Here is a 51862-nt window from a genome sequence, read left to right as displayed (position 1 = left end):
GCTCGTCAGCCTGTTCACCGGCCAGGGAGGCCGTGTGCGCCAGCAGTTTTTCCGTATCGGCAACCAGCGTCTGGAAGTCAGACATCAAAATGTCCTGGGCTTTTTCTGCTGTAGGTCGAGCCATGGTTTTCTCCTTAGGGGATGACGATATGGGGTTTCGAGTATGGCGCATTCCTGGAGGTTCATTCCAATCGCGTGAACTGAGCCACCGTTTCGTCTGCAGCGGTTCTGCGCTGTTCCGGTGCACTCGGCGAACGTCGCGCTCCAGTGTGGGCGGGCGATTCGAAGAGCATCAGGACGCGTGCGCGGACTCGACGGTATCGGCGGCCGGTTCTAGACTTGTCGATCCAACCCTTGGAATCGCAGCCACAGAGGGGCCCATCCATGCCACCGGAATGTCAGCTGTTCGGAACGTTGGGGTGTCATTTGTGCGAGGTGGCCGAGGCCGTACTCATGCCGCTGGTGGAGCACGGCTTGATGGTGGAGCTGGTCGACATCGCCGAGCGCGAGGCGGACTACGAAACCTATGGTCTGAGGATTCCCGTGCTGAGGCGGGCAGACACCGGTGCCGAACTGGACTGGCCGTTCGACACCGATCAGGTCGTGCTGTTTCTGAGCGGCTGAAGCACACGTGATCAGGGCATGAACCCCCGCTTCAGCATCGGCTTCAGAGATTGCGGGTCAGAGGTATTGCGTGTCGACCACCATGGCTTGAGCGACGGCGGCTTTCTGCTCCTCGGTCATGCCGTCCCAGACGTGCACTTTGGCGTAGTAGCCCAGGCCGGCGACGATATACAGGCTCAGGGTCAGCACGATGAACACCGACATGAACGTCCAGCGACCCACGTCATGGTCTTCGTTGGAAAAGGACTGAGAGTAGTTTTCATCGTTCTGCGATGAAGTCCCGGTGGAGAGACGTTTGATCCATTGGAAGAATTGAACCAGCATGGGCGTAACCTCAAAAGTTGCGAAAGGAAATCTGTGGCCGGCAGCAGCGCTCAATGCGCGGTACAAATCCTGAAAACGAAAAAAGCCCGTCGATGACGGGCTTTCTTTTTATGAGTTTCAGGTCTGGCAGGCGTTTTCGATTTCGATCACGAGGCTGTTCGTGTCCGCTCGGATTCGCGCCTGCGTGCCGATTTCGAAACATTTTAGGACAAATCAATTTGCGCATCCAGCGCTGACCTAGGGTTGTCAGACAACTGGCGCCGGATTTCCGTGCGACATAACGTCGCGCACTTCTGTGTGGCGCGTGCTAGAGCCTCCCGGCAAAACTTATTTGCTCAGGCACCCGGTACAGGGGACTGATTTATTTACAGCGCTTCACCGTAAATTAATCTGTCCCCGCCTGAGCATCACCCTGTCGCGTAAAGATGCGCGGGCGCTGATAATGCCCACCCTGTCATCTCGTCATTCCAGCCTGAGCCGTTTATGCCCGCACCTGTGTTTACCGCCGCCCACCGTCAAGCCAGCACGTTGTATCTGCCGCCCGGGCCTTGGCTGACGGTGCTCGATTGCCTGTGCGAGCGCTTCAGTGCCATCAGCCGCGAGCAGTGGCTGGACCGCATCGCGCGGGGCAAGGTGCTCGACGCTGACGGCCAGCCGATCGCGGTGGACCTTGGTTACCGCGAAGGCTTGCGCATTCATTACTTTCGCGAAGTGCCCAACGAAGCGCCGATCCCGGTGCAGGAGTCGATCCTGTACGCCGACGAGCATCTGGTGGTCGCCGACAAGCCGCATTTTTTGCCCGTCACCCCGGCGGGCGAGTACGTCGAGCAGACCCTGCTGCGGCGATTGATTCGCACCCTCGACAATCCCGACCTGGTGCCCTTGCATCGCATCGACCGGCACACGGCGGGGTTGGTGCTGTTCTCGGCCAATAAGCAAACGCGGTCGGCGTATCAGGCGCTGTTTCCGACCCGGCGAATTGAAAAGCGCTACGAAGCGATCGCGCTTGCGCTCCCGGACATGGCGTTCCCGCGCGTTCACAAAAGCCGGCTGGTCGACGGTGAACCGTTCTTCCGCATGCAGGAGGGAGAGGGACCGAGCAACACGGAGACCCGCGTCGAAGTCAGCGAACAAAATGGCGGGCTCTGGCGTTACGCGCTGTACCCGGTGACGGGCAAAAAACATCAGCTGCGCGTGCACATGGCCGCTCTGGGCGCCGGCATCTGCAACGACCCGTTCTACCCCGACGTGCTCAAGGATGCCGTGGACGACTATGCCAATCCGCTCAAACTGCTCGCCCAGGGACTGCGCTTCATTGATCCGGTGACCGGAGAGGAAAGGGTTTTCGAGAGCCGGATCACACTGGATTGGTAACGCGGCTCAGGCCCGGCCTGGCCCGGTTATTCCAGGCAAAAAAAGACCCGCTCGATTGGCGGGTCTTTTGCTTTCAGCGGCGGTCTTTTCAAACCCTCGCGATCAAGCGGAGATCACAGTTCTTTAACGGTACGAACCTGATCTTTGTTGATGCGGGTTTCTTTACCGTCCAGCTGCTTGAACTCGTAGAAGCCCGACTCTTCGTCGTACTTCGGCTCGTCGGTTGCCTGGATTTCACGGCCGTCGTTCAGCGTGATTACCGTCGGCGAAGAGCAACCGGCCAAAGAGGCGAGGCTCAGTGCGAGCAGGAAGGCGGCAGGAAGAGTCCGTTGTTTCATTGCTGTGTCTCCGGGGTATTTTGTTTAGTGATGTGTCTGACGCAGAGTGTAACGGCAAAGTTCCATGAAACCTGCCTGCTGCGCTCAGGGCTTGCTCTCGGTCAATAGATCCGGCGTGTTCAGGTTGGCGAGACGGGGGTCGTCGGCCTCGCATTGCAACCCGACGGCGCGCAATTCTGCCATGGTCCGGCGCGGGCTGCGCTGTCCTTCCTGCCAATGCTGTTCGAACACCTGCGCGTGACAGGTGGGGATGCAACACAGGAGCGGCTCCCACTGCTCGCCCTGACGGACCATCACCGGCACGCCGGGGTTCGCAGCAGCGGCCTGGCGCAGGCCATCAAGAAGGGGGCGATCCAGCAGCGGCATGTCGCAGGGAATCACCAGCAGATAATCATGTTTCGCCACGGCGAGGCCTGCGCGAATACCTGCGTAGGGGCCGGGGAAATCCTGTTGCTCATCCTCGACCAGGCGGTCGGCGTAGCGCGCGTATTGTTCGCGGTTGCGGTTGCACGAAACGATCAGGTCGTCCGTGAGCGGTCGCACCAGCCCGTACAAATGCTCGATAAAGGGCTTGTCGCGCCACGTGATCAGGCCTTTGTCACGCCCGCCCATGCGCCGGCCCTGGCCACCGGCGAGCAGCAGGATGGAGCAGGGCGGCAGGGCTTCGGTAGGGGTCATGATCAGATCGGTCGGCGCGGTAAAAAACAGGTGCTGTGATATAACACCGCCCTGTTTCCTCTACAACCGGACCTCGCCATGAAAGCCAAGGCAGACTCGCCTTTCGTACCCCTGAATATCGCTGTTCTGACCGTCAGCGACACTCGCACCTTTGAAACCGATACCTCCGGCCAGATGTTCGTCGACCGCCTGACCGCCGCAGGTCATGGCCTGATCGAGCGCGTGCTGCTCAAGGATGACCTGTACAAGATCCGCGCCCAGGTGGCGACCTGGATCGCCGATGATGAAGTGCAGGTCGTGCTGATCACCGGCGGCACCGGTTTTACCGGCCGCGACAGCACCCCGGAAGCCGTGGCCTGCCTGCTGGACAAACAGGTGGACGGTTTTGGTGAGTTGTTCCGTCAGATCTCCCTGCCTGATATCGGCACCTCGACCATTCAGTCCCGCGCCCTTGCCGGTCTGGCCAATGGCACGCTGGTGTGCTGCCTGCCGGGCTCGACCAACGCCGTGCGCACCGGCTGGGATGGCATTCTCGCCGACCAGTTGAACAACAGCTTTCGCCCGTGCAACTTCGTGCCGCACCTGAAGAAGGCCGAACCCTGCGCGACGCGCGGGTGAGCTGCCATGAATGCACCTGAGATGAGTGGGCTGATGCCGGTCGAAGAGGCCATGCAGCGATTGATGGACCTCGCCGCCGCCGCACCGATCACCGAGCGTGAAACCGTGGCGCTGGCCGATGCCCAAGGACGCGTACTGGCCGAGGATCTGGTCTCGACGCTGGACTTGCCGCCGTGGCCGAACAGCGCCATGGACGGTTATGCGATGCGCGTCGCGGACTGGACCGGCGAGCCGCTGCCGGTGAGCCAGCGCATTTTCGCCGGGCAGGCACCTGAGCCGTTGCAGCCGGGCACCTGCGCGCGAATCTTCACCGGCGCTCCGGTTCCTGAGGGGGCTGACTGCGTCGAAATGCAGGAGAACGCCGAGGTCCAGGCGGACGCGACAGTGCGCTTTCTCGAGCCGTTGAGCTCCGGTCAGAACATTCGCCCGAAAGGGCAGGAAACCACCGTCGGCGACAAGGTACTGGACGCCGGTACGGTCATGAACCCGATCGAACTGGGCCTGGCCGCGACCATGGGGTTCGGCCATGTGCAGGTCGTGCGCCGCGCCCGGGTGGCTGTCCTGTCCACGGGTGACGAGTTGATCGAGCCGGGGCAGCCCCTGGGCCCGGGGCAGATCTACAACAGCAATCGCGTGTTGCTGTGCAGCTGGCTGACGCGACTGGGCTGCGAAGTGGTCGATGCGGGCATCCTTCCCGACAACCTCGAGAAAACCCGCGCTGCGCTGGGCAGCCTGAACAACGTTGACCTGATCCTCTCCACGGGCGGCGTGTCCGTCGGCGAAGCGGATTTTCTCGGCCACGCGCTGCGGGAAGAAGGCGAGATTGCGCTGTGGAAACTGGCGATCAAACCCGGCAAACCGCTGACCTTCGGCCATTTCCGTGGCGTGCCGGTGATCGGTCTGCCCGGCAACCCGGCGTCGACGCTGGTGACCTTCGCGTTGCTGGCGCGACCCTATCTGCTCAGACGCCTGGGCGTGCAGGCTGTCAAGCCGCTGCAGTTTCAGGTGCCTGCTGCATTCACCTGGACCAAACCGGGGAACCGGCGCGAGTACCTGCGCGGACGTCTTGAACAGGGCAGGCTGGTTGCCTACCGCAATCAGAGCTCGGGTGTGCTGCGCAGCGCCGCCTGGGCCGACGGGCTGATCGAGATTGTGGAAGGGACAACGGTGGCGGAGGGCGACCTGCTCAACTTCATTCCGCTGAGCGAAGTCATGGCCTGAAGAGGTGAGCCTTCTTCGGAAGGCTCAACCACACAAGCGGGCAGTGGGCGGGAGTTTTCACCCGCACCGCATAACGTGTGGGAGCGAGCTTGCTCGCGAAAGGGCCGGTGTTCGCTCCACATTTCCGGCGGCCAAAACACTGCCTTCGTGAGCAAGCTCACTCCCACAAGGTCTCATGCGCCGGTAATCGTGGCATGGGCCTGATCTTGCACGTCGAAATTCCGCTTGGTCTACTTCTTGACCTTCACCGCAGGCTGCGCATCACTCGCCTCTTCGTCCATCCGGTCAGACTCAAACAGCTCGGACAATTCAGTCCGGGCTTCCAGCGCGCTTTGCATGACCTTCGCGGCGTCGTCGTAGATCAGGTGCTGGCGATTCAGCACTTGTTCGTCATGACGCTTGAATCGATCGATGCGCGCGGCCGCCTGAGCTTCACTCAGGCCCAGCCCGATCAGCGTGCGGCGGGTCATTTCCAGGCTTGAATAGAACGTCTCCCGTACCGCTTCAGCGTCCAGATCCAGCAGCCGGTGAACGTGCTGGCGGTTACGGGCCCGGGCGATGATCTTCATATGCGGGTACAGCCTGCGCACCAGTTCGGCGGTCTTGATGTTGGTGTCCGGGTCGTCCGTGGCGATGACGAAATATTCGGCCTGGTCCACCTTCGCCGCGCGCAGAATTTCCGGGCGCAGGGGGTCGCCGTAGAACACCGGCACATTACCGAAGCTGCGGGTGAACTCGATGGTTTCCACCGAGGTGTCCAGCGCAATGAAAGGGATGTTCTGCGCGCGCAGGATACGCGCAACGATCTGCCCCATCCGGCCCATGCCGGCGATGACTACGCGCGGGTTGTCCGATTCGATTTCCTTGTACTCTGCCGGCACTTCCTTGATCACCGTCTTGGGCTTGAGCCAGCGCGACAGGGCCAGCAGCAGCAATGGCGTCAGCGCCATCGACAAGGTGATCGTCAGCACCAGCGTGTCGTACAGCGCGGCATCGAACAGGCCCTGATCGCGACCGATCTTGAACACCACGAAAGCAAATTCACCGCCCGCCGCCAGGACCAGCCCGAGACGCAGCGCACTTTGCTTGCCGAGCCCGCCCGCCAGACGACCGACGAAAAACAGCAGCGGCAACTTCAGGCCTATCAGCAACAGCGTCAGGCCCAGCACCGTGAACGGCGAGTTGATCAGCAGGCCGATGTTGGCGCCCATGCCGACGCTGATGAAGAACAACCCCAGCAGCAGGCCCTTGAACGGCTCGATCTGCGCTTCCAGCTCGTGGCGGTATTCAGAGTCCGCCAGCAGCAGGCCGGCAAGAAACGCCCCCAGCGCCATGGACACGCCCACCAGGTCCATCAGCCACGCCGTGCCGATCACCACCAGCAGCGCGGTCGCCGTGGAGACTTCCTGCAGCTTGGTTTTGGCGACGATGCGGAACACCGGCCGCAGCAGATAACGACCGCCGACCACCACAATGGCGATGCCGCCGAGCACTTGCAGGCCGTGACGCAGGGAATCGCCGGAACTGGCATCGTGGGAGCCGCCGGCCAGCATCGGCACCAGGGCAATCAGCGGGATGGCCGCGATGTCCTGAAACAGCAGAATAGCGAAGGCCAGGCGACCGTGGGGCGCGTTGAGCTCCTTGCGTTCGGCTAGGCTTTGCAGGCCAAAGGCGGTCGACGACAGCGCCAGCCCCAGGCCGAGCACCACGGCGCTGTTGAGCGGCTGATTGAAGCCCAGCAGCGCGACGGCGCCAATCACCACCCCGGTCAGCAGCACTTGTGCCATGCCGCCACCGAACACCGATTTGCGCATGGTCCAGAGGCGTCGCGGCGACAACTCCAGGCCAATGATGAACAACAGCAGCACCACGCCCAGTTCGGAGATGTGCGCGACGCTTTGCGGATCGCCGATCAGGCCCAGGCAAGACGGGCCGATGATCACACCCGCGATCAGGTAGCCAATCACGGCGCCCAGTTGCAGGCGTTTGGCCAGAGGAACCGTGACAACGGCGGCGAGCAGGAACACGACTGCGGCCTGCAACAGGCTGCCTTCATGGGGCATTGGGAACTCCTTGTTGAAAGAGGGCAGAGGAAGGATTCTGCGTTTGTTGCAGACCCGTCCTACCGCCCTGAAAACGCTTGAGCGACTGAAAAGTGCGCGTATTAAACCACGTGAAAGTGACGGACATCAGCGGCCGAGACGCTTCGCCGCAGGCCTGACGTGGGGGGTGGCGTGTCAGCGTCGACGTGAGCAGGTACCATGTCCGCACATTTGTACCGCGCCCCACATCTCGACCGGTTTTCAGGAATCCCGCAATGACCAACAAACAGCGTCTTATTTATTCGATCATCATCGCCTTGAGCGTTCTGGCGATCATGCTTGGCCTGTCCCATTTGCAGACCACCGGCGTGCTCAGCGAAAAGACCTTTCAATACATCGCGATCTTTGTCGCTGTCGTTGTCGTGGTCCTGAACGGCGTGCTGCGGCGCAAGGTCAAGCGCTGATCCACATTGGTGCTTTTTTAGCAGTGTCAGCGCTGCGACTTCATATGGCAGCATCAAGCGGTTACAAACCCCGGCTGAACTATTTTTCCGGTCACGAACTCCAAAAAATCGCATTCAAAAAGCCCGTACAGGGAAATGGAGTTCAATCATGATCAAGAAACTTACCGCTGCCGTTCTCGCCACCGCTGCCCTGACCACCGCACAGTTCGCCCTGGCGGACAAACCGGGCGCTGGCTGGATCACCATCGAAAAAGCGATCGAAAAAGCCAAGTCGGCAGGTTACACCGAGATCTACAAGATCGAAGCCGACGACAATGGCTACTGGGAAGGCGAAGGCCGCAAGGCGGACAGCCTGACCTACGAATTCCGCATCGACGGCACCTCCGGCAACGTCCTGCGCGATCAGAAAGACTGATCAATCCGGCGCTTGCGCGCGTGTGGGAGCCCCCGGGCTTCCACATCCATCCTCACCGAATCCCTCGCACTTCTTCTTCGCTTTAACCCCTTCTCGGCTTTACTCCCGCCTGTATATCCGACAACCTTGCCGTCCCCATTTCCGTCAGCAGGAAGCGACGCATGAGTGTCCGGATCGAATTCAAATCCAACCCCTCCGAAGAAGAACGCCTGCAGATCCTCGAGCCATTGAAGGATTACAACGCAGCCATGGCCGGCGACGGCAAGTCAGAAAAATTTGCGCTGTTTGTCCGCGACGAGCACACCGATGCCGTGCTCGGTGGCCTGCACGGCCGAATCCTCTACAGCTGGCTGTTCATCGAACTGCTCGTGGTGCCTGAACAGGCCCGGGGGCAGCGCATGGGCAGCCAGTTGATGAAGATGGCCGAAGACCTCGCCCGCGAACGGGGTTGCGTTGGCGTGTGGCTCGACACCTTTGATTTCCAGGCGCCCGAGTTCTATCGCAAGCATGGCTACGAGCAATTTGGTCAGCTGGATGACTATCCGCCCGGGCACCAGCGGCTGTTCTTCCAGAAGCGCTTGCAGGCACAGTAGTCAGCGGTGTGCTGAGGTTTACTTGAACCGGCCCGGGCTGTAAGGCGCGGGATCGGTGAACGGCGTGGCGCCGGTCATCATTTCCGCCAGCAGTCGGCCTGTGACCGGGCCGAGGGTCAGGCCGTGATGGGCGTGCCCGAAGTTGAACCACAGCCCGTTGTGGGAAGCCGCCGGCCCAATCACCGGGCGCATGTCCGGCAAACAGGGTCGGCGACCCAGCCAGGGTTCAGCGTCCAGCCGCTCGCCCAAGGGATAGAGCGTTCGGGCGATGGCTTCGCAGCGGCGCAGCTGGATCTCGTTGATCGGCGCGTCCGGCGCGGCGAACTCGACGCCGGTGGTGAGACGAATCCCCCGCGCCATGGGCGCCAGCACATACCCCGCCTGAGCGTCGATGATCGAGTGCTGCAACGGCGCATCCGGGTTTGCCGCGTAATGCATGTGATAACCGCGCTTGATCCCCAGGGGGATGGGGTATCCAAACCGGGCAGTCACCTCTGTCGATTGCGCCCCCAACGCTACTACCGCGTTTTGTGCCTGCACCTGTCCCTCGCGTGTTTCCACCCGCCAGCCGTCGTTGTGCTGACAAAGACTGCGCGCGTCACCCTTGAGCAACAGGCCGCCACGCTCGACGAACAGCGCGGCATAACCGCGGACCAGTGCACCGGGATCGCTCACGCTTTTCGGATCGAGCCAGTGAATGGCGCCCAGCGCTCCATTCAGGTGAGGTTCACGCTCGCGCAATTGGCCCGCATCGAGCACCTCGTAACGCAGGCCGTGACGGTCATAAGTGCGGGCGTCGGCCACTGCCAGATCAAATTCTGCCTGGTCGCGATAGCACTCGATCCAGCCCTTGGCACGGATCAGCGAGGTCATGCCTGAGGCCTCGGCCAGCCGGTCGTGCTCGCTGACGCAGCGTTCGATCAGCGGCAGCATTGCGCGGCTGGCGCTGGCCAGATTGGCGGGCGAAGAGTTTTGCCAGTACTGAAACAGCCAGGGCGCGATCTTTGGCAGCCAGGTCGGGTTGAAACGCATGGAGGATTGCCGGTTCAGTGCATAGCGCGCCAGCCGCGACCACTCGCGCGGAAAGGCGTAGGGGACGATGCTGGACCGTTCGATCAAGCCGGCATTGCCGTGGCTGGTACCAGCGCCGGGTTCATCGCGGTCCAGCAAGACGACCTGCTGGCCTGCCGCTTGCAGGTGCAGTGCAGAACAGACGCCGACGATACCGGCGCCGAGGACGACGGTTTGGCAATCCACGATCGGGCTATCAGCGGTGAGCGAATCCATTGAGCGGTCCTCGTTCGGTTGAGGGCAGGGCGGCTATTGCGCGAGGCCTGCAGTTTACCCGCTGGTTGCTGCGCATTACTCTTCAGAACAAGCGTCTCCGGACGCCTGCCCTCTCTGTTCCGCTTCCACTTCCAATAATCACAACGGAGCTTCAGATGCCTTCCACCCACGGTCGCCAGGCCACCCGGACGATTTCCTTTACTGATCTCACTGAGCTGCTGCGGCAGATCTTTGTGCGTCACGGCACCTCGCCAGAAGTCGCGCGGGTGCTGGCCGCCAATTGCGCGGCGGCTGAGCGCGACGGTTCCCACAGCCACGGCATCTTCCGCATCAAGGGCTATCTGTCGTCGCTGGCAGCGGGCTGGGTTGATGGTCGGGCTGAGCCAAGTATCGAGGACGTCGGCGCAGCGTTTGTGCGCGTCGATGCCATGGGCGGTTTTGCCCAGCCGGCGATGCAGGCCGCCAAGGCCCTTGTCATCGAGAAAGCACGCAGCGCCGGGATCGCCATTCTGGCCATCCGCAACTCCCATCACTTCGCCGCGCTGTGGCCGGACGTCGAGCCCTTCGCCCAGGAAGGGTTGGTGGCCTTGAGCGTGGTCAACAGCATGACCTGCGTCGTGCCCCACGATGCGCAAAAACCCTTGTTCGGTACCAACCCCATCGCCTTCGCCGCGCCACGGGCTGAGGGTCAGCCCGTCGTCTTTGACATGGCCACCAGCGCCATTGCCCATGGCGACGTGCAGATCGCCGCCCGAGAGGGGCGCCTGCTGCCGCCGGGGATGGGCGTCGACCGTAACGGCAATACGACCGAAGACCCGAAAGCCATTCTAGACGGAGGCGCGTTGCTGCCTTTTGGCGGTTACAAAGGATCGGCGCTGTCGATGATGGTGGAACTGCTGTCCGCCGCGCTCACAGGCGGCAATTTCTCCTTCGAGTTCGACATGTCGAAGTCTCCCGGCGCGCAAACCCCCTGGACCGGCCAGGTGATCATCGTCATTGATCCGGACAAGGGCAGCGGTCAGGCATTCGCCGAACGCAGCGAGGAACTGGTCCGGCAGATGCACGGCGTCGGCCAGCAGCGCATGCCGGGCGATCGCCGCTATCGTCAGCGCGAGCGTTCGTTGAAGGACGGGATTGCAGTGTCGGCAGAGGATCTCGATCGGCTGGAAGCGCTGGCTAAAGGTTAACGGCTGGACGCTGAATGACGTATAGGGACGGCGCGGAGCCTGCCTGAGTGAGCCCAAAACTCAGGCTCATCCCCATGACCATTCGTCGCGACAGGACTTGCGCTCGAGGGGCGTTGAAAATACTGTATGTTTAAACAGTATCGAGAAGAAGAGAGCGGCCATGCAAACCAATCAAGTCAACACCCGTCAGGAATTCGCTGCGCAGAAAAACGAGTCGTCATTCAGCAGCGTGTGGGGCAACGAGATGCAGCGTGAGGATTTTCTTGCTCTGGCGTCAGGACTTCGCCAGTTCAACGCCAGTCAGGCCGATATCGCATTTGTGCCATCAAGCGCGGCCGGTTACGCCACGGGCAACGCCAATGTCTATGGGGCTGAACAGGGTCAGCTCGCAGGGGAATGATGTCAGGAGCGTGCTCCCGGCAAGACAGCCTGGATTGATTCAGGGCTTGAATCGCACCAGCACCGGGACGGGCGTCTGACCGTTCACCGGGCCGTCTGCGTCAGGCTGGCGCATTTTACCGGTGCGAATCATCGCCAGGGCAATCAATGTGCCCACGGCCGACAGCGCCAACCAACCCAGTAAGAAAGAAATCATTGTCTGGTTCTCCGAACTACAGAAATCGGGCTGCCATTCAAAAAGAATAGCGGTACATCAGAACCTATCGGCCACGAAGGTGATTCCTTGAGCCGTCAATTCGGAAGATTGACCAAATGAGCCCAAGGGCGCAACTCCCTCGGACCAATGGGGTCTTGCTCTTTGAACACAGTCAACTTCAGGACCCTCCTTTATGAAAGATCTCGGCTCACGTCTGAAAGAAGAACGCAAACGGCTCGGGCTGTCGCAACAGGACTTCGGCTCCATCGGTGGCGTTGAGGCCAACGCCCAAGGCAAATACGAAAGCGGTGAACGCATCCCGCGTTCGGATTACCTGGCGGCGCTGGGCAAAAAAGGCATCGACGTCATGTACGTGCTGTCAGGCGAGAGGACCCCGATCGCCACCGACACGCTGAACGACGCGGAGCGGGCAGTCATTACTCATTACCGGGCGCTGAGCGAAGATGACCGCGAGGCGATTTCGCAATTGGCTACGTCGCTTTCAGAGTGCGCAACCGAGTTTTCACGCTCTGCATAAAAAGGGCACGCTCTGCTCGGAGGAATCACGAGGGCCGGTTGCAAGAAAATATATGGAACGTATATGCTCCGTATATTCTTCGAGAGGTCGGTATGGGACTGGTAAAAATTTCCGAACAGATGCACGCCAACATACGTTGCGCCAGCGCGGCCTTGAGTCGCTCGATCAATGCTCAGGCCGAACACTGGATGCGGGTGGGCATGCTCGCCGAGCTGCACCCCGGTCTGAATTACAGCGAGATCTGCCAGTTGCTGATCCGCGCTGAAACGTCTGGCGGCGCCGTATTGAGTCTTCAGCCCTGCGACCTGGTACCGGATCTGGCTCCGGCCCGGGCGGTGTCCCGATGAGCATCAGTCTCAAGACCGAAGCCGATCTGGTCGGGTTGCGTGTGGCGGGGCGCCTTGCCGCAGATGTGTTAGCGATGATCGCAGAGCACGTCAAGCCGGGCATTAGCACAGAAGCGCTGGATGACATTTGCAACGCCTACATTGTCAACGAGCTGAAAGTGATCCCTGCCAACGTGGGCTACCACGGGTTTACCAAAACCACCTGCATCTCGCCCAACACGGTCGTCTGCCATGGCATCCCGTCAGCGGATGACGTGCTTAAGGACGGCGACATCGTCAATATCGACGTCGCGGTCATCAAGGACGGCTGGTACGGCGATACCAGCCGCATGTACTACGTCGGGGAGGTCAGCCCGCTCGCCCGGCGTCTGGTTGAAACCACGTACGAAGCCACGCTGGCGGGGATACACGCCGTGAGACCCGGTGCGACCCTGGGCGACATCGGCCATGCCATCCAGAGCGTGGCCTATCGCGAAGGCTTCAGCGTAGTGCGTGAGTACTGCGGGCATGGCATCGGTCGCAAATACCACGAGGAACCTCAAGTCCTGCATTACGGCGCAGCGGGCAAGGGGTTGAAGCTCAAGACCGGCATGGTCTTCACCATCGAGCCGATGATCAACGCCGGTAAACCGGGCACTTACGTGCTGGATGATGGCTGGACCGTGCTCACCCGCGATCAGTCACTGTCGGCGCAGTGGGAACACATGGTGGCGGTGACCGAGACGGGCTTCGAGCTGCTGACCCCGTGGCCGGACGGCACGGGCGACTACCCGGCGGTCTGAGCGCGGCATTGAGCAAGGTTGAGCAAGTGGGTCTGGACGCATGAAGTCACAATAGCGAGCGTGACGAAAACGGGACTGAGCTTGTAGGCTCTTTCTCGTTCCCCTGTGGTGCTGCTTCCTGACAGGCTTTGGATGATCAGTGCAGGTAGCACCAGGGGAGAACACCACTTATCGGACCCAAAAAAACCGGCCTTGGCCGGTTTTTTGTTGCCTGCTTAAACCTTAATGTCTGGATGGCTCAGCTTCCAGCTGCCTGGCAGCCACGACTCCGGAAGAACTGAGTTTAACGGGGTACTTCAACGTGCGATCCCCTTCAGCAGGGCGGTTAACGCACCCGTCGTGAATCAATCCCGCCTCCTGCAAATGCTCAAGGGTGTCTGCAACCGCATTCTCCCCTCGGTAGTTGTCCAGAACTTCCTTGCCCAGGCCTGCCGGGTGGGCATGTAGCAACCGGGTCAGGACTTCCTGCTTCAGTGCGTTATCGATGGTCATGTTTACCTCGCTTTGCTGGTGTGATGAGCGCTGCTTGTAAATTCCGACCACGTGAATCCGGGTTTGTTTGCAGTTTTCCTCGATCAGGTGCGTTTCCATTGCACCTGCGTGACGCCCAGGCCTTCGGCGTAAAGCAGCGCGCGTTTCACCGGCCCCGCGCAGATGTGGCCCTCGACGGCGCCCACCCCTGCGTGCAAGGTCGCAAAATGCAGCGCGTCACTTTCGCAGAGATGATTGCCTTGATGATTGAAGTGCCGCGGCTCACCTTGAAACCGGTAATGAATTTCAAAATCCTTATAGTCATTCATGGTGCTGGCCTGTAGGGGCGTGCGTTAACGCCGGCTGAATGAGGGGGGGCTTGCTTCATGTACCTGACAGCCTGCACGTCGACTGCATCGGCATTGCTGTCACTTCATTTCGAGATCGATACAGGCTGATCAACTCTCGGTGGCCTTGGACCGTAATGCATCTCTACCTGAGACGGGCCATCCGCAATCGGGTTGCGAAGCGGCCGACCGGCGCAGAATTGCATACCTTCATGAGGGTTTAACATCGCCAGCCGATGGGCGGCCATGTGCCATATCGATATGAATATTCGCCATACATCCAGACGCGTTGACTAGGGATAACAGGGCGTTTTCGAGGGGATGCCGGGGATCAAACCCGCCCGCGAAGGTGAATGCTGGAGGGGTCGGAAATGTTTTGTGCGGAAAAGGCAAATTGATGGCCCGCTTCGACCGGCTTTTCTGAAAAAATCCTTTTTTATCAATTGATTCCGGGATGAACCTGTATGCGCAGTGTGGGCTTGGCGGTAGTGGCGGTTTTTCTGGCAGCGGTGTCCGTGACCGCGCACGCCAAAGACCTCAGCAAGAACGACCTGCAGGTCTGCAAATGGGGAGCAGGTGTCGCGGGGGCGGCGCAGCAGTCAAAGCTTTCTGGCACCACCCTCTACAGCGCGCGCAAAAAACTGCAGAGCCGTAAGTTCGCCAAGCCGTGGATGAGCAAGATGGCGCTGGGCATCACGGAACAGACCTACAAAAGCCCTTCGAAGCTCAAACCCGCCGCAGTGAAGCAAACCTACTACGAGGGCTGCATCCAGCACGACCTGGCGCGTAAATGACTGGGGGGTGATTCGGCGTTGGGCAGCCACTCAAGTCGCCTTTCACGGCGTGGCAGGCGACTTGAGCAGGGATCGGCGCGCGCCGCTGCGGATCAATGGCAGTTGCCGGCCAAATGATAATGCTGCGCTTCGGCAGCCGCCGGGCTGTTGAACTCCACCCGGTTTTTCTCGGCAATCGCGTTGTACGAAGGGCAGTCCGGACGGTGGTACACCATGGTCTTCTTGTTGCCGCGAATCGCCAGCGTCAGGTTCGCCGGGTTCCCGCCGCCACTCGCAGCAGGCTTCATCGGATTGCTTGCAGTGGGCGGTGCCTTGGCGGTCACGGCAGACGCCCCGGCAGCACCGTTGCCACCGCTCAAATTGGCGCTGAGGAAAATCGGTGCGTGATCGGACACGCTGTCACGGCCCTTGGCGTGGGTCACGCCGAGGAATGTCGGGTAATCGAACACCTCGACCTTGTTCACCCGGATCGCCGACTGCTTGCTGATAAAGATGTTGTCGTAGAGGTTGGCGAATTTGCCGTCCTTCGTCGACAGCGTGCTCGCGCCATCAAGTACCAGCGGCCTGGCGCTGCTGTCGAGCTTGTCCCACGCGGGCGAGTTGGGCGGGGTGTTGAAGTCGCCCATCAACATGATCTGGTTGTTGCCCGGGTAGGTTTCCTGCAGCCAGGTCCAGTAATTGGACAGCGCGACGATTTCCGAAGCGCGGTCCGCCTGGTTCTTGCCATACAGGATGTGCACGGTGGCCACGACAAAGGTCTTGCCGTCCTTGAGCGAGCGGAACTGCGCAGAGTAGGGCTCGCGTTCGAAGGTGTCGCTGCGGTCCAGGTAGCTCACGGCGCCGTCTTCATAGGCAACGGCATCATCCCGCCAGACGAATCCGTACATTTCCTTGTAGGAAGAGCGGCCCACGGCATGGGACGCCATTGAGCTCCAGTGCTTGCCGGTTTGCCGGGTCAGCTCCTTGGCCAGCGCCTCCAGCGCGTCTTCGCTCATCAGCTCCTGAACCGCGAGAAAGTCCACCTTCTGCGCGACTTTGGCGATGCCCTGAAAGTCCTTGTTCGGGCGCACGCTCAGGTGCTCCAGGTTCCAGGTGCCAATGTTGACGTCAGCGGAAGCGGTTTGCAGGAAAGTGAAAGACAAAAGCAGAGCGACACAAAATCTAAGCATGTTTATCCAACTGGGTTATTCATCGAGGGAGATTGATTCGGGGTGAAGCGGTGACGAGTCGATGGCCGCGAGCTGTGCGCCTGCGGCCATCACTGTCGTAGCGGGGATGTCTGGCCATGACCTCGGCCTCAAGGACGCCGGCAGGTCAATCTTCCTTGGGCACGGTCCAGAAAATCTGCACGCCGCCGTCGTCCCGCCAGGCCAGGGTCACGTTGTCGTTCTCGTCGATCTCTTCCAGCAACTGCTTCCAGTCGTCTTCGAGTTCGTCCGCAAGCCGGAAAATCAGCGCCGCGCGGGCTTTCTGTGCGCTCTGCGAGTTGATGATTTTCTGAACCCGCACGGCCATGCGCTCGTAGTGCCCTGGCGATGCTGCGGTTGATGCGTTGGTGTCAGACACGAAGTGACCCTCCTGTTCGCTGTATGCGCATACAGTATTTGAGTGTCGGACGTTTCGCAACAGCGGATCGGACAAAAACCTCCTTTGACCCAAGTCGCTGATTTTTCGGTTGATTGTCCGGGATTGCGAACCAAAGTCGATGGCGCTGATCTGATCTGCTAGATGACGATTCAGCGTTCGAGCGCATGACGCTTGAGCCCTACACACCAGGAGGCTTTTATGAAGATTCAATCATTGCTGATGCCGGTCGCGTTCGCCTGTTGTGCAGCGTTGGCGGGTTGCTCTACGTCGACCGTAGTCACCTTGCAGAACGGCACGCAGTACGTGACCAAGGATGCGCCGAAGACCAAGAGCAAAGACGGCTTTTATGAGTTCGAGGACATCTCCGGCAAAACCATCCGCGTGCGCGCTGACGAGGTAGCCACCGTCAAAGAAGAGGACTGAGCCACTCCAGGGCCCGGCTGGCATGGCCGCCGGGCCCGCGCTGTAGGCAAACTCGTCCCGATCTGAATGGAACGTCCTCGCATTGCCGTCGCTCTAAGCGAGGCTTTCTGCTCACGATATTTCCTCTCAGGCCCTAATTATGGATACCCCACCCAACACCGGGTTCAGCGCAGCACCCCTGCGTTTCCTTGCCAACGGCGGTGCGGTCGGTGATCTGCTTCAGTCCCCATTGATGGACGGCTCGCCCCTCGGCGCGCCCTCCGACTGGTCGGACAGTCTGAAGGCCCTCATGGGCACGATTCTCCCTGTGCAGGCGCAGATTGTGCTCTTTTGGGGACCTGAATTCGTGGCGCTCTACAACGACGCCTATGCGCCGAGCATCGGCGAGAAACATCCCCGTGCCCTTGGCCGGCCTGCGGTCGAGAACTGGCGCGAGTTGTGGGACGACCTCGAGCCGCTGCTGCGCGGCGTGCGTGAAACCGGGAAAACCTTTGCTGCCAAGGACCGTGCCTTTTATATCGAACGCCACGGCTACGGCGAAACCGTTTACTTTGACGTCTCCTATTCTGCGGTACACCAGAGCGACGGGGCCGTGGGCGGCGTGCTCTGCGTTGTGACCGAAACCACCGAGCGCGTGCATTTCGAACGTCGTCAGGCGCTGCTGCTTGAGGTGGGGCAGGCCTTGCCTTCCATTCGCGACCCCGAGCAGATCGAAGCGGACGTCATCCGGCGTATCGGGCGCGAGCTGGGCGCCACCCGAGTCCACCTCGCGGAGGCTGACGAGCAGGGCGACTTCGTCATTCGCCGTGAATACCGGCAGGGTGACGTGACGACCCGATCAGGGCTGATCGCCGTCAGCGATGACAGCTGTTCTGCGTTGCGCCAGGGCTTTACCGTGCAAGCGGCGATAAAGGCTGACGCCGTTCTGGCTGACCCTCGCGGCGTTGCTCTTCAGCAAGACCGCACAACGAGTCTGGCCGTGCATGTGCCGTTGATGCGCCATGACGTCCTGGCCGGCGTGTTCACGGTTGAGTTCGACGGGCAACGGGTCTGCAGCCCCCATGACATTCACATCATCGAAGAAACAGCCAAACTGGGCTGGCAATGGATCAACCACACGCGGGCTGAATCGGCGCTGCACGCCAGTTCCGCGCAACTGGCCGGGATGTTCGAACAGGCAGGCGCCGGGATTGCGCTGTGTGATCACCGAGGCGTGTTTCAGCAGGTCAATGATCGCTACTGCGACATCATGGGGCTGCAGCGCCGGGCCATCGACGGCCGCTCAATCCTCGATTTACAGAACGACCGCGCGCCTGACACGCAGTCCATGTTCCATGAGAACTTCCTGACCGCCGAAGCGCCCTTCGAGCTGACTCAGCACCATGTGCGCGCCAATGGCTCGGTCGTATGGGTGCAGACTCACGTGACGCCGCTGCTCGACGCGCAACAACACCTCAGCGGCTTGCTGTTTGTTTGCGTTGACATCACCGCGCGTGTGGGTGCCGAACATCAACTGATCGAGCTCAACGAAAGCCTCGAACAGCGCGTCGCGACCATGGTGGCCGAGCGCGAGGCGGCCATTTCGCTGCTGCACGAGTCGCGCAAGATCGAGATGGTCGGTCAGCTCGGCGGCGGCATCGCCCATGACTTCAATAACCTGCTGACGCCGATCATGACCTCGCTGGAGTTGCTGCGGCGCCAGCCGGTCAGCAATGACCGCTCCCATCGCTTGATCGATGCCGCACTGCAGGCCGCAGATCGCGCGCGAATTCTGGTCGGCCGCTTGCTGACCTTTGCTCGCAGGCAAACGCTCAAGCCTCAGGTGGTGGCGCTGGACAGCCTGGTCAACGACATGCGTGACCTTATCCAGCGCTCGCTGGGTCCGACCATCGAAGTAATCGTCGAGATTCCCGCAGATCTGCCCAACATACTCATCGACCCCCATCAGCTTGAACTGGGCGTGCTCAATCTCGCGGTCAATGCCCGGGACGCGATCGCCGAACGCGGCTACCTGAAAATCAGCGCGCGTCCCGAGGTGATTGCCGACAGTCCGGGGTTGGGCCCGGCGCCGGCGCAGGGTTGCTACGTCAGGCTGACAGTGTCGGATAACGGCAGCGGCATGACCGAGGAAGTGCTGCAACGCTGCGTCGAGCCGTTCTACTCAACCAAAGGCGTCGGCAAGGGCACCGGTCTTGGATTGTCGATGGTGCAGGGGCTGGCCCTGCAATCGGGCGGTGGTTTTGATATTCAGTCGGCGCCGGGTCTCGGCACGCGCGTTGACATCTGGCTGCCCGTGTCGAGCGCGGATGTGCTGACACCGGCAGAAGGCGAGGGCGACTCGGCGCCCGCCGCGGATCACCCTTTTCACGTGCTGGTGGTGGATGATGAGGAACTGGTCCGCTACACCGTTGCGCTGCAACTGCGTGACCTGGGCTATCGGGTGACCGAAGCGGCGTCGCCGTCCGCTGCCGAGCAGATGGTCAGCGCCGGGTTGCGGCCGGACGTGCTGATCACCGATCAGTTGATGGCCGAAAAAAGCGGTACCCAGCTCGCCTTGAGTCTGCGCGAAGTCCTGCCTGCGCTGCCGGTGCTGGTCGTCACGGGGTACACCAGCGATTCGTCGACGCAGATTGCCGGTTTCGAGGTGCTGGCCAAGCCCTTCAGCCGCGCTGACATTGCGTCGAAAGTGGCGCAGGTGATCAACGACCCGAAAGCACCGGCATTGATCAGCGAGCAGGCCGGTCACGCATCCTGATGGATTGAGCCCTTCACGCCGTACCCTTCATGCCAGGTGCTGCAATGGCATGAAGGGTGGCTGCTTCGCCTATACGGCTCGGCCGATGGCCTGTTCGTAGCACGACAGGAAATACTGCCACTGGGACTCGTCCCAGAACGAGTGCCTCCTGAGCTGCGGAATGTCGTGACGCGCCGCGCCCAGGGTGGTGATCCGGCCGTGGGATTTTTCCAGATCCAGCAGCGCCAGCTCAAAATCAAAACGCGTGTCGGTGACCGTCGCCTTGATGAAGATGTGCTTGGAGCGCATGCAGCCATGCTGCCACTTGCCCAGGTGCATCTTTGCCAGGGTCTCGGCCAGGCGCTTGAAGAGTCGCTGATGTTGCTCGACGCTCAAGGTGCTGGCACCGCCCTGGGCATACCAGGTATCAAGATCGATGAAACCGCCCAGATCCTTGGTCACCAGAACGCCTTGCCATACACCCGCAACCTTGCGTGCGCCATAAAAAACAGGTCGTGGTGCGTTGACGCCCAGTTCCTCGAGTTTTGTCAGCGCAATGCCCTCACGCAGTGCAGTCGGGCGGCCTGTCGGGTAACGGAAGCTGCGAAACAGGTGGCCCGTCTGGCGTTTCACGTAAAGCGTCTTGCCGTCATGCACAACGCGTTGCACACCGCTGGTGCCGTTGCGGCGCACGTTTGGTGGCTCGACCCAAGGCCCCGACGTGCCCCACCAGAACTCAAACTCGTTGTTTGCCCGACCCATCATGCGCTCCGAATACTTTAGAAATCTTGCTTGTGCAGCGACTGCCGTGTTGCAGTGCGAGCCCCTCTGGCCGTCGCGGGCCAGATTAGTTCACTGCCGCTCAAGGATATTGGCGAATGGCCATTTTGAATGGCGCCCAGCTTACTGGCTTGCCGCTCTCATTAACCAGTCAAACCCGCGGCATTTACGCCATCCAGCAGGTCGTATAGGCAGCATTTGTCTGATTACGCCGCCAGGCAATCCCGTTGAATGACCCTTGGGACGTGTCCCTCGTGAGCCACGTCATGCCCGTTCGTCCCATTCCTGTGAAACTCGCGGAATTGCTGGAACCTGGCGACATCCACCGTGCATAACTAAATAAGGAAATTTGCCATGATCTCTACACTTGAACTCTGCCATATCGTCGAATCAGGTTTTCTGCCTGCCAAGTGCAAATGCACCATCGATGCCAACGACCAAATAATGGTGCAGATTTTTGACCGCGAGCGGGGCCACGCCGATCTCTTGGCCGGGGGTATTCCGGTCAGCTCGCTCAACTCCAGCCGCGCCATCGCCAACCTCATTGCCACGCTCAAAGAAGACTTGAAGCTCCACTCAGCCAGCCGACGTCCGACCGCCCACCAGGAACGCGCGTAATTCCTCAGTAAGGCCCACGACAACCGAGGCACGATTCACCCTTCCTTTCTATCCTCCGATTCAGGGTGCAGGCCGCCAGCGCTGCAACGGTGATCGGAGGAGCAGGGCAACACACGGCCCGCCTCTTTTGACCGCTTTGCACAGTTGACAAATGCTTGAACGGTTCCCATAGTTTCGCTCACGCAAACGTTTGCGATTTCGTCGATGCATCCCCCGACGCGTAAACGCTGCCGATAACAACAATCATAATGTCGGAGTGATTCCATGAAGCTGCCATTCGCTGCACGCCTTCTTGCTGTTGCCATGCTCACCGCTTCCGCTGCAACCCTGCCTCTCTCATCCGCCTTTGCCGACGACGCTAAAAAGCCGACCGTCGCGCTGGTGATGAAATCCCTCGCCAACGAATTCTTCCTGACCATGGAAGACGGCGCGAAGGTCTATCAAAAAGAGCATTCCGCTGACTTTGACCTGATTTCCAACGGCATCAAGAACGAGTCCGACACGGCCGCGCAGATCGACATCGTCAACCAGATGATCGTCAAGAAAGTCGACGCGCTGGTCATCGCCCCGGCCGATTCCAAGGCCTTGGCGTCGGTCCTGAAGAAGGCCATGGACGCGGGCATCAAAGTCGTCAATATCGACAACCAGCTTGACGCCGACGTGCTGAAAAGCAAGGGCATGGAAGTGCCGTTCGTAGGCCCGAACAACCGCAAGGGCGCCAAGCTGGTGGGTGACTACCTGGCCAAGCAACTGACGGCGGGTGACGAAGTCGGGATCATCGAAGGCGTTCCGACCACCACCAACGCGCAGCAACGCACCGCGGGTTTCAAGGACGCGATGGACGCTGCGCAGATGAAGATCGTTTCCACGCAGTCGGGTAACTGGGAAATCGACAAGGGCAACGCCGTTGCGTCCGCCATGCTCAACGAATACCCGAACCTGAAAGCGCTGCTGGCCGGCAACGACAGCATGGCGCTGGGCGCTGTCTCGGCAGTACGTGCGGCAGGCAAGGCGGGCAAGGTTCAGGTGGTCGGCTACGACAACATCAATGCCATCAAGCCGATGCTGAAAGACGGCCGCATTCTGGCCACCGCCGACCAGTTCGCGGCGCGTCAGGCCGTGTTCGGTATCGACACCGCTTTGAAGATGGTCAAGGGCGAGAAGCTCGAGATCACCAACGGCGTGATCGAAACCCCGGTCGAGCTGGTGACCAAGCCGCAATAAGCCGGCCTGGTTTCTCAGCCAACACATTCCAAACCCGCAGTTTTCCAAATATGTACCGCCTGCCCGTGAGGGCAGGTGCGTGGAGATCGTTATGTCAGCGTCTGCTCAGGCCGCTGTTCTATCTGTCAGTGGTATTGGCAAAACCTACGCCCAACCTGTACTCGGTGACATCGACCTGACGCTGATGCGCGGGGAAGTGCTGGCCTTGACCGGGGAAAACGGCGCCGGCAAAAGCACGCTGTCGAAAATAATCGGCGGGCTGGTCACACCGACCACCGGCCAGATGCAGTTTCAGGGGCAGCCCTACCAGCCTGGCAGTCGCACCCAGGCCGAAAAGCTTGGCGTGCGCATGGTCATGCAAGAACTCAATCTGCTGCCGACGCTGTCGGTGGCGGAAAACCTGTTTCTCGACAACCTGCCCAGCCGCGCCGGTTTCATCAATCGCCGCAAGCTGCGCGAAGATGCGATCAAGGCCATGGCCCAGGTCGGCCTTGAGGCCATTGACCCGGACACGCTGGTTAGCGAACTGGGCATTGGCCATCAACAGATGGTCGAAATCGCCCGCAACCTGATCGGCGACTGCCATGTGCTGATCCTCGACGAGCCAACGGCGATGCTCACGGCGCGCGAGGTGGAAATGCTCTTCGAGCAGATCACGCGTCTTCAGGACCGTGGCGTTTCCATTATCTACATCTCTCACCGCCTGGAAGAACTCGCCCGCGTTGCCCAGCGCATCGCCGTGCTGCGCGACGGCAAGCTGGTCTGCGTCGACTTCATGGCCAATTACAACAGCGAGCAACTTGTCACGCTGATGGTGGGCCGTGAACTGGGCGAGAAGATCGATCTGGGCGAGCGCAAGATCGGCGCGGTGGCGCTGTCGGTCAAAGGCTTGAGCCGCACCGACAAGGTCCGCGACGTTTCCTTTGATGTCCGGGCCGGTGAAATTTTCGGGATCTCCGGGCTGATCGGCGCCGGACGTACCGAGTTGCTGCGGCTGATCTACGGCGCGGACGTGGCCGACAGCGGCAGCATCGAAGTCGGCAGCCCGCTGCGCAGCGTGCAGATCAAGTCGCCGGTGGACGCCGTGGGTCACGGCATTGCCTTGATCACCGAAGACCGCAAGGGCGAGGGCTTGCTGCTGTCGCAATCGATCAGCGCCAACATTGCGCTGGGCAACATGGAAGCCATTTCCAGTGCCGGCGTGGTCAACGGCAATTCTGAAATCGCGCTGGCTCAGCGTCAGGTGGGCGCCATGCGCATTCGCAGTTCCAGCCCGACGCAACTGGTGTCGGAGCTGTCGGGCGGCAACCAGCAGAAGGTCGTGATCGGCCGCTGGCTGGAGCGCGATTGCCAGGTGATGTTGTTCGACGAGCCCACCCGCGGGATCGACGTCGGCGCCAAGTTCGACATCTACGCGCTGCTGGGTGAACTGACCCGTCAGGGCAGGGCGCTGGTGGTGGTGTCCAGTGATCTGCGCGAGCTGATGCTGATCTGCGACCGCATCGGCGTGCTGTCTGCCGGGCGCCTGATCGACACGTTCGAGCGCGACACCTGGACCCAGGACGAACTGCTTGCCGCTGCCTTCGCGGGCTATCAAAAACGTGACGCGCTGCTGTCTGAAGCCGCGCCCAGGATCGACTGATGAAAACTTCTACTTCTCCTGCCGCGCTGCCGTCTCCGGGCAAGCGCAGCGGCAACTACTTCGGCCTGGGCACTTACCTGGGGCTGGCGGGCGCATTGCTGGCGATGATCGTGTTGTTCTCGTTGCTCAGCGATCATTTCCTGTCGTACGAAACCTTCAGCACTCTGGCCAACCAGATTCCCGACCTGATGGTGCTGGCGGTCGGCATGACCTTCATCCTGATCATCGGCGGCATCGACCTGTCGGTGGGGTCGGTGCTGGCGCTGGCTGCGTCGGCGGTCAGTGTGGCCATGCTCGGCTGGGGCTGGGGCGTGTTTCCGTCGGCGTTGCTGGGCATCGCCTGCGCAACGGCGGCCGGTACCCTGACCGGCTCGATCACCGTGGCGTGGCGCATTCCCTCGTTCATCGTGTCCCTCGGCGTGCTGGAAATGGCCCGCGGCGTGGCGTATCAGCTGACCGACTCGCGCACCGCGTACATCGGTGACTCCTTTGCGTGGCTGTCCAACCCCTTTGCCTTTGGCATCTCGCCGTCGTTCGTCATCGCGCTGATCGTCATCTTCGCCGCCCAGGCCGTGCTGACGCGCACCGTGTTTGGCCGCTACCTGATCGGCATCGGCACCAACGAGGAAGCCGTGCGTCTGGCGGGCATCAATCCCAAGCCCTACAAGATCCTGGTGTTCTCGCTGATGGGCCTGCTGGCGGGCGTTGCCGCGCTGTTCCAGATTTCGCGCCTGGAAGCCGCTGACCCTAACGCCGGTTCCGGGCTCGAACTGCAAGTGATTGCGGCGGTGGTCATCGGCGGCACCAGCCTGATGGGCGGGCGCGGTTCGGTGATCAGCACCTTCTTTGGTGTGCTGATCATCTCGGTCCTGGCCGCAGGGCTGGCGCAGATCGGCGCGACCGAGCCAACCAAACGCATCATCACCGGCGCCGTAATCGTCGTTGCAGTGGTCCTCGACACCTACCGCAGCAATCGCGCGCGGCGGCGCGGCTGACATGGCAACCATCAAGGATGTAGCGGCGATTGCCGGGATTTCCTACACCACGGTGTCCCATGTCCTTAACCGCACCCGACCGGTCAGCGAGGAAGTACGAAAGAAGGTCGAGGCCGCCATCGTGCAGCTGGACTATGTGCCCAGCGCCGTTGCGCGGTCGCTCAAGGCCAAGGCCACGGCGACCATCGGCCTGTTGATTCCCAACGGCATCAACCCGTACTTCGCCGAACTGGCACGGGGCATCGAGGATTACTGCGAGCGCAACGGTTTCTGCGTGATCCTCTGCAACTCCGATGACAACCCCGACAAGCAGCGCAGTTACCTGCGCGTGCTCCTGGAAAAACGCGTCGACGGCCTGATCGTGTCGTCGGTGGGCGGCGGAGACAGCCTCGTCGAGGGCTTGTCCGCGGTTCGCACGCCGCTGGTCATCGTCGACCGCGATCTGGATGGCGTCACGGCTGACCTGGTGCGCATCGACCATGAGCTGGGCGCGTATCTGGCGACGTCGCATTTGCTGTCCCTGGGCCACCGGAAAATCGCCTGTATCTGCGGCCCGGCGCAGACCAGCGTGGCGAAGATGCGTCTGGCGGGCTATCACCGGGCGATGCAGGAAGCGTCGGTCGACGTGCCGGAAAGCTGGGTGGTAGAAAGCGATTTCACCGGCCCCAGTGGCTATCTTGCTGCGGTGAAACTGCTGGAGCAGGATCCGCCGACGGCGATTTTTGCGGCCAACGACATGGTCGGCATCGGCGTGTTGCGCGCTGCTGCCGAGCGGAACGTGCGGGTCCCGGCGGACCTATCGGTCATCGGCTTCGACGACATCCAGATGAGCCAATACGTTTACCCGGCCCTGACCACCGTCGGCCAATCCATTCTGCAACTGGGCGAGCGCGCTGCCGAGATGCTGCTGCGGCGGATCTCCTCGCGGGGTGAAACCGCTGTCGAACACCTGGTCGTTGCGCCGAGTATCGTGCTGCGCGAATCCACAGCGCCTCCACCCCAGGTATTTACCGAATTTCGTTAAGCCGAGCGCTCCGCCCGGTCTAGAAAGCGTTCTGAAGAGTAGACGTCATGCAAGCAAAAGTAGTGATAGTGGGCAGCCTGAACATGGACCTGGTGACGCGCGCGCCGCGTTTGCCCCGGGCCGGAGAAACATTGGCCGGGCAGTCGTTCGTCACCGTGCCGGGCGGCAAGGGCGCCAATCAGGCGGTAGCGGCGGCACGACTGGGCACCAGTGTCGCCATGGTCGGTTGCGTCGGCGATGATGCCTATGGCGAACAACTTCGCACCGCGCTGCTGGCCGAAGGCATCGATTGCCAGGCAGTGACCCCGGTCTCCGGCGAGTCCACCGGCGTTGCGCTGATCGTCGTCGATGACAGCAGCCAGAACGCTATCGTGATCGTGGCCGGCGGCAACGGCCACGTCACCGCGTCCGTGGTGGACAGCTTCGATGCGCTGCTGTCCGGGGCCGAAGTCATCATCTGCCAGCTTGAAGTGCCGCTCGACACCGTCGGCCACGTGCTCAAGCGCGGCCACGAACTGGGCAAGACCGTCATCCTCAACCCGGCGCCGGCCAGTGGCCCGCTGCCGGCCGAGTGGTTCGCCTGGATCGATTACCTGATCCCGAATGAAAGCGAGGCCACCGCGCTGACCGGTTTGCCCGTCGACAGCACCGCCAGCGCAGACGCCGCTGCATCAGCACTGCTTAAAGCCGGCGTCAGCAAGGTGATCGTGACGCTGGGCGAGCAGGGCGCCTTGTTCGTCAGCGCGTCGCGCTCCGAGCACTTCCCGGCACCCAAAGTACAGCCCGTTGACACCACGGCGGCAGGCGATACCTTCGTCGGCGGCTTCGCGGCGGCGCTGGCCGATGGCAAATCCGAGTCGGACGCCATTCGCTTCGGTCAGGTCGCAGCGGCGCTGTCCGTGACCCGTTCCGGCGCCCAACCTTCCATTCCGACATTTGCCGAGGTTCAGGCCTCTGCAGCACAAGGGCATTCATCATGAAAAAAACCCCACTGCTCAACATTGCCTTGTCCCGCGCCATCGCGTCTCTCGGCCACGGCGACATCCTGATGATCGTCGACGCGGGCATGCCCGTCCCGGCTGGCGTGGAGCTGATCGATCTGGCCTTGACCCATGGTGTGCCCGATTTTCTCAGCGTGCTGAATGTGGTGCTGACTGAAATGCAGGTCGAGAGTCACGTCCTCGCCGAAGAGATGCTGTCGAAACAACCGCCAGCGTTGGCCACTGTTTCGAGCTTGCAGGCCTCGGGCAGCCTCGGTGAGCAACGCCTGGTGAGTCATGAGGCATTGAAACAGCTCAGCCGCGGCGCCCGGGCTATCATCCGCACCGGCGAATGCCAGCCGTACACCAACATCGCGCTCGTGGCGGGCGTGGTTTTTTAACGCCGGTTTTTTATCTTCAGCCGTCAGGAACAAGGAGTTCCCATGAATACAACCCGTCATTTTTTCACCGGACTGATCAGGAGTGCCGCGCTGTTGGCCATTTTATCCGCCACGTCGGTGCATGCCGCCGAGAAGCGCGACGTAATCATCGACACCGACCCGGGCGCCGATGACGTCGTCGCACTGCTCCTGGCGCTGGCGTCGCCCCAAGAACTCAACGTCATGGCGATCACCACCGTGGCGGGCAATGTGCGCATCGACAAGACCTCGCGTAATGCCCGGCTGGCTCGGGAATGGGCTGGCCGTGAAGAAGTGCCGGTGTACGCCGGTGCCGGCAAGCCACTGGTGCGCACGCCGATCTACGCCGAGAACATCCACGGCAAGGAAGGACTGCCGGGCGTGGAAGTGCATGAGCCGAAGAAGCCGTTGGCTGAAGGCAATGCCGTGCAGTACCTGGTCGACACCCTGAAGAAAGCTGCGCCCCACAGCATCACCATCGCCATGCTCGGGCCGCAGACCAATCTGGCGCTTGCGCTGATTCAGGCGCCGGAGATCACCCAGGGCATCAAGGAAGTCGTGGTGATGGGCGGCGCCCACTTCAACGGTGGCAACATCACTCCAGTGGCCGAGTTTAATATCTACGCCGACCCCGATGCGGCGAAGGTTGTCCTGGCCAGCGGCGTGAAGCTGACCTACGTTCCGCTGGATGTCACCCACAAGATCCTCACCAGCGAAGCGCGCATCAAGCAGATCGATGGCCTGAACAATCAGGCTGGCAAGCTGGTCAGCGGTATCCTCAACGAGTACGTCAAGGCTGATATGGTCCATTACGGCCTGCCCGGCGGGCCGGTGCATGATGCGAGCGTGATTGCCTGGCTGATCAAGCCGGAGCTGTTCAGCGGCAGACAGGTCAATCTGGTGATCGATAACCGTGAGGGTGTGACCCACGGCCAGACCGTTGCGGACTGGTATGACACCCTCGCTCAGAACAAAAATGTGTTCTGGGTCGAAAACGGCGATGCCCAAGGCTTTTTTGACCTGTTGACTCAGCGCCTTGGTCTTTTGAAGTAAATCTGCAGTGCTGCGCCGCGTGGCATCCCGCTGCGGGGCGCAGAGCAATCAAGGTGCAAAACCGTGTCTATCGACCTCAATAATCCCGATTCCTTTACCCACGACGCTGTCCGGCAAATGATCGCGGCGGCGCGGGATGGCGTGCACAACCAACTGCGCGTCGGTCGCGACGGCCGTGCGTGGGTTTCCAGTGACGCGGTGGGCGGCGTCGACATCGGCGGACTGCTGTTTCGTCTGGAGACCTGGGCGGCCGGCTCCGGTTGCGTGGGCCCGGTGGCTGCCAGCGATGCCGTATGGGTGACGCAGATCTACAACGCCCTGCGGGACAACTGGGCCAATCCCACCACCGATTACGTCGACGTCTATTGACTCGCGCCCGCCTGTTCAGCCCGTCCTGCGGGCGTGCCTTAAACGTTTTGTCACGATTTGAACAGGCCGGGCAGGCGATGCCTCGGGCAGACTCCTGCGCTGTAATCGACATGCCTTGGCTTGCGCGTGGCGAAACGAAGCCGCTGGACCGCTGTCGCAGAGGTTCTGATTCAGTTAAACGTTAGGAGGTTGTATGCCCTGGAAATACGCATCATCGGGTCTGGTGCTCGCCGCAGCGCTGCTGGCCGGTTGCAGCAGCACGTCGGAGTCTTCGAGCCAGCCTGAGGAGAGCGTCGCCAGTTCCCCGGCCAGTTCCGCTGATGGTTATGCCCGTTGTGACGCGGCAGCGGTGCAGTTCGCTGTCGGCAAACCGGCGTCAGCGGCATTGCTGGACCAGGCGAAGGCCAAGGCCGGCGCGCAGACCGCTAGAGTGCTCGGGCCCAACGACATTGTGACACTGGAATACCGCTCGGACCGTCTGAACCTGAACACCGATGATTCAGGGAAAGTGAACCGCGTCAATTGCGGTTAACGTCAGCGCATTACGGAATTGCAGGCATAAAAAAACCCCGTCAGTGACGGGGTTTTTTCAGATCGCTGGGATTACTCCGCGCGAACCTGAGCAGCTTGCATGCCCTTTTGGCCTTTCTCAGCCACGAAGGAAACAGTCTGGCCTTCTTTCAAGCTTTTGAAACCGTCGGATTCAATGGCTTTGAAATGTACAAAAAGGTCGTCGCCGCCACCCTGTGGGGTGATGAAGCCGAAGCCTTTTTCATCGTTGAACCATTTTACGGTGCCGGATTGGCGATTAGACATGGTGTATCTCCAGGAACATAATTTTCAGTAGTGCTGTGTTGCTCAGGCCAACTGGGCACACGAGCGCTATCATAGTCGAATTGTGTGAATGCTGGACTTTTTCGATTAGAACTTTGCGTCAGCATCTTCGATATAACGCCCCAAATGGGCCCCGTAGGCCTGTTTAGCCCGGTCGGCGCGTTCAGCGGCGAACTCTTCTTCAACCCCTGAAACCCGCTGAATTCGCGGGCTTCAGGGTGTCGGTCGATAGGTCCTTCTTTACGCCCCGGTCTGGGGCATCAAGGAAATGTAAATTTTTTATTTTTTGCCATTCAGGCAATTTTTGCTCACCGCCGCCTGCAGACGAGAGGTCATATCGGTACTGGGAGGCGTCGTTTTGTCATTGAGCGACGCGATCTCCTTGTCCGAGAAGTTCTGGTTGATTTGTTGAGCGCCGCACTCGCAATGCGCCTTCACTGCACTGGCGTCCATCGATGGATTGCTCTGGGTGGCTGCGGTGGTGCATTCGTTCATGTAGCTGGTCTTGGTTTTCGCATCCATCGCGGCATGAGCGCTGAGGGGCAGTGTCAGGGCAAGCGGGGCGAGAAGGGCGGCAACGCGTAGAAGCTTCATGGTGGATTCCTTTTTGTCGGTGGCCGTCGAGGTGTCAGGCCTTGAACAGGTACTACCGATAATCTGAGGCCCTTGAAGCGCACCAGTTCCGTGGCGCCGCTGCGTCTCGGTTCATTTGCCGATCCCCGTGCAGCACCCACCACCGTTTAGCTGACCCTGCCGTAACGCTGTGATAGCATGCGCGCCTGCAGATTAGCTCGCGTCTCGCGGGGCCCCGTTGCCCTGCTGCAAGTTCTGTCGATTTCGTAAGTTCCAGTCACTCTGGTTCGGTCTTCAGGTTGGCCTTCGGGCTCCTGCCACTGTGAGGCAGGCATACCACCGAATCGCGTACTGGCTCTATCCCACCCACGTGACCTTTGGTAGGGGTCACCACTAGGAGAGGAGGCGCCATGCCAACTATTACTCTTCCCGACGGCAGTCAACGTTCTTTCGATCACCCGGTATCCGTTGCCGAGGTCGCAGCATCCATTGGTGCGGGCCTGGCCAAAGCCACCGTGGCCGGCAAGGTCAACGGTCAACTGGTTGACGCCAGCGACATCATCGATACCGATGCGAGCCTGCAAATCATTACCCCCAAGGATCAGGAAGGCCTGGAGATCATTCGTCACTCCTGCGCGCACCTGGTCGGCCATGCCGTCAAGCAGCTCTATCCGACTGCAAAGATGGTGATCGGCCCGGTCATCGATGATGGCTTCTATTACGACATCGCTTATGAGCGTCCTTTCACGCCGGACGACATGTCGGCGATCGAGCAGCGCATGCAGCAGCTGATCGAAAAGGATTACGACGTCATCAAGAAGGTCACGCCGCGTGCGGAAGTGATCGAAGTGTTCTCGGCCCGTGGCGAAGACTACAAGCTGCGTCTGGTCGAAGACATGCCGAACGAGCAGGCCATGGGCCTGTACTACCACGAAGAATACGTCGACATGTGCCGCGGTCCGCACGTGCCGAACACCCGTTTTCTGAAGTCATTCAAATTGACCAAGCTGTCCGGCGCCTACTGGCGCGGCGATGCCAAGAACGAGCAACTGCAGCGCGTTTATGGCACGGCGTGGGCGGACAAGAAGCAGCTGGCGGCTTACATCCAGCGCATTGAAGAAGCCGAAAAACGCGATCACCGCAAGATCGGCAAGCGCCTGGGCCTGTTCCATACCCAGGAAGAAGCCCCGGGCATGGTGTTCTGGCACCCGAACGGCTGGACGCTCTACCAGGTTCTTGAGCAATACATGCGCAAGACCCAGCGCGAAAACGGCTACCTCGAGATCAAGACGCCTCAGGTTGTCGACCGCTCCCTGTGGGAGAAGTCCGGGCACTGGGCGAACTATGCCGAGAACATGTTCACCACCGAGTCGGAAAACCGCGACTACGCCATCAAGCCGATGAACTGCCCTTGCCACGTGCAGGTGTTCAATCAGGGCCTGAAAAGCTACCGCGAGTTGCCGCTGCGTCTGGCCGAATTCGGCGCCTGCCACCGCAACGAACCTTCGGGTGCGCTGCACGGCATCATGCGCGTGCGGGCGTTCACCCAGGATGACGCGCATATCTTCTGCACCGAAGAACAGATGCAGGCTGAATCCGCCGCGTTCATCAAGCTGACCATGGCCGTCTACGCCGATTTCGGTTTCAAAGACATCGAAATGAAGCTGTCGACCCGTCCTGAGAAGCGTGTCGGTTCCGATGAATTGTGGGATCGCGCCGAGTCTGCACTGGCTGCAGCCCTTGACAGCGCGGGTCTGCCGTACGATCTGCAACCGGGCGAGGGCGCGTTCTACGGTCCGAAGATCGAATTTTCTCTCAAGGATTGCTTGGGTCGCGTCTGGCAATGCGGTACTCTGCAGCTCGATTTCAACCTGCCGATCCGTCTGGGCGCCGAATTCGTGTCGGAAGACAACGGTCGCAAGCACCCGGTCATGTTGCACCGCGCAATCCTTGGCTCCTTCGAGCGCTTCATCGGAATCCTGATTGAGCATTACGAAGGCGCCTTCCCTGCGTGGCTTGCTCCAACTCAAGCAGTGATCATGAATATCACTGATAAACAGGCTGATTTTGCCCTTGAGGTGGAAAAAACATTGGCGCAAAGCGGATTCCGTGCCAAGTCCGACTTGAGAAATGAAAAGATCGGCTTTAAAATCCGCGAGCATACGTTGCTCAAAATTCCGTATCTCCTGGTGATTGGGGATCGGGAGGTTGAAACACAAACTGTCGCTGTGCGTACACGTGAAGGCGCAGACCTTGGCTCGATGCCGGTCGCCCAGTTCTCGGAGTTCCTTGCACAAGCGGTTTCCCGGCGTGGTCGCCAAGATTCGGAGTAATTATTATTAAGCGTGAAATGAGACAAGATAAACGAGCTGCACCGAAAGCCCCGATCAACGAGAATATCTCGGCACGTGAGGTTCGTTTAATTGGGGCTGAGGGTGAGCAGCTTGGGATTGTGTCAATTGAAGACGCGCTTCTTAAGGCTGAAGAGGCCAAACTAGATCTGGTGGAAATTTCCGCCGATGCAGTACCCCCTGTTTGCAAACTGATGGACTACGGCAAATCGATCTTCGAGAAGAAGAAACAGGTTGCTGCCGCCAAGAAGAATCAGAAGCAGATCCAGGTTAAAGAAATCAAGTTTCGTCCAGGGACGGAGGAAGGGGATTACCAGGTAAAACTACGCAACCTGGTACGTTTCCTGAGTGACGGGGACAGGGCCAAGATTTCCTTGAGATTTCGCGGTCGTGAGATGGCCCACCAGGAGCTGGGGATGGAGTTGTTGAAGCGGGTTGAAGCTGACCTGCTCGAATACGGCTCGGTCGAACAGCATCCTAAGATGGAAGGACGCCAGCTGATCATGGTCATCGCCCCGAAAAAGAAGAAATAACCACCAGGGCACGGCAGGCCTTGCGGTTATGTTTATCAACTGAATGCGGAGTATCCGAACATGCCAAAGATGAAGACTAAAAGTGGTGCAGCTAAACGGTTTTTGAAAACCGCGAATGGCATCAAGCACAAGCACGCTTTCAAGAGCCACATCCTGACCAAAATGTCGACAAAGCGTAAGCGTCAATTGCGTGGAAGCAGCTTGCTGCATCCGTCCGACGTGGCAAAAGTCAAGCGCATGCTGCGCCTTTGCTAATTTTGATCAAGAACAGAGGAATTAACTCATGGCTCGTGTAAAGCGTGGCGTCATTGCCCGTAAGCGTCACAAAAAAATTCTGAAACTTGCTAAAGGCTACTACGGCGCGCGTTCACGCGTATTCCGTGTTGCCAAGCAAGCGGTAATCAAGGCTGGCCAATACGCCTACCGTGACCGTCGTCAGAAAAAACGTCAGTTCCGCGCTCTGTGGATCGCTCGTATCAACGCTGGTGCGCGTATCAACGGTCTGTCCTACAGCCGTTTCATCGCTGGCCTGAAAAAAGCGTCGATCGAGATCGACCGCAAGGTTCTGGCTGATCTGGCAGTGAACGAAAAAGCGGCGTTTGCTGCGATTGTCGAGAAAGCTAAAGCCACTTTGGCCTAAGTCCCCGGCAATCACCGGACCCCGCTTGGGGTTCGGTGTTAAACGTCATAAATAGGGGAAGAGCCTTGTAAGCTCTTCCCCTATTTTGTATCTGGAGTCTGTACATGGAAAACCTGGACGCGCTGGTCTCTCAAGCACTTGAGGCTGTGCAAAGCGCCGAAGATATCAATGCCCTGGAGCAAATCCGGGTTCTGTACCTTGGCAAGAAGGGCGAATTGACTCAGGTGATGAAGACCCTGGGGAATCTGCCTGCTGATGAGCGTCCGAAGGTCGGCGCGCTGATCAACGAAGCCAAGGAGCGTGTCACAGAGGTTCTCAATGCGCGCAAGGCGTCGTTCGAGGAGGCCGATCTTGCGGCCAAGCTCGCGGCCGAATCCATTGACGTGACCCTGCCTGGCCGTGGCCAGACCACTGGCGGTCTGCACCCGGTCACCCGCACTCTGGAACGAATCGAGCAGTTCTTCACCCACATCGGCTACGGCATCGCCGAAGGCCCTGAGGTCGAAGACGATTACCACAACTTCGAAGCGCTCAACATCCCAGGCCATCACCCGGCCCGGTCGATGCATGACACTTTCTATTTCAATGCGAACATGCTGCTGCGCACCCATACCTCACCGGTCCAGGTCCGCACCATGGAATTGCAGAAGCCTCCGATCCGCATCGTCTGCCCGGGCCGTGTGTATCGCAGTGACTCCGATATCACCCATTCCCCGATGTTCCACCAGGTCGAAGGCCTGCTGGTCGACCGCGATATCAACTTCGCCGACCTGAAAGGCACCATCGAGGAATTCCTGCGCGTGTTCTTTGAAAAAGAGCTGGCAGTGCGTTTCCGTCCTTCGTATTTCCCGTTCACCGAACCTTCGGCTGAAGTCGACATGGAATGCGTGATGTGCAGCGGCAAAGGCTGCCGCGTGTGCAAGCAGACCGGCTGGCTTGAAGTCATGGGCTGCGGCATGGTCCACCCGAACGTGCTGCGCATGTCTGGGATCGATCCGGAAGAATTCCAGGGCTTCGCCTTCGGTATGGGCGTAGAGCGTCTGGCGATGCTGCGTTATGGCGTCAACGACTTGCGCCTGTTCTTCGACAACGACTTGCGGTTCCTCGCGCAATTTCGCTAGGTCGCCCGTAACGAATTCTTTAGGAGAGCAGGATGAAATTCAGTGAACAATGGCTGCGTGGCTGGGTAAGCCCGCAAGTGTCCCGCGACGAGCTGGTTGCTCGTCTGTCGATGGCCGGCCTTGAAGTAGACAGCGTCACCCCGGCAGCGGGCGTTTTCAGCGGTGTTGTGGTGGGCGAGGTGTTGAGCACCGAGCAACACCCGGACGCTGACAAGCTGCGCGTTTGCCAGGTCAGCAATGGCGCCGAAACCTTTCAGGTTGTGTGTGGCGCGCCAAACGTACGTCCCGGCCTGAAGATTCCATTCGCCATGATCGGCGCCGAATTGCCGGGCGATTTCAAGATCAAGAAGGCCAAGCTGCGGGGCGTCGAGTCCAACGGCATGCTGTGCTCCCAAGCCGAGCTGCAGGTGGGTGAGGGCAATGACGGTCTGATGGAGCTGCCGGCCGACGCGCCGGTGGGTCAGGATGTGCGCGTTTATCTCGAACTGGACGACGCGAGCATCGAGGTCGACCTGACGCCCAACCGCGGTGACTGCCTGTCGGTCGCGGGTCTGGCCCGTGAAGTGGGGGCGCTCTATGACGCAGTCGTCACGCGTCCACAGGTGGCAGTGGTTCCGGCCGTGCACGATGAAGTGCGTCCTGTAGACGTGATCGCGTCTGCGGCATGCCCACGTTATCTGGGTCGCGTCATCCGCAATGTCGACCTGTCGCGTCCTACGCCGTTGTGGATGGTTGAGCGCCTGCGTCGCTCGGACGTCCGCAGCATCGACGCCGCAGTCGACATCACCAACTACGTGATGCTTGAGCTGGGTCAGCCGCTGCACGCGTTCGACCTTGCCGAGGTCAACGGCGGCATTCGTGTGCGCATGGCGGAAGAGGGCGAAAAGCTCGTGCTTCTGGATGGACAGGAAGTCAGCCTGCGCGCTGATACTCTGGTCATCGCCGATCACCAGCGTGCCCTGGCCATCGCCGGTGTCATGGGTGGCGAGCACAGCGGCGTGTCCGCGACCACTCGCGATATTTTCCTTGAGAGCGCTTTTTTCGATCAAATTGCCGTTGCCGGCAAGGCACGGTCCTATGGCCTGCACACCGACGCGTCCCATCGCTATGAGCGCGGCGTTGACTGGCAGCTCGCTCGTGAAGCCATGGAGCGTGCCACTGGCCTGCTTCTGGAGATCACGGGCGGTGAAGCTGGTCCGGTCATCGAAACCGTCAGCGATCAGCACCTGCCTTCGGTTGAGCCGATCATTCTGCGTGCCGAGCGTATCGAGCAGATGCTGGGCATGAAGATGGACGCAGCTGAAATCGAGCGCCTGCTGACGGCGCTCGGCCTCACCGTCACGCCTCAAGCCAGCGAGCAGTGGCGCGTCGAAGTGCCGAGCCACCGCTTCGATATCACCCTCGAAGTCGATCTGATTGAAGAGCTGGCCCGCCTCCATGGTTACAACCGTCTGCCGGTTCGTTACCCGCAGGCGCGTCTGGCACCGCAACCGCGTGCCGAGGCTCGGAGTGATCTGCCAGCGTTGCGTCGTCTGCTGGTGGCTCGCGGTTATCAGGAAGCAATCACTTACAGCTTCATCGATCAGAAATGGTTCGAGCTGTTCAGCCCGGGTGTTGAGCCGCTGCTGCTGGCCAATCCGATCTCGGCTGACATGTCGGCAATGCGCTCGTCCCTGTGGCCGGGCCTGGTGAAGTCGCTGCAGCACAACCTCAATCGCCAGCAGGACCGCGTGCGCCTGTTCGAGAGCGGGCTGCGTTTTGTCGGTCAACTGGAAGGCTTGAAGCAAGAGCCGATGCTGGCCGGTGTGATCTGTGGTAGCCGTCTGCCGGAAGGCTGGGCGCAGGGCCGTGATGTCGTCGACTTCTTCGACGTCAAGGCCGACGTCGAAGCGGTGCTGGGCTTTGCCGGTGCGCAGGCTGATTTCCGTTTCGTACCCGGAAGCCTTCCCGCGTTGCACCCGGGTCAGACTGCACGTATCGAGCGTGACGGGCGAGAAGTGGGCTACATCGGCGCACTGCACCCGGAACTGTCGAAGACCCTGGGCCTTGATCGTCCCGTGTTCGTCTTCGAGCTGGTTCTGGCTGAAGTGGCGACCGGTCGCCTGCCGAAATTCCATGAGCTTTCACGCTTCCCGGAAGTGCGTCGCGACCTGGCGCTGCTGGCTGATCGTGATGTTTCCGCGACCGCCGTGCTGGACGTTATTCTTGAGAATGCAGGGGAATGGCTCACAGACCTCAGGCTGTTTGATGTTTACCAGGGTAAAGGCATTGATCCGCTTAGAAAAAGCCTTGCAGTCGGCTTGACCTGGCAACATCCATCGCGCACTCTTACCGACGATGAGGTAAACGCTTCGACGCAGCAAATTCTCACCTCGCTAGAGGCAAGGTTAAACGCCACGTTAAGGATGTAGCGTATGGGGGCTCTGACGAAAGCTGAGATGGCCGAACGTCTGTACGAAGAGCTAGGCCTGAACAAACGAGAAGCCAAGGAACTGGTCGAGCTGTTCTTTGAGGAAATCAGGCACGCTCTGGAAGATAACGAGCAGGTCAAATTGTCCGGGTTCGGCAATTTTGATCTGCGCGATAAACGCCAGCGACCGGGCCGAAATCCCAAGACAGGGGAAGAAATCCCGATTACCGCTCGCCGTGTGGTCACCTTTCGCCCAGGGCAGAAACTGAAGGCCCGAGTTGAGGCTTATGCTGGAACCAAGTCATAACGACGAGCTACCGCCTATCCCCGGCAAACGCTACTTCACCATTGGTGAAGTCAGCGAGCTCTGCGCGGTCAAACCGCACGTTCTGCGCTATTGGGAGCAGGAGTTTCCTCAACTCAACCCGGTCAAGCGCCGCGGAAACCGTCGGTATTATCAGCGACAGGACGTGCTGATGATCCGCCAGATCCGCGCGCTGCTTTACGATCAGGGCTTCACCATTGGCGGCGCGCGTTTGCGCATGTCCAGCGATGAGGTCAAGGATGATTCGCTGCAGTACAAGCAGCTGATCAAACAGATGATTGTCGAGCTGGAAGATGTCCTGGTCGTGCTGCGTAAATGACTTCACGTGGTAAGCCGAAATACTTCCATCATTCAAAAGCTTAGGGTATATTCCTCGACGCTTTCGCAAGAACCCGCAACACAGAAGTAGCAGTGAGTAACGCCTAGTCGGGGCGTAGCGCAGTCCGGTAGCGCACTAGCATGGGGTGCTAGGGGTCGAGTGTTCGAATCACTCCGTCCCGACCATATTTTGTAAAGGGAATCAGCCACTTACCGGCGCGATTCCCTTTTTCGTTTTTGGCGTGCGCAAAACCCGCGCAAAACTGGCGCAAAACTATCCGGCGATTTCGCTGATATCGAGGTCCGGAATGGCCTCCGACCAGATCACCTCGGCGTGCTCCTTCTGGTAGTTTTTGGTCATCCCCTCGCTGGCGTGCCCGGCGATCTTCTGCCCATCTTTCCCGGCTTTCTTGTACAGGTGCAGCGACAGCGCCCTGACTTCGTGGAAGCCTGGCATCTCCTCTTCCTTCCACCCCTTGTAGCAATCCGCCGCCTCCCTGGCGTCCTTGAATGCCCTCGTCAAGTAACGCTCCTCAACCTTGGTCCAGTGCTCTTTAGTCTCAGCCTGCTTTTGCCTCTTCCGATCAGGTCTGCGGTGCACCAGGAAAGGGGAAACGACGTTGTCACGGCAATGGCTGATCACTCGCTGCAGTTCGGGCGTCACCCTAAACCTGATCCACGCCGCGTCACTGGCCTTCGAAGTCTTCTGCTGCACCACATAGAGATAGCCGTCTTTCACGTCTTCGAACTTCATCGCGAGGATATCGGTGCGCCGCTGCGCAGTGATCAGCGCCAGGTCGATCGCGTTTTGCAGCCAGGCCGGTGCCTTCTCCCGAATAGCCTTGAGGCCGTCGATCGTATGCCGTTTGCGGGTTTTCTTCTCGATGCGGTTGATCGTGCTCGCCGCTGGGTTGTCGGGGCACAGCCCTTTCGCCGCCGCGTGATTGAAAATGTCGATCAGCAGCGCCCGGCACTGGTTGGCTGTGCGCGGCGTCAACAGGTCGAGCATTTGCGCGATCATGCGGATCGAGATCTGATCGACAGCCTTTCCTTCGAACTCACGTCGGAATCTACGGAAGTGCACGGCGTAAAGTCCCAGCGTTCCCTTAGACAGCTCGCGTGGCGGCAGCACGTTCTTCTCGTAATCATCCAGGAAGGCGGTGAACAGCTCGGCTGATTCGCCCAATACTACGCCGACCAGGTCGGCGCCCTGCATGAATGCCAAATTCAGTTGCTTGGCCGCATCCACAGCCTTGACCCGATCGGTGCCGAACTGAAACCACTTCCCATCAGTTGGGCGCCGGTACCGGTATGTCCCGCGCCGGTCATCCAGATAAAGGTTCTGCGGCAAGCCTTTGTTCGACTTGTTGCGCGGCCGTGGGACCATCATGCAGCTCCTTTCAATACCATCGCGACGAGATCGTTGCCGGCGGCTTTGTTGAATGCCGCCCAGTCGATATACCAGAGTTTCCCGATCTGCTCGCCTGGAAGCTTGCCGTCTCGGATGTGGTTGCGGATTGCCTGGGGGCAGGGAGGTGTCCCGTTTTCGCCCCAGCGCCGCCGCTGAAATTCGCTGATCTTGATCAATTCACGCTTCATCGGATACCTCTTCCCCGTGCGGGGTCTATGCGGGGTTGAGTGGTTGCGGCACTTCGAAGAAGTTAAGGCGACCTTTGAGTGGTGTGAATGGCAGCGCCTGTGGATCGCGCAGCACGAAACCTTTCTCGCCCATGTACCACGGCGAATCGCTGGTATCGACGCTATCCACCAAATTGACAGATCCAATGATTCCACCGCGGCGCAGATCATCGAAGCATGGAGGCTGTGGCAGGCAATTCTGGTGGCAAAAATTACAGGCCGCAGCATATTCGGCGCTGGTCATGCCTTTGGCGGCATGCACCAGGAACCTCCCACGCAACCTCGTGTGCCAGGTGCGGTTCTCGATGTCCTTGCCGCCGTGGATGATCAGCCAGGCCCACGGCTGGCGTATGGAAAGAGCTTTCATGGACGCAATTCTCCCGCCCGCCGTACACCGGGAGGCATGTGGGTAGATGGGGAAGGGGTTAGGACTGGAAGACGTGACCGATCGCGACAGCCTTTGCGGCGGCCTCGGTTTTGAACATCAGATTGGACTTGCCGGGGCGGCCCTCGCTGACGTACTCGACATCAACCCACCAGCAGCCGAACTTCCGATATGGCGCGCCAATGATCTCGGTGACGTAGCAGTCGATCAGGTTCATGGCGTCACCCGCTTGAACTCGACGACCCAGACCCATGGGTTGGCGGCCCATGCGTCTGGGCCGTTGATCGAGATCCACAGGTCCCGAAAAGCGAACCCGGCCGGGCGATCTACCCCGGTGCCACGAAACGACGCCACGGCCTGGGTATCCACACCCTCAGACATAGCCTGGTCCTCGTTGATGTCCTGCAGCCGCTCGACGCGGACGTCGGTTATCTCAAGCAGGATGCGGCTGTCACGCCTGAACATGTGGATGCTGGGTTTCCAGCGGATCGCGCTCGATGGTGGAAGGTTTTCCCAGCCCTGACCCTTGATGCAATCGGGATAAGTCGCTCGGTAAACCGTAGGGCCGGGATCAAGGTTCGCGGGCTGGGCCCAAGTCTCACGCACCCACATGCGTTCGCCGGGTCCGCCGTAAGGGCAGCAGCCTGAGCGCGCCAGCTCTGCAGCGCATTCCGCCGCATCATCTCCGCTTACTCCAAATCCCCACCGGGGGTGACGCTGGGCGACTGCAAACCACGATCCGTCATCTTCGATTTGAGGCTGTTGCCAGGCTTTAACGGCCCGGCGCGTGACCGTCTTCCGACTTTCTAGGATGGCGCGCACCATCGGCGCCGAGAACAGGATCGGGCGTTCTTTTACTGCGGGCACGTGATCTCCTCGCCGCATACGCAGCAGGCAATAGGGATAAGGGGGGACCGGCGATCCGACTGGAGGAATGAATGCTTCAGCGATGGCTCGGATGCATTAGAGTCCGATGTTCGGTTGCTTCACGTTTGAGGATATTTCACATGCAGTCCGCTCAAGATTTCACAGACGCAGCGCAGCAGTTGATTTTGGTACTAGAGGACGCAACCGCTGTCATGGCGGGGTTGATCTCGGCATCATCAATAGGTACTAACGAATGGAAATCGGCGGTAAGCGCGCAGCAGGAAGCGTTCGTTGAGCTGCACCTTCATCTCAGTCAGGCTGCCGCGTAATCGCAGCAGACAATAGGGATAGGGTGGGGCCGAGCGGGCGGCGGGGTTATTGATGATCGGGTGGTTCTGGCATGCTGGCTTTCAGTTCGGCGGAAGCGGCGTCACGCCAGTTCACCGGATCTCGAAGGTAGTGCCCAAGCATCCAGTAAATGGTTACGGCCTGTTCTTCCTCAGATTTTTGAGGGATGTCGAAGCCCATCAGCCGCAGCGCCTTGGCGATGAAGTGGCAGGTGAAGTTCGGGCGCCCGAGGATTTCACGAAGATCGCTGGTCAGTTCTGGGAGAAGGGCCGCAGCCGCCACTGCGCTGACATCCTCGGCGGCGGCGCGGGTGTTCCATGCTTTTACGGCTTCACCGGGCTTTGTCATTGGGCCGTCTGCATCACAGCCGTGACACATGACGTATGTAGTTTCTGGCTCGGCGGTCAGTTCGTCATTGCCGCAAAACGGGCACGGCAGCAGTTCGGCTGTTTTGGTCATGGTTTCACCATCTCGTCAGGATCGAATCCAAATCGGCGGCAAAGGGCATTGGCTACGCCGGACCCGCAACCAAAGGCGTTTTTCGTCGCGACCCACCTCTGCACGGCTCCTCTCGAAGTTCCGCGTGCAGCCCGGACAGCTCGGGCGAGCAGCTCATGCTCGGTGAATTCGCACCCCGACAATTGAACCTTGCGGCTTTCAGCCAACTCGGATTGCAGATCACACACCCGCTGATCAGCGATGTTCAGGCGCTGCTGCATGGCGGCTACGCGGTCCTTGCCCATCTGCTCCCGGGCGAGAAAGATCGAGTACGCCTCCTGTGACACGCGGACCGATCGGCCATCGACGCCAAAATCGACACCATCACCCGCCGGCGCGCAATCCCCTCGGCACTGCGCCAATCGATCCGCAGGACAATCGCTCAAACGCTTACATTGATTCATGGCTTACTTCCTCCCGCTCACCGTCTGCCCGCATGGCGTCGATGGCGTGTTGGTTGATTTCTCGTGCAATGGTCAGCGCTTCTGCGGGTGTCAGATGAATCTGATGGAACCAGTGAAGGCTGATGCGGTGATTGCCGTCCAGGCCGGGGAATACGGTGGCCGAGACGCGCGGGACGGGTTCGATGGGTTCGGGCATGGGATGGCCTCGGTCAATCGCCGCAGAAGCACGCAATGGCTTCTTCGTGGTCGGCGAACATGTCGAATTGAGTGTCGGAGTAGTCGAGCATCTGCTGATAGCTCGGTCGGTCGAAGCGGAACAGCGCGCCATCACCAGTGATGCTTGAGCTTGATTTCGCAGTGCGCTCCATGCGCGCCCACCACTCAGCTTTCTGGCGATCGCTGGCGATGATCGAGTAAACCTGCTTGGCACCTTTGAGGAAGCACAGGTCGCAATTGCCTTCCAGGGTCCGGCCATTGATGGTCGGCAGCATCAGATCGAAGGGTTGTTCTTTCCAGAAGTTGGTCACGTCCTGCACGCCCACGCCTGCATCCGCCAGCGGCATTACCATGGTTGCGTGCTTGCTCTCGCTTGTGGTCTTGCGGTGTCGGATCTTCGCCACGCGCCTGGGCTCATCTGCGCGGATCCCGGTCATCATGTCCACCGGCGTCTCTTCGGTGGAGCAGCCGACCATCCGAAGGTATTTGTGGATGACCCTGATCTTCAGGTCGATGGTGCAGAATCGAGTGACCGGATTCGGCAGGTAGCTGCGTTTCCTGATCAGGTCTTCGAACGGCTGCCCGTCGCGGCTGGCGGTTTCGTAATTCACGATCGCGAAGCCGCGCTCATCGTCGCGGTACTCAAGCCAAACAATCGGCACGCCCCAGCGCTCGGAACACTCCTGTACGAAATCCAGAGTGGCGGGGTGCTCCTTGCCGGTGTTGGCGAAGGTGACGATCAAATCGCCCAGATCATCGTTGCTGTCCAGCACCTGGCGCAGCATGTAGGCGCTGGTCCGGCCGCCGGAAAAGCTCACGACAGTCGTCCCGGCCATCTTGTAGGGAGACATTACTTATCCTCGGGCGTGGGGATTCGCAGGAAATGGCCTACGCTTAGCTCTCCCCAAAAAAGGAATGCGGCCATGAGCGAAGACAGCGAGAAGGTTTTGCGGATGGCGCTTAAAGGGTTGCTAGGCGCAGCTCGGGATCTGCGTATCGATCTGGACGAGCTGACCAAGGCGGCTATTCGGCTCATGGTCAGGGAGAAGCGGTATGACTCGAATGACGTAACTGAGGCCGCAGTTGCTATTGAGATGGCGGTTGATACGCTGCCACCCTAGTGAAGCCAGGCCCGCTGTCAGCGGGATAATGGCCTACGCTTACCGCTCCAGAGGAAGGGATACGGTCATGAGCGAAGATAGGAGGTTTGCGATAGGGCTGGCTCTGAAAGCCATCCTTAGCGCGGCTCGTAAGCAAGGGCTTGATCTTGATCTGCTGACTCGGTCGGCAGTCAGCGAGCTCTTGCGTTTCAAGGCTTATGACTCAGTACACATACCGATGGCGGTCTGTGAAATCGAGTCAGCGGTTAAGGCTATACAAATAGACCGCTAGTGGACCGCAGGACTCCAGGTCCCGTGGAGTCAGTAATTCAAACAGTCAAGGAACGCACATGATGAGCGAAGACAAAGAAAGGGTTTTACGGATGGCGCTGAAGGCGGTGCTTGTTGCAGCGCAGGAATGCTGCGTTGATATCGACGAGCTCACGGAGTTGGCGATTCAGTCGATGTTGGGCGAGCGATTCTACGATGCGGAGGATGTAGGTGAGGCCTCAAGCGCGATCGAGTCAGCGGCGGATGCGTTGCCTGTGATCCAGTGATTTGTCAGACCTGCATAACATGCAGCGTCTGATGTTATGCGTGCGTAACCGGGCTGATGATCTCGTCGCCCGGATCGGCTCTCCATTCTGCTTGCGCTTTCCTCTCGTACTGACGCGCTAGTTTCGGCGTCACTACGAAAGCTGCCGCGTCAGGCTTGCGCAGTCGCCGCGCCTGCTCTTCAAACGGCATCGAAAGAAACGCCAACGCCAGATCCTGCCACAGCTCCTGAATCTGCTTGTACCCGTGGTCCTTCATCGCAAGCGTCATGCCCGACCGAGTGCCCACTGGGGCATCGACCTCCAGCGTTTCGATCCCCAGCTTTTCCTTCTCCTCTTTCTGGCGCCGACGGTAGTCCGCCGAGTGCTTCGCCGCTGCTGTCTTTTCCATCTGGTGAATCTCCGATCTGGTGCGCTGGCATGGTGAGCCAGGTCTGCCGCCGGCGCTGGTTGGCGCACTTGAATAGGCGCCGCATCAGGTAGCCGATGTGAATGTGATGCAGTGCTCTCGGGCGGTGAGGGCGACGGTGCGGGTATCGACGCCGATCTTCATGCCGATCTGGCGCGCGTTCAGGCCGGCCTCGGCAAGTGCACGAATCCGTGGTGCACGCCTTGCGCGCTTGGCCTTGAGCGTTTCCAGATGATTCGTGGTGCCCAGCAGCGGCGCGTTGGCGCTGACGCCCTGATCGATCTGCTGGATCCTGTGGCCGGTGGCGAGGAAGTAATCGATCTGCGCGGACAGTTGCGCGATGGCCTGCTTGTGTTGGTCCGGTACGCTTTCGCCGATCATTGCACCAGCCTCAGGTTGGGCTGTGCCTCAAGGTGCTGCGCGAAGTTCACAGCCTCCTTCCAGTTGTTGAACCCACCGCGCAGTGCGCCGGTTGCGAGCTCAACGACGCTGTACGAGTTGCGCGCTTTGCTGAGTACCTGAAAGCGGACCCTGCTACCAGGCATTGCCCGGTCCGTGCGCTTGCTGAACTCGCCGCGGGCGGCGCTTGAGCGTTGGAGCAAAGCCCCCAGCTCGACGATACGGTCTTGAAATGCCTGATGCATGGCGATTCCTCATGTGGTTGTGCGTGTACTCGTCAGCACTCTGGCCGCCTGACGTAAGCCGATTGGGCGCAGGGGAGAGTGCTGACGGGTAGACGCTGGGTGAAAAAAAGCCCCATCGACGTGGGGCTTTCGATATCGCTGGTTCACAAGGCCTCCCTACGTGAACCTTGCTTGCCGGCGCCGCCTGATGCGGTAGGCCGGTTGCTATTTGTTATTTCATGGCGGTCATCCTCTGTTTAGTTGATGTTGTTGTCGCAATGTCGCGCGACCGATTGATGTCTGTTGCTATGATGGTCAGACCGAGGTCGATGTTCTAGGAAGGAACGCTCCATGCTCTCCAGTCTCGAATTGCGCCGCATCATCGAGTCAAGTTTCTTGCCTCAGAAATGTATCTGCACAGTCAACACTGTCGGCACCATGACGATTCAGCTCGTGAATCCTTCAACGGACGAGGTGGGTCTGACCGTGCCTGGCATTCCAATATCCAGCTTGACCACAATGAGGGCCGTTTCCGACCTCGTTGCTCAGGTCAAGGAGGAATACAGACTGGTACAGCTGACCCACAGGGATTCAGGATCCAGCTTCAACCGTCAGCGATAGCACTTCATAGCGCGGCAAGGTGCTTCGCCCACACACATTGGCAGTGCTTAACGGTGTGGACTCTCCGCATCGGGCTACGATCTTCGAGGGCGAGCCCTCAACCTGCCGGATTTGATGCCCCGTGCTGGGCTGGCAGGTAACCGGTATGCACGTTCCGGCAAGATCGCACCCCGATGCGGCCTGGTCAGCGTTCAAACGTTCCAGGGTATCGGGCAGTTTTCGTCAGGCTGACGCTGGCGCTGGTTGTCCTATCGCCAATCGGACTCAATCTCGGCGTGCCGGGCCAGCAGCTCGCCGATTAGCCGAAGACGTTCTTGCCCGGTCAGCTGCCGGGCAGCGTGAAACAAACCCTCGTAGAGGTCGCCGGCGAACTCGGCGCCTTTCTGCTCGCCTTCGATCAGGTAGGAAATTTGCAGAGGCGTAGTGGTCATGATGTTTGCTCTGGTTGATTTCCCGTCTGGCCCTGTTTCCAAGGCCAGCCAGTGAAATCTTTCCCATTACCGCCGGGGTGGCGGGGCGCACTGCTTGCCGGGTCATTCACGCGGTTCTGACGTCTCGTCATAGATCAGCCGTCCAGGGTTTTCCCTGTCGTTGGCAGGCTTTCCTCGTTCGCCTGTCTGATCGCCGGTCGCCGGTAGAGGCAATGCGGTCTGTTGATTTATTGCTGCTGGTTGTTAAATAGCGGCTACCTCGGTTGGCAGCTCGCAGTGGTTGTTCGCTGCGATAAGTCAAATATGAACTAGTGGTTCATATTCAGTCAAGTACCAAAAGTACAAATTATTTCCATGACTGGTTCCAGGGGGTTCACCGCTCGCGGATTTAGGATTTACGACGAACCTAAGGTTCGCTATGCTCGCCCTCGACTACTGGATGTATATACAGTCTTATTGGGAGGAACTTATGGCGCAGCAAGGCAAGAAAAAGGAAGCAGTACCGAAACCGATGAGCGCGATGGAGCGGCTATCTCTGCGCGTGTCGTCGATGATCAACCACCCGATCGCCCAGGAGCGAAGGGAGGTCAGGATTCATCGGCTGGATACGGACGGGGAGAGGGAGTGGAGCGAGATCGTGAGTGCGCTCTCAGAGGCGGACGGGATTGAGCTGGCGCACAATCACGAAGATGCGTCGATAACCTTGAAGTGGGAGCCGTCGGCGGATGAGGAACGGCCCGCCCAGGCTGCAGATGCATTCGAGACAGAGGAGCCGGCGCCTTTCTGATGAGCACAAAAAAGCCCGCTCATTAGCGGGCTTTTCAGTCCGATAGGCAATACGATGTTGTTACACAGCCAGCTTTCTGAGCGGGTGAGAGTGAAGTAAATCAACTTGCAAATTTTACCTTAATAAGAGTGAAAGTTTTGCAGCAGCCATTCATGCCATGACTGCGCGTAGCGGCTAAATATTATGAGCGTAGCGCCACCCCCCGGTACAACGGAGAGTATTGAGAAAACAATCATCGTCATGCTAACAACTGATTTCTGGCGTTGTATACCTTGCTTAGAGTGATTAATGAGGTTCTGAAGGTTTTTCGGATATGTGGTGATCGATTTAGAAAGATTCTCGAACGAGGTTGTAAGGCTGCTATTCAATCGCTGAATATTTAGTAGCTGGTTGAATAGTATTCCAAGCAAAATCACCGACGCCATAATTAATCCTAGCGAAGTAACAGCGATTTCGATCATATCAGTAGCTCTGCTTAAGGTGACAATGGCGACTAAAGACAGGGGAAGGGCGAGCATCTTGCCTGCGATATCGCTAAATGCTGAGCTTAGTTTTGTTGCGTAGTCGAGTTCAGCTTGGGCGAACTCCTTACGAACCTTTTCGAATGAAAATGAATGGATATATATCTGAAAATTTCGCCAGTAGATGTCAAGTATTTCATTCCAAGCTTTTAGAAGAACAATGAATTTGTCAGGCTGGCTCTCTGGGAAGGATTCTAGTTTCTCACAAATGGCACCGTTTAGGATTGCACGACGCTCCTCTAAATGGATTCTGCCCTTGTTTTCCTCGCTGGCCAAAGTGCTTATCAAAGAGGTCTTGCTGACATCAAAATCAAGAACTGTCTGATTGAGCTTAGTCTCAATCATCAACGTCTTCGGGGGCTTGTTATTGCCGCTAGGAGTCGAGAATACTAGGTTGTAACAAGACTGCTGCGCATGTGCAGACAAAGAAACCTTAGAAAGGTCTTTGATTAATCTGCATATTTTCTGGATCTTTTCGTGCTGAGAGTTCTTGGTTTTATCAATCGGCGACCAATCATCGGCGATCAGATAAAAGCTTTTAACTGTTTCGCCACAGCCGAGTGAAGGGGTTTTCTCAATCAGTGAGGCGTAGTCAGTAAAGAAAGCATTTTCACCAGATGATATAGGAGTGAACTCAAAGCTTATCGCATCGAGTTTTTCCCTGTAATAGTTCATTTCCCCATAAACTACTGGTGCATTGCGGACTGACGAGATCAAGTCCTGTAATGGCTTGTCAGGCTTTCCAGACCATTTGAAGGAACCAGTCTGTGTTAACTCTGGTTTTCCAACTAGTCTGAAGAGCTCGACAATGCAGTTAAACATCTCTTTTTGATTCCCTATCGACTGTTCAATTCAGCCTCGATTATTTGCTTCATATCATCAGGTATTTCTGAGAAAACCAATTTACCCTCCGCGCGATTGTAGCAGATTACTTTATCAATGCTAGTCCCCAAAGCGCTTCGGTCAAACTGTGCCGACCATCGGCTCGACTTTCCTCGTATCTTGGTTTTTTTATCTAGTATAGACTTGCTTACGGTAAACTCATCGGGCACCTTAGACTCTTCGGAGTTCAATACTTCGGCAAGACTGTCTAGTTGCAGCACCAGATCAGACAGTTCAGGCGGTATGGCCGAAGACGCCGCAGTTTGAATTCCTGATATCGTTGCCTTTTCACCATCGCTATGCTTTTTATTAAGATAGGCAACGACATTGTCCTTAGCTTGGGTGCTATAGGGCGCTAATGTTTCGTTGTCTCTAAAAAAATCTTCTACTATATCTATAGCATTTGCCGTGGCTCTTTTAGATGCTATGCCGGGAGTGCATCCGAGGGCTTTAATGAAGTATGCAGAAGCTTCACTATCTCTGCCTTTGCTGATGAAGCAAAGGTAGGTTTTATCCAGTTCTTCGTCATCTTCATCACCATCTGTACCAAGGACGGATTCAGAAAATCGCGCAAGGTTAATTCTGCATGCTTGATGCACCTTGCTCATGTCTATATCGACGCTGTTAATTGGTATGTAATCCGGCCCCAGTCGTAAGCCGTCTCGTTGCTTGATGTTAGCGATCAGCACAAAGGGCACTGCGTCGCTGATATAGTGAGCAAAAAGGGTATGCCCCCCTGTAGCAAAGCTTTCCTGTTCTGCCTGATTTACAAGTTCGGTGAGCGCGACCCTGGTCAGAGACTCAAAGTTATCGGCACTGATGTCGCGCGCGAATTTTTCGTTCTCTTCTGGAAAGAGGCCTTCCCTGTTGTCTGAGTTGAATTGCCCCCAGACAACGTTATTCCCCTTTTTTCCCAACAGGCTGTTTATGCCTTCCGCAAGGGATGTGAGGGTAGCGATGGTAGGGTCAAACAGCGGCTTTATCACCGTCTTCGCCCTGTCGATGGTCGTAGCGCCTTGATCCTTTTCAAAATAATGAATGACGACGTGTTTCAGCTCGAATGCCATAAATTCCCTTTTCGTGCAAAAAATCATGAAACAAATTTAGTTTTTTAAAATGGCTGTCACACCAAATTCCCGTTCCAAACGAAAAGCACGCGCGCCTGGATGTATGTTTCCTCAGCAAAGATGTCCTCGGCGGGGTGCTTTTTGTTGTCCGAGATCATCTTGAATTTGCCCTTACCTTTCATCTGCAGTCGCTTGATGTACTGGAATCCGCCGTAGGAGAAATAGTAGATCCCGTCGCCGATGAATTCCTTGATGCTAATGTCGACCAGGCAAGGGTCGCCATGCTTGATCGTGGGCGTCATCGACTGCCCCCAGCCGGTTATCACCTTCAGGTGATAGTGTTCTTTGAACTCAACACCCATCGACCGCAGCTGGGAAGGGCTGACGCGTACGTCCTGAAGCAACTCGGGATAGTCGTGAGCGACTTCACCGTCGCCCAGCGCGCCGCGCACGTCGTAGTGGGCAATCCAGACCTCGTCTCCGACCTTGCCGGGCCTGTAGGCATCGTTTATGAGTACGTTGACTGTTCCCTCTGGCTCGTTCCCCTCAGCAACGGCCAGCAACTTCTGCAGCCGATCTTCCCCCAAGCTTTTCCCGGCAAGCATCTGGCGGATCTTGTCTGCAGCGGAAGGGGGGACTAGATCCGGCGCTTCCCTGGCTTGTTGAGGTGCGAATGCCTCTGGGCCATCCCCCGATGCGTGTTGCAGCCATTCGATTCTTACGCCCAAAAAATCAGCAATCGCATGCATTTTTGCTGGGCCTGGAATCGACTCGCCATTCAGCCATTTGCTCGCAGCTTTCGGAGTGACTTTCGCTACTTCTGCAAGGCGAGCGCCCGCTCCCCATTGATCAATGCCTTTAGCAGCAAGTGACTTTTTGAGGCGAGAGGCGAAGGCAGTGCGGATTTCTTCTATTTGAACCATAGGTTCAATATCGCATGGCCTTGCATGTACTTTCAGTTCCGACATAACATGTACTGCAAGTTCATATTGTCTATGGAGGCCACATGGGCCCGCTTAAGAAATCGATTGATGACGCCGGCGGCGTACCAGTGGTTGCCCTGGCATGCGGCAAGTCGCCCCGCGCGGTTTACAAGTGGCTGTCTGCAGAGTGCCTGCCTCGTACTGAGTACACAGGCGAGACTCGATATGCAGAGCGTATCGCTGCGCTCGCTGCCGCCAGGGGCAAGCCCTTTGAGCCGTCCTGGCTTCTTGCTGAAGCCCATCCAGGCAAGTCCGTCGCTTGAAGAAGTTGGGGCGGTCATCGACTCGTCCTTGATTAGTAGTAGCGAAATGGCATGACCACAGATTACGAGCGAGAGAGCCTCATGGAAACGTCGAACTTGCGACACGAAACACGCGATGCGGTGCTGGTTGCCATTGCCCGCGACATGATCGCCCGAACCAGCCTGAGCCAGGACGGTTTTGCCGAGCAGCTCAATCACCAGCTGTTCGACCGCGCGCCGGCTCGTTGCAAGGAGAAAGGATTTCCCGACCTGCAGGCGATGACCAAGTCCTCCGACATGCAGGCATACGGCCGCGCTTACAAAGCATGGAGCAAGCGCGTCGAGCGCTGGCTTGATGACAGCGGAGACCGTATCGAGATCCCGTCGTGGATTGAAGAGTCGTGGGTGGCCGCCTTGGATCAGCCATGGCGCGACCGCGCTCTGACTGAGCTGGCAAGTCGTTACGGCTTGCTGGCCGTCAAGCAGATCGGTTCCGGTGTGGATGACGCTCTGCAAGTGTTCGCTGGCATCGCCACGAACTTCGGCCTGGTCGCCGGGTTGGGTGGGAAAGTGTTCGCTGATGGCGTGTTCGATGACAAGGACCACATCTACGCCGAGTCCTTCGAATCCTTCTGCCGCTCTCTTGCCGCCCATGCAGTCGCCATGGCCGACCAAGCATCACTCATCGCTTCGAAGATCCACTAAATCCCAGGCACAAAAAAGCCGACGGTCTAGGTCGGCTCTTTCTACAGCGTTTGCGAGGTCGATTATGCACACCACTAACCCCCAGAGCAATACCCCGCCTGATTCGTCAGTTCTCTACATGCCGAAGGTAATGACGCGTCAGGTCATGTCGTCTCGCGAGATCGCTGAACTGACCGGGAAGCAGCACAAGAACGTCAAGCGTGACATCGCATCGATGCTGGCGGACTTGAAAAAAGATGCGCTCAGTTTTGAGCGCACCTATCTGGACGGCCAAAACCGCAGTCAGACCGAGTACATGCTCGACCGTGAGCACACCGACTGCCTGCTGACCGGCTACAGCGCACCACTTCGCATGGTAGTGGTTCTTCGCTGGCGCGAACTGGAAGAGCAGGCCACCCCTCGCATCCCGGCCAATTACGCCGAGGCACTCCAGCTTGCCGCTGACCAGGCCAAGGAGACGCAGCGCCTGCTTGGCGTTCTTGAGCTTCAAGCACCCAAGCTCGCAGCAATCCGCCGTCTTGCCGCCGCCGAGGGTTCGATTTGCATCACTGACGCGGCGAAACAACTCGGCATCGCCCCGTCGAAGCTC

Annotated in this window: 70 protein-coding genes and 1 tRNA gene (1 of these 71 cut by a window edge); 41 read left to right on the top strand and 30 right to left on the bottom strand. The window is 59.1% G+C overall.

What is annotated here, in order from left to right:
- A protein-coding gene (locus tag ACYASU_RS12295; RefSeq protein WP_065991492.1) for an ElaB/YgaM/YqjD family protein crosses the window boundary here: on the bottom strand, positions 1 to 124 show its 5' end (the start). It extends 191 nt beyond the left edge of the window; the window shows 124 of its 315 coding nt (coding positions 1–124); its start codon is at positions 122 to 124; its stop codon lies beyond the left edge, outside the window.
- Between the two features lie 260 nt (positions 125 to 384).
- On the opposite strand from ACYASU_RS12295, the gene ACYASU_RS12290 reads away from it, so the two are divergent.
- The gene (locus ACYASU_RS12290) at positions 385 to 624 is read left to right on the top strand and encodes a glutaredoxin family protein (RefSeq protein WP_282371516.1); all 240 of its coding nucleotides are present in this window, start codon (positions 385 to 387) and stop codon (positions 622 to 624) included.
- 57 nt (positions 625 to 681) lie between these two features.
- On the opposite strand, the gene ACYASU_RS12285 is transcribed toward ACYASU_RS12290, so the two are convergent.
- Positions 682 to 948: a hypothetical protein gene (locus ACYASU_RS12285; RefSeq protein WP_192172009.1), complete on the bottom strand. Its 267-nt coding sequence runs from the start codon at positions 946 to 948 to the stop codon at positions 682 to 684.
- A gap of 483 nt (positions 949 to 1431) precedes the next feature.
- Between ACYASU_RS12285 and ACYASU_RS12280 the strand changes: the two genes are divergently transcribed.
- Positions 1432 to 2322, top strand: a complete 891-nt coding sequence (locus ACYASU_RS12280; RefSeq protein WP_463582962.1) for a pseudouridine synthase — start codon at positions 1432 to 1434, stop codon at positions 2320 to 2322.
- A gap of 113 nt (positions 2323 to 2435) precedes the next feature.
- On the opposite strand, the gene ACYASU_RS12275 is transcribed toward ACYASU_RS12280, so the two are convergent.
- On the bottom strand, positions 2436 to 2660 hold the full coding sequence (locus ACYASU_RS12275) for a YgdI/YgdR family lipoprotein (protein WP_074887297.1): 225 nt from the start codon (positions 2658 to 2660) through the stop codon (positions 2436 to 2438).
- Positions 2661 to 2744: 84 nt separating this feature from the next.
- Positions 2745 to 3338 carry a molybdenum cofactor guanylyltransferase MobA gene (mobA, locus tag ACYASU_RS12270; RefSeq protein ID WP_463582961.1) on the bottom strand — a complete coding sequence of 198 codons (594 nt, stop codon included), beginning with the start codon at positions 3336 to 3338 and terminating at the stop codon, positions 2745 to 2747.
- A gap of 78 nt (positions 3339 to 3416) precedes the next feature.
- Here mobA and moaB point away from each other — a divergent pair, with 78 nt between their 5' ends.
- Together moaB and ACYASU_RS12260 are read left to right on the top strand one after the other, a co-directional pair.
- Positions 3417 to 3956 carry a molybdenum cofactor biosynthesis protein B gene (gene moaB, locus ACYASU_RS12265; protein ID WP_122538205.1) on the top strand — a complete coding sequence of 180 codons (540 nt, stop codon included), beginning with the start codon at positions 3417 to 3419 and terminating at the stop codon, positions 3954 to 3956.
- A 6-nt stretch (positions 3957 to 3962) separates the two neighbouring features.
- Positions 3963 to 5177 (top strand): molybdopterin molybdotransferase MoeA, encoded by a 1215-nt coding sequence (locus tag ACYASU_RS12260; protein ID WP_463582960.1) that lies wholly within the window; start codon positions 3963 to 3965, stop codon positions 5175 to 5177.
- Positions 5178 to 5407: 230 nt separating this feature from the next.
- On the opposite strand, the gene ACYASU_RS12255 is transcribed toward ACYASU_RS12260, so the two are convergent.
- Positions 5408 to 7240, bottom strand: coding sequence for a monovalent cation:proton antiporter-2 (CPA2) family protein (locus tag ACYASU_RS12255; protein ID WP_463582959.1), 1833 nt, complete (start codon positions 7238 to 7240; stop codon positions 5408 to 5410).
- A gap of 254 nt (positions 7241 to 7494) precedes the next feature.
- Here ACYASU_RS12255 and ACYASU_RS12250 point away from each other — a divergent pair, with 254 nt between their 5' ends.
- The 3 genes from ACYASU_RS12250 (at position 7495) to ACYASU_RS12240 (ending at position 8691) form a co-directional block, all read left to right on the top strand.
- Complete coding sequence (locus tag ACYASU_RS12250) at positions 7495 to 7683, top strand: hypothetical protein (RefSeq protein ID WP_122538211.1); 189 nt, start codon at positions 7495 to 7497, stop codon at positions 7681 to 7683.
- A 148-nt stretch (positions 7684 to 7831) separates the two neighbouring features.
- Positions 7832 to 8098, top strand: coding sequence for a PepSY domain-containing protein (locus ACYASU_RS12245; protein ID WP_037010913.1), 267 nt, complete (start codon positions 7832 to 7834; stop codon positions 8096 to 8098).
- 161 nt (positions 8099 to 8259) lie between these two features.
- Complete coding sequence (locus tag ACYASU_RS12240) at positions 8260 to 8691, top strand: GNAT family N-acetyltransferase (protein WP_463582958.1); 432 nt, start codon at positions 8260 to 8262, stop codon at positions 8689 to 8691.
- An 18-nt stretch (positions 8692 to 8709) separates the two neighbouring features.
- Here the strand turns inward: ACYASU_RS12240 and ACYASU_RS12235 are convergent, their stop codons facing one another.
- Entirely contained in the window at positions 8710 to 9948 is a 1239-nt protein-coding gene (locus tag ACYASU_RS12235; protein WP_463582988.1) for an NAD(P)/FAD-dependent oxidoreductase, read from the bottom strand.
- Between the two features lie 185 nt (positions 9949 to 10133).
- Between ACYASU_RS12235 and ACYASU_RS12230 the strand changes: the two genes are divergently transcribed.
- A complete protein-coding gene (locus ACYASU_RS12230; RefSeq protein ID WP_463582957.1) occupies positions 10134 to 11165 on the top strand; it encodes an Ldh family oxidoreductase in 1032 nt (343 codons plus the stop codon).
- 160 nt (positions 11166 to 11325) lie between these two features.
- Positions 11326 to 11565 (top strand): hypothetical protein, encoded by a 240-nt coding sequence (locus ACYASU_RS12225; protein WP_463582956.1) that lies wholly within the window; start codon positions 11326 to 11328, stop codon positions 11563 to 11565.
- A gap of 39 nt (positions 11566 to 11604) precedes the next feature.
- Here ACYASU_RS12225 and ACYASU_RS12220 read toward each other — a convergent pair whose 3' ends face one another.
- The gene (locus ACYASU_RS12220; protein WP_192172001.1) at positions 11605 to 11760 is read right to left on the bottom strand and encodes a hypothetical protein; all 156 of its coding nucleotides are present in this window, start codon (positions 11758 to 11760) and stop codon (positions 11605 to 11607) included.
- Positions 11761 to 11953: 193 nt separating this feature from the next.
- On the opposite strand from ACYASU_RS12220, the gene ACYASU_RS12215 reads away from it, so the two are divergent.
- The 3 genes from ACYASU_RS12215 (at position 11954) to map (ending at position 13427) form a co-directional block, all read left to right on the top strand.
- The gene (locus ACYASU_RS12215) at positions 11954 to 12298 is read left to right on the top strand and encodes a helix-turn-helix domain-containing protein (RefSeq protein WP_192172000.1); all 345 of its coding nucleotides are present in this window, start codon (positions 11954 to 11956) and stop codon (positions 12296 to 12298) included.
- A gap of 92 nt (positions 12299 to 12390) precedes the next feature.
- Complete coding sequence (locus tag ACYASU_RS12210; protein ID WP_265386147.1) at positions 12391 to 12645, top strand: ParD-like family protein; 255 nt, start codon at positions 12391 to 12393, stop codon at positions 12643 to 12645.
- Positions 12642 to 13427: a type I methionyl aminopeptidase gene (map, locus tag ACYASU_RS12205; protein WP_192171999.1), complete on the top strand. Its 786-nt coding sequence runs from the start codon at positions 12642 to 12644 to the stop codon at positions 13425 to 13427. Before ACYASU_RS12210 ends, map begins: the two co-directional genes overlap by 4 nt.
- A 222-nt stretch (positions 13428 to 13649) precedes the next feature.
- Here map and ACYASU_RS12200 read toward each other — a convergent pair whose 3' ends face one another.
- Together ACYASU_RS12200 and ACYASU_RS12195 are read right to left on the bottom strand one after the other, a co-directional pair.
- Positions 13650 to 13919, bottom strand: a complete 270-nt coding sequence (locus ACYASU_RS12200; RefSeq protein WP_192172285.1) for a hypothetical protein — start codon at positions 13917 to 13919, stop codon at positions 13650 to 13652.
- A gap of 83 nt (positions 13920 to 14002) precedes the next feature.
- Positions 14003 to 14227 (bottom strand): DUF6555 family protein, encoded by a 225-nt coding sequence (locus ACYASU_RS12195; protein ID WP_192171998.1) that lies wholly within the window; start codon positions 14225 to 14227, stop codon positions 14003 to 14005.
- 482 nt (positions 14228 to 14709) lie between these two features.
- On the opposite strand from ACYASU_RS12195, the gene ACYASU_RS12190 reads away from it, so the two are divergent.
- A complete protein-coding gene (locus tag ACYASU_RS12190) occupies positions 14710 to 15039 on the top strand; it encodes a hypothetical protein (protein WP_192171997.1) in 330 nt (109 codons plus the stop codon).
- A gap of 92 nt (positions 15040 to 15131) precedes the next feature.
- Here the strand turns inward: ACYASU_RS12190 and ACYASU_RS12185 are convergent, their stop codons facing one another.
- Both ACYASU_RS12185 and ACYASU_RS12180 read right to left on the bottom strand, forming a co-directional pair.
- The gene (locus ACYASU_RS12185) at positions 15132 to 16181 is read right to left on the bottom strand and encodes an endonuclease/exonuclease/phosphatase family protein (protein ID WP_192171996.1); all 1050 of its coding nucleotides are present in this window, start codon (positions 16179 to 16181) and stop codon (positions 15132 to 15134) included.
- Between the two features lie 172 nt (positions 16182 to 16353).
- A complete protein-coding gene (locus tag ACYASU_RS12180; protein ID WP_074887522.1) occupies positions 16354 to 16554 on the bottom strand; it encodes a DUF1654 domain-containing protein in 201 nt (66 codons plus the stop codon).
- A 270-nt stretch (positions 16555 to 16824) separates the two neighbouring features.
- Between ACYASU_RS12180 and ACYASU_RS12175 the strand changes: the two genes are divergently transcribed.
- Together ACYASU_RS12175 and ACYASU_RS12170 are read left to right on the top strand one after the other, a co-directional pair.
- Complete coding sequence (locus ACYASU_RS12175; RefSeq protein ID WP_037010898.1) at positions 16825 to 17049, top strand: YgdI/YgdR family lipoprotein; 225 nt, start codon at positions 16825 to 16827, stop codon at positions 17047 to 17049.
- A gap of 139 nt (positions 17050 to 17188) precedes the next feature.
- Entirely contained in the window at positions 17189 to 19804 is a 2616-nt protein-coding gene (locus tag ACYASU_RS12170) for a PAS domain-containing protein (protein ID WP_463582955.1), read from the top strand.
- 69 nt (positions 19805 to 19873) lie between these two features.
- Here the strand turns inward: ACYASU_RS12170 and ACYASU_RS12165 are convergent, their stop codons facing one another.
- Positions 19874 to 20545 carry a lipopolysaccharide kinase InaA family protein gene (locus ACYASU_RS12165; RefSeq protein ID WP_346629870.1) on the bottom strand — a complete coding sequence of 224 codons (672 nt, stop codon included), beginning with the start codon at positions 20543 to 20545 and terminating at the stop codon, positions 19874 to 19876.
- 372 nt (positions 20546 to 20917) lie between these two features.
- Between ACYASU_RS12165 and ACYASU_RS12160 the strand changes: the two genes are divergently transcribed.
- The 10 genes from ACYASU_RS12160 to ACYASU_RS12115 all read left to right on the top strand — a co-directional run bounded on the left by ACYASU_RS12160 (position 20918) and on the right by ACYASU_RS12115 (position 29419).
- Positions 20918 to 21181: a DUF1652 domain-containing protein gene (locus ACYASU_RS12160; protein WP_282371560.1), complete on the top strand. Its 264-nt coding sequence runs from the start codon at positions 20918 to 20920 to the stop codon at positions 21179 to 21181.
- Between the two features lie 264 nt (positions 21182 to 21445).
- On the top strand, positions 21446 to 22405 hold the full coding sequence (locus ACYASU_RS12155) for a sugar ABC transporter substrate-binding protein (RefSeq protein ID WP_192171991.1): 960 nt from the start codon (positions 21446 to 21448) through the stop codon (positions 22403 to 22405).
- A 91-nt stretch (positions 22406 to 22496) separates the two neighbouring features.
- Positions 22497 to 24047: a sugar ABC transporter ATP-binding protein gene (locus tag ACYASU_RS12150; protein WP_423574356.1), complete on the top strand. Its 1551-nt coding sequence runs from the start codon at positions 22497 to 22499 to the stop codon at positions 24045 to 24047.
- Positions 24047 to 25042, top strand: coding sequence for an ABC transporter permease (locus ACYASU_RS12145; protein WP_122538241.1), 996 nt, complete (start codon positions 24047 to 24049; stop codon positions 25040 to 25042). The genes ACYASU_RS12150 and ACYASU_RS12145 overlap by 1 nt, the downstream gene beginning before the upstream one ends.
- Position 25043: 1 nt before the next feature.
- Positions 25044 to 26066 (top strand): LacI family DNA-binding transcriptional regulator, encoded by a 1023-nt coding sequence (locus tag ACYASU_RS12140; protein ID WP_192171989.1) that lies wholly within the window; start codon positions 25044 to 25046, stop codon positions 26064 to 26066.
- A gap of 47 nt (positions 26067 to 26113) precedes the next feature.
- Complete coding sequence (gene rbsK / locus ACYASU_RS12135; protein ID WP_463582954.1) at positions 26114 to 27046, top strand: ribokinase; 933 nt, start codon at positions 26114 to 26116, stop codon at positions 27044 to 27046.
- The gene (rbsD, locus tag ACYASU_RS12130) at positions 27043 to 27447 is read left to right on the top strand and encodes a D-ribose pyranase (RefSeq protein ID WP_282373367.1); all 405 of its coding nucleotides are present in this window, start codon (positions 27043 to 27045) and stop codon (positions 27445 to 27447) included. The genes rbsK and rbsD overlap by 4 nt, the downstream gene beginning before the upstream one ends.
- A gap of 42 nt (positions 27448 to 27489) precedes the next feature.
- Positions 27490 to 28518 (top strand): nucleoside hydrolase, encoded by a 1029-nt coding sequence (locus ACYASU_RS12125; RefSeq protein WP_463582953.1) that lies wholly within the window; start codon positions 27490 to 27492, stop codon positions 28516 to 28518.
- 63 nt (positions 28519 to 28581) lie between these two features.
- Entirely contained in the window at positions 28582 to 28887 is a 306-nt protein-coding gene (locus tag ACYASU_RS12120; protein WP_463582952.1) for a hypothetical protein, read from the top strand.
- Between the two features lie 193 nt (positions 28888 to 29080).
- Positions 29081 to 29419: an I78 family peptidase inhibitor gene (locus ACYASU_RS12115; protein WP_282373371.1), complete on the top strand. Its 339-nt coding sequence runs from the start codon at positions 29081 to 29083 to the stop codon at positions 29417 to 29419.
- A gap of 71 nt (positions 29420 to 29490) precedes the next feature.
- Here the strand turns inward: ACYASU_RS12115 and ACYASU_RS12110 are convergent, their stop codons facing one another.
- Entirely contained in the window at positions 29491 to 29703 is a 213-nt protein-coding gene (locus ACYASU_RS12110) for a cold-shock protein (protein ID WP_065991529.1), read from the bottom strand.
- Positions 29704 to 30000: 297 nt separating this feature from the next.
- Positions 30001 to 30315: a hypothetical protein gene (locus ACYASU_RS12105; protein WP_133771120.1), complete on the bottom strand. Its 315-nt coding sequence runs from the start codon at positions 30313 to 30315 to the stop codon at positions 30001 to 30003.
- A 389-nt stretch (positions 30316 to 30704) separates the two neighbouring features.
- On the opposite strand from ACYASU_RS12105, the gene thrS reads away from it, so the two are divergent.
- The 9 genes from thrS to ACYASU_RS12060 all read left to right on the top strand — a co-directional run bounded on the left by thrS (position 30705) and on the right by ACYASU_RS12060 (position 38178).
- Positions 30705 to 32627 (top strand): threonine--tRNA ligase, encoded by a 1923-nt coding sequence (gene thrS, locus ACYASU_RS12100; RefSeq protein ID WP_463582951.1) that lies wholly within the window; start codon positions 30705 to 30707, stop codon positions 32625 to 32627.
- Positions 32627 to 33178, top strand: coding sequence for a translation initiation factor IF-3 (infC, locus tag ACYASU_RS12095; RefSeq protein WP_172613086.1), 552 nt, complete (start codon positions 32627 to 32629; stop codon positions 33176 to 33178). The genes thrS and infC overlap by 1 nt, the downstream gene beginning before the upstream one ends.
- A 60-nt stretch (positions 33179 to 33238) precedes the next feature.
- A complete protein-coding gene (rpmI, locus tag ACYASU_RS12090) occupies positions 33239 to 33433 on the top strand; it encodes a 50S ribosomal protein L35 (RefSeq protein WP_003442181.1) in 195 nt (64 codons plus the stop codon).
- A 28-nt stretch (positions 33434 to 33461) separates the two neighbouring features.
- The gene (rplT, locus tag ACYASU_RS12085) at positions 33462 to 33818 is read left to right on the top strand and encodes a 50S ribosomal protein L20 (RefSeq protein WP_007905879.1); all 357 of its coding nucleotides are present in this window, start codon (positions 33462 to 33464) and stop codon (positions 33816 to 33818) included.
- A gap of 104 nt (positions 33819 to 33922) precedes the next feature.
- Positions 33923 to 34939: a phenylalanine--tRNA ligase subunit alpha gene (pheS, locus tag ACYASU_RS12080; protein ID WP_463582950.1), complete on the top strand. Its 1017-nt coding sequence runs from the start codon at positions 33923 to 33925 to the stop codon at positions 34937 to 34939.
- A 32-nt stretch (positions 34940 to 34971) separates the two neighbouring features.
- A complete protein-coding gene (gene pheT, locus ACYASU_RS12075; RefSeq protein WP_463582949.1) occupies positions 34972 to 37350 on the top strand; it encodes a phenylalanine--tRNA ligase subunit beta in 2379 nt (792 codons plus the stop codon).
- A gap of 3 nt (positions 37351 to 37353) precedes the next feature.
- The gene (gene ihfA / locus ACYASU_RS12070; protein WP_002553164.1) at positions 37354 to 37656 is read left to right on the top strand and encodes an integration host factor subunit alpha; all 303 of its coding nucleotides are present in this window, start codon (positions 37354 to 37356) and stop codon (positions 37654 to 37656) included.
- Positions 37637 to 37993: a MerR family transcriptional regulator gene (locus ACYASU_RS12065; protein WP_074887387.1), complete on the top strand. Its 357-nt coding sequence runs from the start codon at positions 37637 to 37639 to the stop codon at positions 37991 to 37993. Before ihfA ends, ACYASU_RS12065 begins: the two co-directional genes overlap by 20 nt.
- Positions 37994 to 38101: 108 nt before the next feature.
- Positions 38102 to 38178 (top strand) — tRNA-Pro (locus ACYASU_RS12060).
- A gap of 88 nt (positions 38179 to 38266) precedes the next feature.
- Here the strand turns inward: ACYASU_RS12060 and ACYASU_RS12055 are convergent.
- The 5 genes from ACYASU_RS12055 to ACYASU_RS12035 are packed head-to-tail and all read right to left on the bottom strand — an operon-like array spanning position 38267 to position 40882.
- Positions 38267 to 39379, bottom strand: a complete 1113-nt coding sequence (locus ACYASU_RS12055; protein WP_463582987.1) for a tyrosine-type recombinase/integrase — start codon at positions 39377 to 39379, stop codon at positions 38267 to 38269.
- The gene (locus tag ACYASU_RS12050; RefSeq protein ID WP_463582948.1) at positions 39379 to 39591 is read right to left on the bottom strand and encodes a hypothetical protein; all 213 of its coding nucleotides are present in this window, start codon (positions 39589 to 39591) and stop codon (positions 39379 to 39381) included. The genes ACYASU_RS12055 and ACYASU_RS12050 overlap by 1 nt, the downstream gene beginning before the upstream one ends.
- Positions 39592 to 39616: 25 nt before the next feature.
- Positions 39617 to 39997, bottom strand: a complete 381-nt coding sequence (locus tag ACYASU_RS12045) for an ASCH domain-containing protein (RefSeq protein WP_463582947.1) — start codon at positions 39995 to 39997, stop codon at positions 39617 to 39619.
- A gap of 58 nt (positions 39998 to 40055) precedes the next feature.
- A complete protein-coding gene (locus ACYASU_RS12040) occupies positions 40056 to 40232 on the bottom strand; it encodes a hypothetical protein (RefSeq protein ID WP_463582946.1) in 177 nt (58 codons plus the stop codon).
- The gene (locus ACYASU_RS12035) at positions 40229 to 40882 is read right to left on the bottom strand and encodes a hypothetical protein (RefSeq protein ID WP_463582945.1); all 654 of its coding nucleotides are present in this window, start codon (positions 40880 to 40882) and stop codon (positions 40229 to 40231) included. The genes ACYASU_RS12040 and ACYASU_RS12035 overlap by 4 nt, the downstream gene beginning before the upstream one ends.
- A 140-nt stretch (positions 40883 to 41022) precedes the next feature.
- On the opposite strand from ACYASU_RS12035, the gene ACYASU_RS12030 reads away from it, so the two are divergent.
- The gene (locus ACYASU_RS12030; RefSeq protein WP_463582944.1) at positions 41023 to 41211 is read left to right on the top strand and encodes a hypothetical protein; all 189 of its coding nucleotides are present in this window, start codon (positions 41023 to 41025) and stop codon (positions 41209 to 41211) included.
- A 46-nt stretch (positions 41212 to 41257) separates the two neighbouring features.
- Here ACYASU_RS12030 and ACYASU_RS12025 read toward each other — a convergent pair whose 3' ends face one another.
- Genes ACYASU_RS12025 through ACYASU_RS12010 form a run of 4 tightly spaced genes read right to left on the bottom strand, consistent with a single transcriptional unit; the run spans position 41258 to position 43199 of the window.
- Positions 41258 to 41689 carry a Lar family restriction alleviation protein gene (locus tag ACYASU_RS12025; RefSeq protein ID WP_463582943.1) on the bottom strand — a complete coding sequence of 144 codons (432 nt, stop codon included), beginning with the start codon at positions 41687 to 41689 and terminating at the stop codon, positions 41258 to 41260.
- Entirely contained in the window at positions 41686 to 42132 is a 447-nt protein-coding gene (locus ACYASU_RS12020; RefSeq protein ID WP_463582942.1) for a hypothetical protein, read from the bottom strand. Before ACYASU_RS12020 ends, ACYASU_RS12025 begins: the two co-directional genes overlap by 4 nt.
- Positions 42119 to 42328, bottom strand: coding sequence for a hypothetical protein (locus ACYASU_RS12015; RefSeq protein ID WP_463582941.1), 210 nt, complete (start codon positions 42326 to 42328; stop codon positions 42119 to 42121). The genes ACYASU_RS12020 and ACYASU_RS12015 overlap by 14 nt, the downstream gene beginning before the upstream one ends.
- A 13-nt stretch (positions 42329 to 42341) precedes the next feature.
- The gene (locus tag ACYASU_RS12010) at positions 42342 to 43199 is read right to left on the bottom strand and encodes a phosphoadenosine phosphosulfate reductase domain-containing protein (protein ID WP_463582940.1); all 858 of its coding nucleotides are present in this window, start codon (positions 43197 to 43199) and stop codon (positions 42342 to 42344) included.
- A gap of 72 nt (positions 43200 to 43271) precedes the next feature.
- On the opposite strand from ACYASU_RS12010, the gene ACYASU_RS12005 reads away from it, so the two are divergent.
- Entirely contained in the window at positions 43272 to 43469 is a 198-nt protein-coding gene (locus ACYASU_RS12005; RefSeq protein ID WP_463582939.1) for a hypothetical protein, read from the top strand.
- 329 nt (positions 43470 to 43798) lie between these two features.
- A complete protein-coding gene (locus ACYASU_RS12000; RefSeq protein WP_463582938.1) occupies positions 43799 to 44005 on the top strand; it encodes a hypothetical protein in 207 nt (68 codons plus the stop codon).
- Between the two features lie 34 nt (positions 44006 to 44039).
- Here ACYASU_RS12000 and ACYASU_RS11995 read toward each other — a convergent pair whose 3' ends face one another.
- The 3 genes from ACYASU_RS11995 to ACYASU_RS11985 all read right to left on the bottom strand — a co-directional run bounded on the left by ACYASU_RS11995 (position 44040) and on the right by ACYASU_RS11985 (position 45055).
- A complete protein-coding gene (locus ACYASU_RS11995) occupies positions 44040 to 44393 on the bottom strand; it encodes a hypothetical protein (RefSeq protein WP_463582937.1) in 354 nt (117 codons plus the stop codon).
- A gap of 84 nt (positions 44394 to 44477) precedes the next feature.
- Positions 44478 to 44792, bottom strand: coding sequence for a hypothetical protein (locus tag ACYASU_RS11990; RefSeq protein ID WP_463582936.1), 315 nt, complete (start codon positions 44790 to 44792; stop codon positions 44478 to 44480).
- Positions 44789 to 45055: a hypothetical protein gene (locus tag ACYASU_RS11985; protein ID WP_463582935.1), complete on the bottom strand. Its 267-nt coding sequence runs from the start codon at positions 45053 to 45055 to the stop codon at positions 44789 to 44791. The genes ACYASU_RS11990 and ACYASU_RS11985 overlap by 4 nt, the downstream gene beginning before the upstream one ends.
- Positions 45056 to 45385: 330 nt before the next feature.
- On the opposite strand from ACYASU_RS11985, the gene ACYASU_RS11980 reads away from it, so the two are divergent.
- Complete coding sequence (locus ACYASU_RS11980) at positions 45386 to 45655, top strand: DUF1652 domain-containing protein (protein WP_463582934.1); 270 nt, start codon at positions 45386 to 45388, stop codon at positions 45653 to 45655.
- A gap of 248 nt (positions 45656 to 45903) precedes the next feature.
- Here the strand turns inward: ACYASU_RS11980 and ACYASU_RS11975 are convergent, their stop codons facing one another.
- Positions 45904 to 46086 (bottom strand): hypothetical protein, encoded by a 183-nt coding sequence (locus ACYASU_RS11975; RefSeq protein ID WP_463582933.1) that lies wholly within the window; start codon positions 46084 to 46086, stop codon positions 45904 to 45906.
- A 418-nt stretch (positions 46087 to 46504) separates the two neighbouring features.
- Between ACYASU_RS11975 and ACYASU_RS11970 the strand changes: the two genes are divergently transcribed.
- On the top strand, positions 46505 to 46873 hold the full coding sequence (locus ACYASU_RS11970) for a DUF1654 domain-containing protein (protein ID WP_463582932.1): 369 nt from the start codon (positions 46505 to 46507) through the stop codon (positions 46871 to 46873).
- A gap of 119 nt (positions 46874 to 46992) precedes the next feature.
- On the opposite strand, the gene ACYASU_RS11965 is transcribed toward ACYASU_RS11970, so the two are convergent.
- The 3 genes from ACYASU_RS11965 to ACYASU_RS11955 are packed head-to-tail and all read right to left on the bottom strand — an operon-like array spanning position 46993 to position 50266.
- The gene (locus ACYASU_RS11965) at positions 46993 to 48216 is read right to left on the bottom strand and encodes a hypothetical protein (protein WP_463582931.1); all 1224 of its coding nucleotides are present in this window, start codon (positions 48214 to 48216) and stop codon (positions 46993 to 46995) included.
- Positions 48217 to 48230: 14 nt separating this feature from the next.
- A complete protein-coding gene (locus ACYASU_RS11960; protein WP_463582930.1) occupies positions 48231 to 49343 on the bottom strand; it encodes a nucleoid-associated protein in 1113 nt (370 codons plus the stop codon).
- Positions 49344 to 49399: 56 nt separating this feature from the next.
- A complete protein-coding gene (locus tag ACYASU_RS11955; RefSeq protein WP_463582986.1) occupies positions 49400 to 50266 on the bottom strand; it encodes an XRE family transcriptional regulator in 867 nt (288 codons plus the stop codon).
- Between the two features lie 419 nt (positions 50267 to 50685).
- Here ACYASU_RS11955 and ACYASU_RS11950 point away from each other — a divergent pair, with 419 nt between their 5' ends.
- Complete coding sequence (locus tag ACYASU_RS11950) at positions 50686 to 51273, top strand: hypothetical protein (protein ID WP_463582929.1); 588 nt, start codon at positions 50686 to 50688, stop codon at positions 51271 to 51273.
- 130 nt (positions 51274 to 51403) lie between these two features.
- Positions 51404 to 51862: Rha family transcriptional regulator (locus ACYASU_RS11945; protein WP_463582928.1), on the top strand; the 459-nt coding region annotated here is incomplete at its 3' end.

Source organism: Pseudomonas sp. HP_12, from assembly GCF_055283955.1.
The sequence above is the reverse complement of the archived record's forward strand: the minus strand, read 5'-3'. Positions and strand labels throughout refer to the sequence as shown.

Coding starts and splice junctions, on each gene's coding strand:
- ACYASU_RS12290 (WP_282371516.1), top strand. CDS start 385: ATGCCACCGGAATGTCAGCTGTTCGGAACGTTGGGGTGTCATTTGTGC.
- ACYASU_RS12285 (WP_192172009.1), bottom strand. CDS start 948: ATGCTGGTTCAATTCTTCCAATGGATCAAACGTCTCTCCACCGGGACT.
- ACYASU_RS12280 (WP_463582962.1), top strand. CDS start 1,432: ATGCCCGCACCTGTGTTTACCGCCGCCCACCGTCAAGCCAGCACGTTG.
- ACYASU_RS12275 (WP_074887297.1), bottom strand. CDS start 2,660: ATGAAACAACGGACTCTTCCTGCCGCCTTCCTGCTCGCACTGAGCCTC.
- mobA (WP_463582961.1), bottom strand. CDS start 3,338: ATGACCCCTACCGAAGCCCTGCCGCCCTGCTCCATCCTGCTGCTCGCC.
- moaB (WP_122538205.1), top strand. CDS start 3,417: ATGAAAGCCAAGGCAGACTCGCCTTTCGTACCCCTGAATATCGCTGTT.
- ACYASU_RS12260 (WP_463582960.1), top strand. CDS start 3,963: ATGAATGCACCTGAGATGAGTGGGCTGATGCCGGTCGAAGAGGCCATG.
- ACYASU_RS12255 (WP_463582959.1), bottom strand. CDS start 7,240: ATGCCCCATGAAGGCAGCCTGTTGCAGGCCGCAGTCGTGTTCCTGCTC.
- ACYASU_RS12250 (WP_122538211.1), top strand. CDS start 7,495: ATGACCAACAAACAGCGTCTTATTTATTCGATCATCATCGCCTTGAGC.
- ACYASU_RS12245 (WP_037010913.1), top strand. CDS start 7,832: ATGATCAAGAAACTTACCGCTGCCGTTCTCGCCACCGCTGCCCTGACC.
- ACYASU_RS12240 (WP_463582958.1), top strand. CDS start 8,260: ATGAGTGTCCGGATCGAATTCAAATCCAACCCCTCCGAAGAAGAACGC.
- ACYASU_RS12230 (WP_463582957.1), top strand. CDS start 10,134: ATGCCTTCCACCCACGGTCGCCAGGCCACCCGGACGATTTCCTTTACT.
- ACYASU_RS12225 (WP_463582956.1), top strand. CDS start 11,326: ATGCAAACCAATCAAGTCAACACCCGTCAGGAATTCGCTGCGCAGAAA.
- ACYASU_RS12220 (WP_192172001.1), bottom strand. CDS start 11,760: ATGATTTCTTTCTTACTGGGTTGGTTGGCGCTGTCGGCCGTGGGCACA.
- ACYASU_RS12215 (WP_192172000.1), top strand. CDS start 11,954: ATGAAAGATCTCGGCTCACGTCTGAAAGAAGAACGCAAACGGCTCGGG.
- ACYASU_RS12210 (WP_265386147.1), top strand. CDS start 12,391: ATGGGACTGGTAAAAATTTCCGAACAGATGCACGCCAACATACGTTGC.
- map (WP_192171999.1), top strand. CDS start 12,642: ATGAGCATCAGTCTCAAGACCGAAGCCGATCTGGTCGGGTTGCGTGTG.
- ACYASU_RS12200 (WP_192172285.1), bottom strand. CDS start 13,919: ATGACCATCGATAACGCACTGAAGCAGGAAGTCCTGACCCGGTTGCTA.
- ACYASU_RS12195 (WP_192171998.1), bottom strand. CDS start 14,227: ATGAATGACTATAAGGATTTTGAAATTCATTACCGGTTTCAAGGTGAG.
- ACYASU_RS12190 (WP_192171997.1), top strand. CDS start 14,710: ATGCGCAGTGTGGGCTTGGCGGTAGTGGCGGTTTTTCTGGCAGCGGTG.
- ACYASU_RS12180 (WP_074887522.1), bottom strand. CDS start 16,554: ATGGCCGTGCGGGTTCAGAAAATCATCAACTCGCAGAGCGCACAGAAA.
- ACYASU_RS12175 (WP_037010898.1), top strand. CDS start 16,825: ATGAAGATTCAATCATTGCTGATGCCGGTCGCGTTCGCCTGTTGTGCA.
- ACYASU_RS12170 (WP_463582955.1), top strand. CDS start 17,189: ATGGATACCCCACCCAACACCGGGTTCAGCGCAGCACCCCTGCGTTTC.
- ACYASU_RS12165 (WP_346629870.1), bottom strand. CDS start 20,545: ATGGGTCGGGCAAACAACGAGTTTGAGTTCTGGTGGGGCACGTCGGGG.
- ACYASU_RS12160 (WP_282371560.1), top strand. CDS start 20,918: ATGATCTCTACACTTGAACTCTGCCATATCGTCGAATCAGGTTTTCTG.
- ACYASU_RS12155 (WP_192171991.1), top strand. CDS start 21,446: ATGAAGCTGCCATTCGCTGCACGCCTTCTTGCTGTTGCCATGCTCACC.
- ACYASU_RS12150 (WP_423574356.1), top strand. CDS start 22,497: ATGTCAGCGTCTGCTCAGGCCGCTGTTCTATCTGTCAGTGGTATTGGC.
- ACYASU_RS12145 (WP_122538241.1), top strand. CDS start 24,047: ATGAAAACTTCTACTTCTCCTGCCGCGCTGCCGTCTCCGGGCAAGCGC.
- ACYASU_RS12140 (WP_192171989.1), top strand. CDS start 25,044: ATGGCAACCATCAAGGATGTAGCGGCGATTGCCGGGATTTCCTACACC.
- rbsK (WP_463582954.1), top strand. CDS start 26,114: ATGCAAGCAAAAGTAGTGATAGTGGGCAGCCTGAACATGGACCTGGTG.
- rbsD (WP_282373367.1), top strand. CDS start 27,043: ATGAAAAAAACCCCACTGCTCAACATTGCCTTGTCCCGCGCCATCGCG.
- ACYASU_RS12125 (WP_463582953.1), top strand. CDS start 27,490: ATGAATACAACCCGTCATTTTTTCACCGGACTGATCAGGAGTGCCGCG.
- ACYASU_RS12115 (WP_282373371.1), top strand. CDS start 29,081: ATGCCCTGGAAATACGCATCATCGGGTCTGGTGCTCGCCGCAGCGCTG.
- ACYASU_RS12110 (WP_065991529.1), bottom strand. CDS start 29,703: ATGTCTAATCGCCAATCCGGCACCGTAAAATGGTTCAACGATGAAAAA.
- ACYASU_RS12105 (WP_133771120.1), bottom strand. CDS start 30,315: ATGAAGCTTCTACGCGTTGCCGCCCTTCTCGCCCCGCTTGCCCTGACA.
- thrS (WP_463582951.1), top strand. CDS start 30,705: ATGCCAACTATTACTCTTCCCGACGGCAGTCAACGTTCTTTCGATCAC.
- rpmI (WP_003442181.1), top strand. CDS start 33,239: ATGCCAAAGATGAAGACTAAAAGTGGTGCAGCTAAACGGTTTTTGAAA.
- rplT (WP_007905879.1), top strand. CDS start 33,462: ATGGCTCGTGTAAAGCGTGGCGTCATTGCCCGTAAGCGTCACAAAAAA.
- pheS (WP_463582950.1), top strand. CDS start 33,923: ATGGAAAACCTGGACGCGCTGGTCTCTCAAGCACTTGAGGCTGTGCAA.
- pheT (WP_463582949.1), top strand. CDS start 34,972: ATGAAATTCAGTGAACAATGGCTGCGTGGCTGGGTAAGCCCGCAAGTG.
- ihfA (WP_002553164.1), top strand. CDS start 37,354: ATGGGGGCTCTGACGAAAGCTGAGATGGCCGAACGTCTGTACGAAGAG.
- ACYASU_RS12065 (WP_074887387.1), top strand. CDS start 37,637: ATGCTGGAACCAAGTCATAACGACGAGCTACCGCCTATCCCCGGCAAA.
- ACYASU_RS12055 (WP_463582987.1), bottom strand. CDS start 39,379: ATGGTCCCACGGCCGCGCAACAAGTCGAACAAAGGCTTGCCGCAGAAC.
- ACYASU_RS12050 (WP_463582948.1), bottom strand. CDS start 39,591: ATGAAGCGTGAATTGATCAAGATCAGCGAATTTCAGCGGCGGCGCTGG.
- ACYASU_RS12045 (WP_463582947.1), bottom strand. CDS start 39,997: ATGAAAGCTCTTTCCATACGCCAGCCGTGGGCCTGGCTGATCATCCAC.
- ACYASU_RS12040 (WP_463582946.1), bottom strand. CDS start 40,232: ATGAACCTGATCGACTGCTACGTCACCGAGATCATTGGCGCGCCATAT.
- ACYASU_RS12030 (WP_463582944.1), top strand. CDS start 41,023: ATGCAGTCCGCTCAAGATTTCACAGACGCAGCGCAGCAGTTGATTTTG.
- ACYASU_RS12025 (WP_463582943.1), bottom strand. CDS start 41,689: ATGACCAAAACAGCCGAACTGCTGCCGTGCCCGTTTTGCGGCAATGAC.
- ACYASU_RS12020 (WP_463582942.1), bottom strand. CDS start 42,132: ATGAATCAATGTAAGCGTTTGAGCGATTGTCCTGCGGATCGATTGGCG.
- ACYASU_RS12015 (WP_463582941.1), bottom strand. CDS start 42,328: ATGCCCGAACCCATCGAACCCGTCCCGCGCGTCTCGGCCACCGTATTC.
- ACYASU_RS12010 (WP_463582940.1), bottom strand. CDS start 43,199: ATGTCTCCCTACAAGATGGCCGGGACGACTGTCGTGAGCTTTTCCGGC.
- ACYASU_RS12005 (WP_463582939.1), top strand. CDS start 43,272: ATGAGCGAAGACAGCGAGAAGGTTTTGCGGATGGCGCTTAAAGGGTTG.
- ACYASU_RS12000 (WP_463582938.1), top strand. CDS start 43,799: ATGATGAGCGAAGACAAAGAAAGGGTTTTACGGATGGCGCTGAAGGCG.
- ACYASU_RS11995 (WP_463582937.1), bottom strand. CDS start 44,393: ATGGAAAAGACAGCAGCGGCGAAGCACTCGGCGGACTACCGTCGGCGC.
- ACYASU_RS11990 (WP_463582936.1), bottom strand. CDS start 44,792: ATGATCGGCGAAAGCGTACCGGACCAACACAAGCAGGCCATCGCGCAA.
- ACYASU_RS11985 (WP_463582935.1), bottom strand. CDS start 45,055: ATGCATCAGGCATTTCAAGACCGTATCGTCGAGCTGGGGGCTTTGCTC.
- ACYASU_RS11980 (WP_463582934.1), top strand. CDS start 45,386: ATGCTCTCCAGTCTCGAATTGCGCCGCATCATCGAGTCAAGTTTCTTG.
- ACYASU_RS11975 (WP_463582933.1), bottom strand. CDS start 46,086: ATGACCACTACGCCTCTGCAAATTTCCTACCTGATCGAAGGCGAGCAG.
- ACYASU_RS11970 (WP_463582932.1), top strand. CDS start 46,505: ATGCTCGCCCTCGACTACTGGATGTATATACAGTCTTATTGGGAGGAA.
- ACYASU_RS11965 (WP_463582931.1), bottom strand. CDS start 48,216: ATGTTTAACTGCATTGTCGAGCTCTTCAGACTAGTTGGAAAACCAGAG.
- ACYASU_RS11960 (WP_463582930.1), bottom strand. CDS start 49,343: ATGGCATTCGAGCTGAAACACGTCGTCATTCATTATTTTGAAAAGGAT.
- ACYASU_RS11955 (WP_463582986.1), bottom strand. CDS start 50,266: ATGGTTCAAATAGAAGAAATCCGCACTGCCTTCGCCTCTCGCCTCAAA.